Below are 57,671 nucleotides of genomic sequence, written 5' to 3' on the forward strand. Positions count from 1 at the left end.
ACGGTGTCTGGGACGGCAAGTGGAGTGGCATGGTCTGGGACGCCGGGCGCTTCCCCGACCCCGCCGGCATGGCGCGCGAGCTGCACGGCAAGCTCAACGTCAAGCTGATGGCCTCCATCTGGCCGAGCGTCGGCAACGACACGGACCTGGCCCGCGAGCTGGATGCCAAGAAGCTGCGCTTCGAGCCGCTGCACTGGATCTCCAAGAAGGCGCGCATCTACGACGCTTTCAGCGCCGAGGGTCGCCGTATCTACTTCAAGCATGCCAAGAAGGGGCTGCTGGACATCGGCGTGGATGCCTTGTGGATGGACGGCACCGAGGTCGAGGTGGGCGGCGCCGCCCACGACGCGCGCGAGGTCGAGGCCGACATCAAGAAGCTGGGCATGACCGCGATGGGCGACACCACGCGCTACCTCAACGTCTACACGCTGGTGACGACGCGCGGCGTCTACGAGGGCCAGCGCGCCGGGAAGGACCTGGGCGGCAAGCGCGTGCTGACGCTGACGCGCTCCGCCTGGGCCGGGCAGCAGCGCTATGCAGCCATGTCCTGGTCCGGCGACACGACGGCCTCCTGGACCACGTTCCGTGCGCAGATCGCCGGCGGTCTCAACGTCGCGATGGCCGGCCAGCCCTACTGGACGCAGGACACCGGCGGCTTCTTCGTCAACTACGGCGGCGGCCAGCACAACCCGTCCTGGCGCGAGATGTACGCGCGCTGGAACCAGTTCGGCATCTTCAACCCGGTCTACCGCATCCACGGCACCAGCGTCGACCGCGAGCCCTACCTGTTCAAGACGCTGGACCCGCAGGTCTACGCCTCGCTTCTGAGCGCCGCGCAGCTGCGCATGCGCCTGCTGCCCTATCTCTACGGCCTGGCCTGGCGCAGCACGCAGGACGGCTACACGATGATGCGCGGCCTGGCCATGGACTTCCCCGACCAGCCGGCGCTGCGCAAGGTCGACGACACCTACATGTTCGGCCCCGCCTTCCTGGTGCAGCCGATCACGCGGGCCATGTTCCATCCCGAGGCCCCGCCGCCGCTGACCGTGCCAGCCACGCAGTTGCGCACCCCCGACGGCCAGCGCGGCCTGGTGCTGGAGTACTTCGACGGCATGAACTTCGAAAAGCCGGCGAGCCGCACTGTCGACACCGTCGTGGCCCACCACTGGCCCGATCCGCCGCTGGGCAGCATCCCACCGGGGCTGAAGGGCCTGAGCAACTTCTCGGTGCGCTGGACAGGCGAGATCACCGTGCCGGAGAGCGGCGAGTACGAACTGGGCGTCGAGGGCGACGATGGCTTCCGCATGTGGCTGGACGACAAGCTGGCCGTCGACGACTGGGCCATGGGCGCCGCCCGCTTCAAGGGTCAGGTCATGATGCTGCGCGAAGGCCAGGTGCTGAAGGTCCGCGTGGACTTCTTCCAGGCAGGCGGCGGCCGCGTGCTGCGCCTGGCTTGGCGCACGCCCGCCCAGCGGCGCGAGGCGGCCGAGGCCCAGCGCAAGATCGACCAGAGCCAGGCCACGCTGTTGCCGGCGGGTTGCGACTGGTTCGACTTCTGGACCGGCAAGCAGCACACCGGCGGTGGCCGCGTCGAGCGCGACTACACGCTGGACCAGTTCCCGCTGTTCGTGCGCGCCGGCTCGGTCGTGCCGCTGGGCCCCGTCGTCGAGCACACCGGCCAGGACCACGACGCGCCGTGGGAGATCCGCATCTACCCCGGCGCCAACGCAAGCTTCATCCTCTACGACGACGACGGCGAGACCTACCGCTACGAACGCGGCGAGCGCGCCACCACCGCGCTGCGCTGGGACGACGCGCGCCGCACGCTGCATGTCGGCGTCCGGCAGGGTCGCTTCCCCGGCATGGTCGCGCGCCGCGAGCTGAACGTTCGCTTGATGGCGTCGTCAGGCCAGGACGAGCAGACGCGCACCGCGCAGTACGACGGCCGCGGCCTGGCGCTCCACTTTTCCAAAGAACACGAGGCACGATCACCATGAAGAGGACCCTGCTGGCCTGCGCCCTCGCGCTAGCCACCCTTCAACCCACCCTGGCCCAGGACGCCAAGAGCCCGCAAGGCCGCCCAGACTGGCCCGGCGCCGGCCGGCTGTTCGCCGGGGTCAACTACCAGCCCGTGGACCGCACGCTGGAACAGGTGAAGTCCGACGTCGCGTTGATGAAGCAGTCCGGCTTCAGGGTCGTGCGCATGGGCGACCTGGCCTGGGACTATTTCGAGCCCGAGGAGGGGAAGTTCGACTTCAAGCACTTCGACGCCGTGATGGCCGAGGTGCATGCCGCCCGCATCCAGGTCATCCTCGACATCCCCGGCGCGCCGGCACCGATGTGGCTGCACCACAAGTACCCCGGTGTGGACATCGTCAACCAGGCCGGCACGCGCCTGGCGCCGGCCGAGCGCTACATGGACAACACCGCCGACCCGGACTACCGGCGCCTGGCCACCCGCATGGCCGACACGCTGGTCAAGCGCTATGCCAAGCACCCCGCCGTGCTCGCCGTGGGCTATGACAACGAGATCGGCAACAGCTTCATGTCCTACTCCGAGGCCGACCGCAAGCGCTTCGTCGAATGGCTGAAGAAGCGCTACGGCAGCATCGAGACGCTGAACAAGGCCTGGGCCACGCAGCGTTGGTCGCGCCGCGTCGGCCAGTGGGACGAGGTGCGCCTGCCCCTGGCCGACGGCCCTGGGCCCGCCGAGCGCTACCTCGACCTGCGGCGCTTCTGGTCCGACATGACCCTCGCCACGCTGGCCGACCGGGAGGCGGTGCGACGCAAGCACACGCCGGACAAACCGGTGCTGTCCAACTACTGGGACTGGTCCGGCCGCAAGGGCTTCGACTACCTGGGCAGCTACCGCGATCACACCACCTTCGGCGCGATGGGCTTCTATGCCGGCGACGCCATCAACGGCGGCTGGGAGGCGGCGCTGATCAAGGGCGGCATGACGGTGCCCACCTGGTTCAACGAGTTCACGGCCGGGGGCGGCGGCTCCTACGGCAGCAAGGGCTGGTCGCGCATGTGGGCGCACTTCGTGCTGCTGATGGGCGGACAGGCCGCGCTCGCCTGGACCTTCAACAGCCACCTCGGCGGCGAGGAGCAGGCGCTGTGGGGCCTGATCGACCATGACGACCGACCCTCGTGGCGGCTGGCCGAATGGGCCCGCATTGCCGGCGACTACACCAAGCTGGAGAAGCTCGGCTTCCCGCGCAAGGTCGAGCCCAAGGTGGCCATCGCCTATTCCTTCGACAACGTGCATGCCACCAGCCCCAACGGCCCGAGCAACACGGTGCGCCAGTACATCAAGGCGCCCTACATCAAACAGGCGCACGGCGCCTTCGAGCCGCTGCTGAAGGACAACATCGACGTGGCCGTCATCAAGCTCACGTACGAGGACCTCAGCCGCTATCGGCTGATCATCCTGCCGGGCATGTACCTGCTGGACAAGGCCGCCACCGAAGCGGTGCGCAAGTTCGTCGCCGACGGCGGCACGGTCGTCATGACGGCGCAGTCGGCCAAGGTGGACGACAACAACCAATGGCACGCCACGCCCAAACCCGCCGGCCTGACCGACGTCTTCGGCCTGCGCACCAACGAGTTCTACGACTGGGTTGGCACGGTCAAGCTGGGCGACGAGGAGATCAAGGGCACGGTCAACCACTTCGAGGTGCTTGAGCCCTCTACCGCCCAGGTGCTGGCGCGCTTCAGCAACTTCGACGGCCAGCCCCCGGCGATCACGGTCAACAGCTTCGGCAAGGGCCGGGCCGTCTACGTCGCCACCACGGCGCAGGCGCCGATCATGAAGCCGCTGCTGCGCCAGCTCTACACCGAGCTGGGCATAGCGCCCGGCCCCAAGACGCCGGACGGCGTGTACGCCCGCGCCGTCGACGGCCGCGTGCTCTACGTCAACACCAACTGGACGCCGGTGGACGTGCCGATCAGCGGCGCGATGCAGGGCGTGCTGGGCGGCCAGCGTTGGGACAAGACGCTGAAGCTGGAGGCGCTTGGCGTGGAAATGCTGGAACCCCGGAATTGAAGATGGCCCCCGAGAGACGAGAACGAACCCGATGAAGAAGAAGACCTCCGCTCTGCTGCTGGCCCTGCTGGCCGCCACCGCCCAGGCCGACGTGCGCCTGGCCGAAGTGTTCAACGACCACATGGTGCTGCAGCGCGACCGCCCGCTGAACCTCTGGGGCCAGGCCACGCCCGGCCAGACGCTGAGCGTCGACCTTGGCGGCCGCAGCGGCACGGCCCGCGTCGGCGCCGATGGCCGCTGGCGGGTGCAGCTGGCGCCGCTGCCGGCCGGCGGCCCGCACCGCCTCGTCGTCAAGGGCGACCAGACCGTCGTACTGAACGACGTGCTGGTCGGTGACGTCTGGCTGCTCGGCGGCCAGTCGAACATGGAGTGGCCGCTGGCGCAGACCGACACCGGCCCGCAGGAAGTGGCCTCGCCGCAGAACGCGCAGCTGCGCCACCTGCGCGTGCCGCTGCGCGCCAGCGTGCAACCCGAAGCCGACATCGCGCCCGCGCCCTGGGTCGTTGCGGAGCCCGGTCGCGTGGCCGAGTTCAGCGCCATCGGCTACCACTTCGCGCGCCAGATGCAGGCCGTGCAAGGCGTGCCCATCGGCCTGATCAACACCGCCTGGGGCGGCTCCATGCTGGAGACCTGGATGAGCCGCGACGCGGCGCTGCGCGACCCCGACCTCGCCCCCGCGGTGCGCGCCTTGCCGGCTGACAACGCTGCCTTCACCGCGGCGCTGGGCCAGCGCATGCTGCCCCGCATCGCCGCCTGGCAGAAGGGTCTGCCGGTGGAGGGTGCGGACGCCTCGGGCTGGTCTGCCGCTGCCGACATCGACGCCGACTGGCCCACGCTGCAGGCGCCCGGCAACTGGGAAGGCCAAGGACTGGCCGATGTCGACGGCGTCGTCTGGATGCGCAAGCGTGTCGAGCTGAAAGCCGCCCAGGCCGCGGGAGCGGCGGAGCTGCACCTGGCCAAGGTGGACGACTGCGACGAGGTCTGGGTCAACGGCCAGAAGGTCGGCGGCCAGTGCGGCTGGGAGCAGGCACGCCACTACACACTGCCGGCCGGCCTGCTGCGCGCGGGCGCCAACTGGATCGCCGTGCGGGTGACCGACACCGGCGGTGGCGGCGGCATCCATGGCGAGGCCGCCGACCTGCGTCTGGACACGGCGGCTGGCACCGTGTCGCTCGTCGGCCCCTGGCGGGCACGCGTCGAGAAGCTCGTGGTGGCTGGCGGCCCCGTGGCGAACAACGCCCCGGCCCTGGGCCACAACGGCCTCGTCGCACCGCTGCAAGGCCTGTCCGTGCGCGGCGTGCTCTGGTATCAGGGCGAGGAAAACTCCGGGCGCGCGGCGGCCTATGCCGACGGCTTCAAGCGCCTCATCCAGGACTGGCGCAGCCAGTTCGCCGACCCCGACCTGCCCTTCTTCTTCGTGCAACTGGCCTCCTGGCGGCCCATGGCCGAGAACCGGCCCGACGGCAACGGCTGGGCCGAACTGCGCGCCAGCCAGGCCGCGGCCCTGGCCCTGCCCCACACCGGCATGGCCACGGCGATCGACGTGGGTGATGCGATCGACATCCACCCGCGCAACAAGCGCACCGTGGGCCAACGCCTGGCCGCGCTGGCGATGCACGAGCTGGGCCTGCGCACCGCCCCGGCCACGGGCCCTCGCCTGATCGGCCATCAGTCGAAAGGCGGCGAAATCGAGCTGCGCTTCGACACCACCGCCGGCGGCTTGCGCACGGCACGCACCGGCGAGCCGCTGCGCGGCTTCTACCTGGCGGGCGCCGATCGGCGCTGGGTGCCGGCCGAAGCCCGCTTCGACGGCGACCGCATCGTGCTGCGCAGCGCTGCTATGCCGTCGCCTGTCGCTGCGCGCTATGCCTGGGTCAACAACGCGAGCGAAGCCAATGTGGTCGGCGGCGACGGCCTGCCCCTGCCGCCGCTGCGCACCGACGACTGGCCGCTGGAGTCGGCAGCGCGGCGCTACGGGCGCTGAGCCCGACGTCCGTTCGACGCACCGCTCAACGGCGCTCTTCCCATCCCCTCAAGTGAATCTCTGCATGCACCACCTCATCCGACGCGCCGCTCGTACCGTCGCGCTGCTCTGCTTCATCGCCATCACGCCCGCCCACGCCGACGGGACGCTGAAGCTGGAGGCTCCCAAGCCCAATGTCGCGCCGACCCCGCCGATGGGCTGGAACTCGTGGAACAAGTTCGACTGCAACGTCAGCGAGCAATTGATCCGCCAGCAGGCCGACGCCATGGCTGCGTCCGGCATGAAGGACGCCGGCTACCAGTACATCGTCATCGACGACTGCTGGCAGAAGAGCCGCGATGCCGACGGCAACATCCAGGCCGACCCCGAGCGCTTCCCGTCGGGCATCAAGGCACTGGCCGACTATGTACACGCCAAGGGCCTGAAGTTCGGCCTCTACTCCGACGCCGGCTCACTGACCTGCGCCGGCCGCCCGGGCAGCGCCGGCCGCGAGTTCCAGGACGCGAGCCAGTACGCCAAATGGGGCGTGGACTTTTTGAAGTACGACTGGTGCAACACCGGCACCCGCAACGCCGAGGCGGCCTACACCGTCATGGCCAAGGCCCTGCGCGAGTCCGGCCGCGACCTCGTGTTTTCCATCTGCGAATGGGGCACCGACCATCCCGAGCGCTGGGGCCCGAYGGTGGGCCACCTGTGGCGCACCACCCATGACATCTACGACGGTTGGGAAAGCACGAAGGACAAGGGGAATGGCATGACCAACATCCTGGACATGCAAGCCGCGCGCGGCGGCCAGTCGGCGCCCAATGCCTGGAACGACCCTGACATGCTGGAAGTGGGCAACGGCGGCATGACGACGACCGAGTACGAGTCGCACTTCTCGCTGTGGGCCATGCTGGCCGCGCCGCTGATCGCCGGCAACGACCTGTCGAAGATGGACGCCGACACGCTGCGCATCCTCACCAACAAGGACGTCATCGCCGTCGACCAGGATCCGCTGGGCCAGCAAGGCCGCCGCGCGCTGAAGCAAGGCGACCTCGAGGTCTGGGTCCGTCCGCTGGCAGGTGGCGAGTACGCCGCGGTGCTGTTCAACCGCGGCAAGACGCCGGCCGACATGAAGGTGGCTTGGGAACAGCTCCAGTTGCCCGTCGACCGGAAGGCCGACGTGAAGGACCTGTGGAGCAAGAAGGTCACGAAGGGCGCGCGCGGCAGCTACGGCGGCAAGGTGGCGCCACATGGCGTGATCATGGTGCGCATCAAGGCCGCGCCATGACGGGGACGGTGAACGCCTGCCACCCGACGCGGATGACCGAGTCGCTGCCGGGTCCGTCATGCGGATGAAGTCACTGCTGCTCACTCTGGCGGTTCTGGTCTGCGGCGCCCAGGCCGATGCGCTGACCGTGAAGGACGCCAAGTCGCTGGAGTCCGCCCTGCAGCGGGCGCGGACCGACAAGCGCATCCGCCGCATCGAACTGGCTGCTGGCAACTACCAGCTGTCGGCGCCCATCGTCATTGATGAGGCGCTGTCGGGCACGGCAGACGAGCCTTTCGTGCTCGCCGCGGCGCCGGGTGCCCAGCCCGTGCTGAGCGGCGCGACGTCGCTGCCGGCACTGCGCTGGGAGCGTTGGAAGGACGGCCTCTGGCGCGCCCGGTTCGCTGGCGCAGCGTTCCAGCGCCTGTGGCTGGGGCAGCACATGCTCGTCCGCGCCCGCTACCCCAATGTCGACCCGGCCAACCCGGGCTTTGGCGGCGCAGCGGACGCCACCTCGCCCGAGCGCGTGGCGCGCTGGCGTGCCCCGCAAGGCGCCGTGCTGCATGCGCTGCATGGTTATGGCTGGGGCGGGCTGCAGATCCCCATTCTCGGCAAGAAACCCGACGGCAGCCTCCTCTATGGCGAACAGCTGGCCAACAACCGAGTCATGACGCCGAGCGACAAGGACCGTTACGTCGAGAACGTGCTGGAAGAGCTGGACGCGCCTGGCGAGTGGTTCCACGACCGCCGCGAGGGCTGGCTCTATTTCAAGCCACTGGCTGGCGAGCGGCCGCCGGCACGAGGCTTTCGCGGCAGCGCGCAAGAAGCCCTGATCCGCATAGAGGGCAGCAAGGCTCAGGTGCAGCACGTTCGGGTTCTCAACCTGGTGTTCCGGGAAACGGAGCCCACCTTCCTGAAGGCCACCGAGCCGCTGCTGCGCTCGGACTGGAAGTTCCATCGCGTCGGTGCCGTGACCATCGAGAACGCCGGCGACGTTCGCATTGAGGGCTCCGAGTTCATCGACCTCGGCGGCCACGCCATCGTCGTCAGTGGGCGCGTACAGCGCGTGACGGTTTCGGGCAACCACATCCACGACATCGGCGGCACGGCCGTGGCCTTCGTCGGCCGGGCGGAGGCCGTGCGTTCACCGCTGTTCGAGTACCACGAGCAGCTGGACGTCGCAGCCATCGACCGCACGCCCGGCCCGAAGTCGGACGCCTATCCCAAGGACTCCGAGGCGAGCGACAACCTCATCCACGACATCGGCCAGATCGACCGCCAGGCCACCGGCGTGCAGATCGCGATGGCCGCGCGCATCACGGTCGACCACAACAGCATCTACCGCATGCCGCGGGCCGGCATCAACATCGGCGACGGCACCTGGGGCGGCCACCGCATCACCCACAACGACGTGTTCGACACCGTGCGCCTGACCGGCGACCACGGCAGCTTCAACAGCTGGGGCCGCGATCGCTTCTGGCACCCCGACCGCGCCGAGATGGACCGCCGGGCGGCTACCTACCCCGTGCTGGCGCTGCTGGATGCCATGGAGCCCATCGTCATGCGTCGCAACCGCTGGCGCTGCGACCACGGCTGGGATGTGGACCTGGACGACGGCGCCTCCAACTACGTCATCGAAGAGAACCTGATGCTGGCCGGTGGGCTCAAGCTGCGCGAGGGCTTCCAGCGCATCGTGCGCAACAACATCCTCGTGGGCGGCAGCTTCCACCCGCATGTGTGGTTCGACAACGGCGGTGACGTGTTCGAGTCCAACCTCGTCATGGGGGCGCACCAGCCGGTGGAGATCAAGCGTTGGGGGCGCAGCGTCAACCGCAACCTCTTCATCGCCGAGGCCGACCTGCGAGCCGCCCAGGCCCGCGGCACCGACGCCGATTCGGTCGCCGGCGACCCGCGCTTCGCCGCGCCGGAACGTGGCGACTACACGGTCACGAACGCGGCACTTGCCGCGCGCGCCGGCTTCGTCAACTTCCCGATGGATGACTTCGGCGTGCGGCCGGCGCGGCTGAAGGCGCTGGCGGAGCAGCCCGAATTCCCCATGCCCCGGGCGCTGAGCCAGGTTGCAACGCTGCAAGCCGTGCAACTGCAGGGCCTGAGCCTCAAGCCCGTCGAGACCCTGGGAGAGCAGTCGGCCGCCGGCCTCGGCGACAAGGCCGGCCTCATCGTGCTGGCGGTCGAGGCAGGCAGCGCCGGCGCGGCCGCCGGCTTGCAGGCACGCGACGTCATCGTCAGCGCCGCCCAGCAACCGATCAGCGATGTCGCGACCCTGCAGTCGCTGCTGGCCGCAGGCCCGCGCGTCGAACTCACCATCGTGCGCAACCAGGCGCGCGTCCTGCTGCATTGGCCGCGCCGGGCCGCCGAAGCGAATCCGAGCAAACCATGATCCCAACGTCAAACATCAACATGAGACAAGCTTCCCTCTTTTCCTGGGTGTCCTGGGCCCTCGCACTGGCCTTCGCCGTGGGCAGCGCCAGCGCTGCCGACGGCGCGCGCCAGCGCACCCGCATCGACGAGGGCTGGCGCTTCGCGCTGGGCCACGCACAGGACCCGGCGAAGGACTTCGACCACGGCACGCGGTCGTTCTTCTTCGCCAAAGCCGGCTTTGGCGACGGCCCCGCCGCGGCGGACTTCGAGGACCGGCCATGGCGCCGCGTCGACCTGCCACACGACTGGGCCGTGGAGCTGCCGTTCAGCTCGCACGGCAGTCCGGCGCACGGCTCCAAGGCCATCGGCCGGGGCTTCCCCGAGAACAGCATCGGCTGGTACCGGCGTGAGCTGGCCGTTCCCGCGTCGGCGCGCGGCCAGCGCATCGCGCTGGAGTTCGATGGCGTGTTCCGCGACAGCGTTGTCTGGGTCAACGGCCACTACCTGCACCACGAGGCCAGCGGGTACTCGAGCTTCAACGTCGACATCACCGACTACCTGAACTTCGGCGGGCGCAACGTCGTCGCGGTGCGCGTGGACGCCACCACGCCGGAGGGCTGGTGGTACGAAGGCGCGGGCATCTACCGCCATGTCTGGCTGACGCAGACGGCGCCGCTGCACGTGGCGCCCCAGGGCAGCTTCGTGCGCGCCACCGTCGCCGGCGACCACGCTGAGGTGGCCGTCGACACCACGGTGCTCAACGGCGGCAATGCGGCCGAGTCCTTCAGCCTGCAACACGAGTTGCGCGACCCCGCCGGCCGCATCGTCGCCCGCGCCAGCGTGCCGGCTGGCCGAGTGGCCGCCGACGCCAGCCTGGACGTGACGACCCGACTGAGCGTCAAAGCGCCGCAGCTGTGGTCACTGGAGACGCCGCAGCGCTATACGCTGACGACCCTCGTCAAGCGCGGCGCCGAGGTCGTCGACCGTATCGACACGCCCTTCGGCATCCGCACCATCCGCTTCGATGCCAACGAGGGGTTCTTCCTCAACGGCCGCCACGTCAAGCTGCACGGCGTCAACAACCATCAGGACCATGCCGGCATCGGCATCGCCCTGCCCGACGCCATGCACGAGGCGCGGCTGAAGATGCTCAAGGGCATGGGCGTGAACGCCATCCGCTCGGCACACCATCCGGCCACGCCCGAGTTGCTGGATGCCTGCGACCGGCTCGGCATCCTTGTCATCGACGAGCACCGCATGATGGGCACTGCGCCGCAGATCCGTGACGAGCTGGAGCGCATGGTGCGGCGCGACCGCAACCACCCGTCGGTGATCCTGTGGTCGGTGGGCAACGAGGAATGGGCCATCGAGAACACCGAGATCGGCACGCGCCTGGCGCAGCAGATGCAGGCCATCGTGCGCCGCCTGGACCCGACCCGGCCCGCAACGCTGGCCGCCTCCAGCTCGGGCCAGGCCGAGGGCACATCGGTCGGCTCGCAGGTCATCGGCTTCAACTACAAGGGCCAGCATGACATCGACGCGATGCACCGGCGCTTCCCCGACCGAGCATCGGTCGTTACCGAGGAAGGCCTGACCTACGCGACGCGCGGCATCTACACCGACGACCCGGCCCGCGTGCACATCGCCGCCTACGACAAGCGCTCAGGGGGCGACTCGACCTCGAGCATCGAGGAGGCCTGGCGCTTCAACGCCGAGCGCCCCTTCCTGGCCGGCGTGTTCTTCTGGACAGGCTTCGACTACCGCGGCGAGACCACGCCCTTCGGCTGGCCCGCCGTCTCGTCGCAGTTCGGCATGATGGACACGACCGGCGCGCTGAAGGACAGCGGCCAGTACCTGAAGGCCGCCTGGACTGCCGAGCCCATGGTGCACGTGCTGCCGCACTGGAACTGGCCGGGTCGCGAAGGCCAGCCCGTCGACGTGCGCGTCTACGCCAACACCGACGAGGTCGAGCTGCTGCTGAACGGCAGCTCGCTCGGCCGCAAGGCGCTGCAACGCTACGGCCACCTGCAGTGGAGCGTGCCCTACGCGCCGGGCAGCCTGGTGGCGCGCGGCTACCGAGCCGGCCAACTCGTCACAACGCAGACCGTGGCCACCACGGGCGACGGCGCCGCGGTGCGGCTGACCGTCGACCGCGCGCGGCTGCGCGCCGGCGGTGACGATGTCGCGGTGGTCACCGTGAACGTCGTCGACCGCGAGGGCCGCGTCGTTCCCACCGCGGCCCATCGCGTCGCGTTCGAGGCCAGCGGGCCGGTGCGGCTCATCGGCATGGGCAACGGTGACCCCGGCTCGCACGAGGCCGACCGACCGACCGAACTGCATCGCTACGCAGCCGCCACGCGCTGGCGCCACCGCAGCATCGCCCGGCAAGAGGAGGCGGCCGCGCTGATGGCCGGGACAGGTGGCACCGGCGACGCCGGCTGGCGTGACCCCTTCGCCTGGGTTCCGCCGGAGCAGCAGCCCGCCGACAGTGCCTGGAACGTGGTGCAGGCCACTATCACACGCAAGGCGCCCGCCGGCGAACGCCAGGTGCTGCTCCTGGGCGAGATCGCGCCGGGCGTGCAGTTCCATCTCGACGGTCGCCCGGTCTCGGTGCGACAGGAGGCTGGCATGGCGGTCATCGATTTGGACCCGACTGCGGGCGCCGAGGCCACACTGACCGCCGTCTTCCCGACACCGGCCGGTGGCACGCGCGCGCTGTTCGACGGCGCGCAGGGCGGCCGCCGCTGGGCCACGCTGCGCACCACCACACCGGCCGCACCCTGGCAGCGCAGCGTGTTCAACGGCCAGGCCCAGGTGATCCTGCAGTCCACCGGCAAGGCCGGGGACGGCGGCCGCGCCACGCTGCGCGCCGTCAGCGACGGCCTTGCGCCTGCTGCGACGGTGATCGAGATCTTCTGAACGCCGACAAGTCTTACAGGCTGCCGGACAACAGCCGAACGTCACAAAACAACCTATGACCTCGCCCTCTCACGATCCCGCTCCGCCGACCGCCGAACCTGCACAGCCGCCGCGATGGGGCCGCCGGTTCAACGGCTACGCGCTGACCATTGCGGTGATCTTCCATCTGCTGCTGCTGATAGCGGTGCTGTCGTGGCGCTCGCGGGTGCCGCCACCGATCAAGCCTCGCAATTCGCAGATCAGCATCGTCGAAGTCAAGCAGCCGCCCAAGCCCCCGGAACCCGCGCCGCCTGTGCCCAAGCTGCCAGAGCTACCGCCGCCTAACATGCCGGCCCTGCCCGACCTGCCGCCCATCGAGGTGACCAAAGTCGAACCGGTGCCGCAGGCCGTCGCACCGGTGGTGGCGGTTGCGCCGGCGCCCGCTCCGGCCGTGGTCAGCATGGCGCCGCCGCCTCCTCCTCCCGCGGCCGCCAGCAGCGCGGTGCCGCCCAAGTTGTTTGAGGAATGCGCCGACTCGCCGGACCGGCCGATGGTGGCAGAGGTCTATCGCCTGCGCGAAGGCACCACGTCAGTGAACGAGATGCGTCGGCGCAAACCCGTCAAGACCGTCTGCCTGGCCCAGCTCGACATCACGCCGCGTGACTTCCGTGACGGCTTCCCAGGCCTGGACGTGAACGAATGGTTCGGGCTGGACATCCGCTTCACGGTCAACATGCCGCAGGACATCACCATGGATCTCATGCTGCTGTCGGATGACGGGGCCATCCTCACCGTGGATGGCGTGGAGGTGATCAACAACGACGGCATCCATGCGGCGAGCCCGCTGATGGAGACAGTGAAGCTGGCCAAGGGGCCACGCAACTTCCGCGTGCGTTACTTTCAAGGACCTGGCTTTGGTCTGGCGCTGATGTTGGGCTGGAAGAAGCCGGACGGCAAGGACTACCAGTACATCCCCCGCCGGCTGCTCGGCCGCCCCCCGGCCGCCGCTTCCGCGCCGGGATAGCCCGCGTCGTGAAAAGACCTTGGCATCGCGTCCCCATGATTGCGCTGCTGGCGCTTTTGCAGTTCCAAGCGCTGGCGCAGCCGGCCAGCCGCAGAGCTCTGCTTGACGAGGCAGAGCAACTGGCCTTGGAGGCTCAGGTCTTGGACACCCAGTGGCAGCCTGTTCGATACCGGAACAAGGCGACAGCCGCTGAGATTCATGCCAAGGCGGTCGACGCCATGTCGCGGGCCATCGCCATATGGGACCGACTGGATGTGCCGGATCTTGTCGGCGCGGGTCTGACCGAGTTGTCGAGGCAACAGATCACCTTTGGCGATGTGGATGCTGCCGTCGCGACCGACCATCGCCTCATCGACCACTGGCGCGCGCGTGGAAATACCCCGAAGGAAGGCGAGGCCTACATCGAACTGGCTAGACGGCTCGAGGCGGGTCGGCAAAGCACCGAAGCGCTCGCCCGGTTGGAGCAGACCATCGCGTTTGCCCAAGCCAATCACCTGGAATATGTCTATGCGAACGCCCTGTCGCTCAAAGCCGTTTGGTTGAAGGTTCAGGGTCGGGAGTCAGAAGCGGAAGCAGCGCAGCAAGTGGCTTCAAAGGCAATGACCGAGGCTTTGGGCTCCGCGCAAAAACTTTTTGTTGAACCGAAAGCTCGAATGCCGGAACGCTGGCTTGACCTGCCGGCAGCGCCCATGTTTGCCGAACTGCTGGTGCTTGACCAAAGGCTGCGTCTGGTTTTGACGAATCGCAGCACCAAGTTCATCGAGACCGTCAGCCTGGGCTGCGCCGCTGATGACGGCGGGAAATGGAGGCTTGGCAGACCCCTCTTTTCAACAAGCATCAATCACGGCGGCGTTCATCCCAACGGCCACTTTGACGTCACGAGCGCATTTGCCGATACAAGAAGCTGGTGGACGGATCGGCCCATGGGCTGTGAGGAAGGCCGCCCCACGGTTGTCGAAGTGCTCTTTGCCGACGGTGCGAAATGGAGGCTGGCCACCGATGCGCCGGATGAATGCGGCGTTATGTCAGGTATGCCGTCACAGCGGCGAAGCGTGCTTCCAGCACAGCTGCAGTCGCTTCGGCGCCGGGATAGGCAAGGGCCCCAGCAGCAGCGGCCTGCGGTAGCGGCAAGCTTCACTTGCGCTCAAAGCGCCAGTGATCGAACTCAAACATCGTCGGCTCGCCTTGACCCCTGAAGATGAGGTAGAGGTCGTGCAGGCCCGTGGCGCCCGAGACCGGCACGCTTTGCTGTTGCCACTGATCGCGGCCGCCGGTGGGGGCCACCGCCAGGGTGCCGAGATGCGGTCCATCGACGCTGTCGAGCCGCAATTCAATCTTGCCGCCTTCCGTCTCACTGGCCAGATTGGCGACGAAACGGGCCGCGCCCTTGCTGCCAAAGTCGACGCCGTTGACCTTGATGTAGCTGAGATCGGTGATGCGCGTGACGACCATGCCGACCTTGTCACTGCGCGCCGTCTTGATGCCAGGCGCCCAGTCGAACTGGCGATCCCGATCCCGCTTCAGGCGCGACGTCCAGGCCATGGTCTCGGCCTCCACGCGTTCATAGGGCGACAAGGGTTTGAGAGGAGCGACGCCGGTGTTGTCCCACCAGGGGAGCATGTTGATGGTGCCGTCCGCGTTGTAGTCGAACCGGGTCACGGTGACGGAGCGGCGTTCGCGATGGATGGGCGTGTCGGCAAAGTTCAGCCGGTAGTTGAACCCGAACAGATAGGACCCACCCATGTAGTCGACGATGCCCGGGTGGTTGCCGGTCGAGTTGGTGTTGTGGTCCATGATGTCGCCCTTGTAGACCCAAGGGCCGGTGGGCTTGTCGCTCATGGCGTAGCCGATGCCTTCGGGGCAGCAGGCCGACGCGTAGGCCATGTAGTACTTGCCCTGGCGCTTGTAGAACCAGGGGCCTTCCTGGTAGTTGCGCGGTTTGCCCTCGGCCTGCTGGATCTCGCCGCTGTAGGAGATCATGTCCGGGTTCAGCTTCACGTARTACAGGTTCGGGTTGCCCCAGTACATATAGGCCTGCCCGTCGTCGTCGACGAAGACCGTGGGGTCGAARTAGCCGATGCCCTTGTCGATCAGCGGCTTGCCCAGSRCATCCTTGAACGGCCCCTCGGGCTTGTCGGCCACCGCGACGGCAATCACGCTCTTKGGCCAGCCCTGGACGCTCACCGACGCATAAAGGTAGAACTTGCCATCGCGCTCGACCACCTGGGAAGCCCAGGCATCGTTGTCCTGCACCGCCCAAGGAAAGGTCGCCAGCGACGCCACGACGCCCTTGTCGGTCCAGTTCGACATGTCGGTCGACGTGTAGAGCCGCCAGTTGCGCATCTTGAAGTCGCGGGCTTCGTCCTCGTCCTGCCCGGTGTAGAGGTAGACAACGCCCTTGTGCACCAACGGTGCCGGGTCGGCGGTGAAGCTGGTCTGGACGACGGGGTTCTCAGCCTGGCTCGGCTGCGGCCAGACGCAGGCCAGTACAAGCGCCAGGAGCGGAAGGACGCGCGCCATCATGAGGAAGGGAGTGGGCGCGGCCGGCAGCCCGCTGGCGCCCATCGCGGCGGCCGTGGCCTGCAGCAGCGAGCGGCGGGAAAGTTTCTGTGCCATGGTTGCTTTCAGTGAAAAAGGTGGCTGCTTATGCGAGGCCTGCGCCGCGCAGCTTCAGTGCCACGGCCGGCGTGCCGGCAAGGCCTTCTGGCAGCTTGACCTCCAGCCCTTGCGGCGTGCGTTTGAAGGGCAGGCTGTCGGTCGAACCCACGGCCTCCACGCGCTCGATCACGCCGGGCGCCAGCGCCGAGTCCTGCGCCAGTGCGGCGATGCGCATGACGCCGTCCTTCGGCCAGGCCAGCCCGATGGCGTACAGGGCGCCGGCCTTGGTGGTGAAGCGGATGTCCTGGGCGGTGAAGCCCTTCATCTGGTCTTCGCTGAACATGCCGCCACCGATCTGCGTCGGCCCCTCGCCGAAGCTGCGCCACGGGCGGGTGCCGTGGATGGCCTCGCCGTTGCGGCCCATCCATTCGGCGAGCCCGTCCAGCACCTTGCGCTCATCGGCGTCGATCGTGCCGTCGCCACGCAGCGGGATGGACAGCAGCAGGTTGCCGTTCTTGGAGACGATGTCCACCAGGCGGTGGATGACGCTGGCCGCCGACTTGTAGTGATGGCCCTCGAAGACGCCGCGGTTGTAGTGCCAGTCGCCGATGCAGGTGTCGGTCTGCCAGGGCAGCGGCTCGATGCCAGCGCGCTGGCCGCGTTCGACGTCCTCGACGATGGCCGCACGCCGTTCCTGCGGGATCTCCTTGGCGTTGAGGACGGCCTCCAGCTTGCCGCCGTGCCAGGCCATGCTGGCGTTGTAGAAGTGCGCCGCGATGTCCAGGCCGGCCTGGCCGAGCGGCAGGCCGGTGTTGTCGAAATAGACGAGGTCGGGCCGGTAGCTGTCGATCAGATCGCGGCAGCGCAGGAACCACTGGCGCGTGAACGCCGGGTTCTGCGCCGGGGGCTTCTCGCCCCAGACGCGGTCGTGCTTCTCATGCCACTCGTTGGCTTCCTTCACGGTCTTGATGCCGTCGGGCATCACCATGTTGCGGCCGGTGTAGAGGTCCTGCGGGTCCAGGCCTTCCCACCATTTGCCCTTGCCGTCGGCCTGGGTCAGGTTGAAGGCGTCGTAGCGCTGGCCGGCCAGCGGGCCTTCGGGGTCGTAGCCATAGGCCGTCTGCAGCCAGTGCCAGGCGTGGGCCGAATGGTTGCTGACGCCGAAGCGCATGCCCCTGGCGCGTGCGGCCTTGGCCCAGGTGCAGACGATGTCCTTCTTCGGACCGACGCGCACCGAGTTCCAGGCGTGGTACTTGGAGTCGTAGGCGTCGAAGTTGTCGTGGTGGTTGGCGAGCGAGACGAAGTACTTCGCGCCGGCCTTCGCGTACAGGTCCATCAGCGCTTCGGGATCCCAGTTCTCCGCCTTCCAGCGGTTGTTCATCTCCATGAAGCCGACCTTGGTGGGATGGCCGTAGGTCTTGAGGTGGTGGTCGTACTGCCAGTTGCCCTGCATGTACATGCTGCGGGCATACCAGTCGCCCGCCTCGGGCACACATTGCGCGCTCCAGTGCGCCCAGATGCCGAACTTGGCATCGCGGAACCAGTCGGGCGTTTTGTAGCCGTCGACGAGAGAGTCCCAGTTCGGCTTAAAGGGGGCCGCTGCGGCCTGGGCTGCGGGCAGGCCCGTGGCGCCCATGGTGGCGGCCGTCGCCTGAAGCAGGGAGCGGCGGGAGAGTTGCTGGGCCATGGCTTTCGGTCAGGAAGAGGGCTGCTGCTCATTCAAGACGCAGAGCCCCCAAAACAGATGGCGCGGGACGTTCAGGCATCCCGCGCTCATGGGTGGGCGGGCCAAACCCGCACACTCTTTACTTCGTGCTGTCGACGATGGCCTTGATCAGGTCCTGGAAATACTGCGCACCGGTGGAGCGGTTGAACAGGCCGAACTGGTGGTTGGCGTCGTAGCCGTTGTCCCACCAAACCGGCACGATGCCGTGCTGGAACATGGACTTGGTCACGTACTTGGTCCAGTAGGTGCGGTAGACACCAGCCGGGTCGTACCTGGACTTCAGGATGGCGCCGTACTCACCCATYAGCACCGGCATGCCGGCGTCGACGTAGCGGGTCTTCAGCCTCTGGAACTGCGCGTCGACTTAGGTGGTGCTGCTGCTCGCCGAGACGGCGAGCAGCGGGCTGGTATCCAAGTTCTCATGTCTTACCTTTCAGTGAAGACGCTCGGCCGCTTGTCTCCACCGGTCACGAGCGTTATGTGCCGGCAGGCCTGGCGCCACGATGTGGACGCCAGCCTGTCGACCCTTGCTTCAGTTGCTGAAGAGCATTCCCCGACCGGTACCACTGACGTAGATCCGGCCGTAGATGCCTTGGTCGGCCGCCAACGCGCCGATGCCGCCGAACTGGTGGGCGTCGTCGTTGAAGCGCGTCCAGGTGGCGCCGCCGTCGTCGGAGCGATGCACGCCCCACACGCCGCTGATCACACCCACGACGTAGACCGCCGCCGAGTACGGCGCGCCGGCCTTGGCCTTGCCCAGCGCGATGGCGCTTGCACCCTGCACCTGGGGCCAGGGGTTGCCGGTGAAGATCGACGCGAAGTTGCTGAGCTTGGCCCAGGTCGCGCCCGAATCGGTCGAGTGGTACACCGCGTTGCCGTCGGTCAGCCAGAGATCGCCCTCGACGTTGGGGTTGACCGCCAGCGAGGTGCTGCCGAAGTAGTTCGGTGCCAGCCCGGCGTTCACCGAGCCCTGGCTCAGCGTGAAGGTGTGGCCGCCATCGGTGGACGTGTAGACCTTGCCCGGCGTGCCCCACCAGTGGCCACCGGCATCGTAGGCATAGACCTTGTTCGCGTTCTTGCGATCCGCGACCAGGTGATAGGCGCGGGGGAAGACGGAGTTGATCGCCGGCAGATTGGTCGGCACCCAGGTGGCACCGTTGTCCATGGTGTAGGACGGCACCGAGTAGCCGGGGGCCCAGATCGCCCGGTTGCGCCCGGTGATGGCGATGCTCGCTTCCGTGCCCGTGTTCTCCGCAACGCCCGTCGGGTAGCTGGCGAACTTCGCCCAGGTCTTGCCGCCGTCGCCCGACCACATGCCGTAGCCGGTGTTGTTGCCCAGGTAGACGCCGATGGTGGCCATGTACTGCGGGTCCGACCACGCCATGTCGGCGGCGAAGCTGTTGCTCCAGTCGGTGGCCGGCGTCAGCGTCGGCTTGGTCGCGAGGTTGGTGTGCACCCAGGCGCCGACGTCGCCCATGCTGTTGATCACGGTGTACGTGGCGCCGGCCGGCGGCGTGGCCAGGCCCAGCACGGCGGTCTCCTCGATGCCGTCGACCGTCATGGCCCAGGTTGGCGTGGCCGAGGAGGCGTTGCGTGTCTGCATGACGCCGCCGGAGACGTGCAGGATGTGATTGCGGTCGAAGGGATCGATCTCGACATCGTCGATCCAGCCCCAGGAGACATCGCCCGGTGTCATCGCTTCGATCTCGCGCCAGTTCCGGCCGGCATCGTCGGACAGCTGGAGGATTCGCTGGCCGGGGAAGTTGCCCCAGGTGTTGGTCACCCCCAGCGCAATGCGCGTGGTAGCACCCGTGCCCGAGACGGACACGCCGCCATAGCCGACCGAGTCGTCGCTCCTGAGCAAGGTCCAGTTGCTGCCGTCGAACTTGTACAGACGGGCGGGACCGGCGGAGCCGGGACCGGCGTCCCTGGTGAAGACCACATAGAACATGCCGTCAGCGGCGCGCACCATGTGCGGGATGTGATAGCCGGAGATTGGCACCGCGACCGGGGTCCACGATGCGCCCCCGTTGGTCGACTTGTACAGGTTCGAGGCCAGGCCTGCGGTCTGGACATAGTCCGGCGCGATGGGCGCGTAGATCGTCTGCGTGGCCGTGCCGCTGCCCTTGGTGGCGGTGTCGTAGACGACCGTCTCGACGCCTATCGCGCTGGTGCCGCCCAAGGCATTGACCTGGTCCTGGGTCAGCTTGGCGCTGGACAGCGACGTGACTTGCGCCCAGGTGAGGCCCGAGTCGGCGCTCTTCCACAGGCCGGCCGTGCGCGAGCCGTAGAACAGCGTCGATGGCTTGTTAGGGTCCACCATCAGTCGCTCGCCGATGGCGCGGCCGGGGTTGTTGCCGCCCAGCGGGAAGGGCAGGGCGACATAGGTCCATTGGTCACCGCGGTTGCCGGAGATGTACAGGCGGCCGTTGCCACCGGATGTGTACATGCCGGCGGCCAGGTAGACGCGCTGGTCGTTGTTCGGATCGACGGCGATGCTCTCGACGCCGTGGAAACCGGCCTCGGCCGCACCGAAGCCCAGGCCGTCGGTGATCGGCACCCAGGACAACGTGCCCTGATCCCAGCGGTAGGCGCCACCGATGTCGGTGCGTGCATACAGCAGGTTGGCGGTGGTCGGGTGGAAGACCAGGCCAGTGACGTAGCCGCCTCCACCCCACTTCGCGCTCGTCCAGGTGCCGACCTTGATGGAGAAGGCCTGCTGGGTCTTGGCGCCACAGCTGTTGGTGTAGGTAGCGACGGCCGTACAGGCCGCAGGCGGCTGGATGGTCTGCTCGCGCGCTGCACCGGCGGTGCCGCAGCCGCTCCAGCTCCACATGCCGCCGGACAACGGCTGCGGGCCGAGGATGGCCGAGGCGCCGGTCTTGATGGTGGCCGATGCCGTCTGCGTCCACGCGCCGTTGGCGTTGATGTAGGGCGTGATGGCTGTTGGCGTGCAGGCGGTGCCAAGCGTGGCGTTGGCCGAGCCGGAGTTGTAGCTGCCGGCATTGGTCGTGAACTTGACCCAGTACCAGTAGCGCGTGCCGGTGTTGCCCGAGGCGTCGGTGTAGCTCCTGGCGCTGCTGCCCGGCACGGCGATGCGGATTCGGCCGTTCGGGTCGGCGTCGGTGTCGCGGTAGATCTCCAGCGACGTGACGGTGCCACTGACGGTCCAACCAAGCTGGACGTTGCTGGCGGTGCCGGTGGCCGTCAGGCAGACGGTGGCGCCGCCGCCGCTACCGCAGCTTTGCGCCTGCGCGAGGGTGCCTGCGCTCGCGCCGAAGGCGAGCAGCAGGGCTGGTATCAAGGTTCTCATGTTCTACCTTTCAAGGATGAAAGTGCTCGGCCGGTTGTCTCCTCCGGATGCGAGCGTTATGGAAGGACGTGGCTCAGTACGGGGGCCTACATCCCGACAACGACGATGGTTTTGGGGCGGCAGCTCCAGCACCAGGCCTTGCGGGCCGGGCTTCGCGGAGAACGGCGCGAGCACGACGGCCTGCGGCTGCTGGAAGGTGTTGTGGACGTCCATGGCCAGGCTTCGGCTGGCTGGTGAACGACTCGCCAAGGCGGGCTGCTAGGCGAACCGGACCCGGGCCGTAGAACAGCACGCATTTGGTCATACCGCCTGTCCGGAACGGGAAGCCCTCCACCCAGGGGCCTGCGCAGTTCCCCAACAGGGTGCTCCCCTGGGAGGTGAATATGTTCGTCCTGGCTAGGAACATATGACTCTTGTTGAAGTCTCGGATCGATCAAGCGCTTTATCAACTTTTGATAAAGCGCTTGATCAGATAGTCAAAAATAAATGCGGGACTTCCGCACGCGCATCTTAAATTGGTTGACCAATCAAGCTGACTAGGGGAAAAGCCTAGCAACTTCCCCGCGTACTAGGGGATGGTCAGCTGTCCGCTTCGACGTCCCGGCAAGGTCCGCCTGTGAACAATCTCGACGGGCAAGACGATGTCGCGAGGGCCCTGGTAAGTCTCCTCACGGCGCTGCGCCTCAATCAACTGCATCAAGACCTCAACGGCACGTCGCCCCATCTCAAGCAGGGGCTTGACGCACGGTCGTCATGTGCAGCGGACCGGCCAGCAAGGTGTCGTCGAAGCCTGTAATCGAGATGTCCCGAGGAACGCTCAGCCCGCAGCCCTCTAATGTGTCGATGCAGCCGATGGCGATGGCGTCGCTGCCACAACAGACAGCCTCGGGCAACGGCTGACCGCGGTGGCGTTGCAACCATTGCTGCATGGCCTGCCTTCCCCCTTCGGCGGTGAACAACGTGCGGATCACATGGTCGGAAGCAACTTCTGCCCCGGCGTCGGCATGGGCGCGCAGGAAGCCATCGACACGGCGGTCTGCTCCCTTGACGTTCATCGGACCGCCCACACAGAGAATCCGGCGATATCCAAGCCCGAGCATGTGGCGCGCGATGGCGTAGCCGACCGCTTCATCGTCCGCCTCGACGTTCACCCGCGCCCGCAACAGCCCGCCGGCGTGGATCGTGACCATGGGTGTATGAGGTGGTAGCCAGGCCGTGCTGTCGTCTTCCAGTTGACGCGCCAGCACGACGAGCCCGTCGACGCGTCCGTCACACAAGGCTGGGATGCGCTTGGGCGCTTCTTCCCAGCCGCTGAGTGGAAAGGACGGATGTGGTCTGGTGGGCCTCCATCGCACCTCGCACGACGCCGTTGAACACCTCCAGGAAGTAGAGGTTAGGTGCCTCATTGGCGATGTTGGCAACGAAGCCGATGACATTCGTTCGTTGAAACGCCAGCGCGCGCGGTCGCGTTCGGCCGGTAGCTCAACCGCGCCGCGGCAGCGAGGACCCGCTCACGCGTCTCGGCTCACCCGCGGTTGAGCGGCAGCTTTCTGGAAGCTTGGTAGGCCTGTGCCGACGTCCGCTTCGGGCACTTTTCTGACCCTCAGGCGCCGACTGCCAGCGACAGCACCCAGCCTGAAGCCGACCTACATCCCCGGCGCCCCAACGTCGATTACCTCGATCACGCGCCATCAGCAAGCAGAGGCCGCCACTTAAGTGATCGGCCCCTGCCTCCTGGCCCCTAAATCAAGCTTCGCGCAGCGCCGTCGTCACCGGCAGTGAAGCCGCCCGCACCGCCGGGAACAGCCCGCCGACGAAGCCGATGGCCAGGGCCCACTTGATGCCCTCCCACAGCAGGCCCGGCGACACGGCCAGGTTGAAGCTGAGCTTGCCGACCGAGCCGGCGGCCATCGTCGAGGCCTCGAAGCCGTTGAAGATCAGCCAGGCCACGCAGCCGCCGATGAGGCCGCCGATCAATGCCAGCAACGTCGTCTCCAGCATCACCGCAACGACGACCGGCAGGCCGCGAAAGCCGATGGCACGCAAGGTCGCGATCTCGCGGGCCCGCGCCGCGACGGCGGCGAACATCGTGTTCAGCGCCCCGAACACCGCACCCACGGCCATGATGGAGCCGACGACGATACCGATGATGCGCAGCACCTTGGTCATCTGCTCGCTCTGCTTGGCGAAGAAGTCCAGCGTCGTGCTGGCCTTCACCTTCAGCTGCGGGTTGGCTTCGAGAGCGGCACCGAAGGCCTTGATGGCGGACGGGCTGTCCAGCTTGACCGTGGCCGAGTTGCGACCGCTGCCACGCTTGTAGGCGTCGTTGACGACATTCGCGTCGGCCCAGAGCTCGGACTCCATCGCATCCCCCGAGGCGAAGATGCCGACAATGGTCCAGGGCGAGTTGCCAAGCTTCAGCGTGCTGCCCACCGTCAATCCGGTGAACTGGCGCACCGCACCCTTGCCGACGACGATCTCGCGCAGGCCAGGCTGGAAGCTCTTGCCTTCGATGATCTTGACGTTGGGCCGCACGACGAAGGCGGCTTCGCTGATGCCGCGCACCTGGGCGCTGCCCGATTCGTCGGCCTTGCCGCCCTTGATGGGCAGGTTGGCAGCCACCACCGTCTCGGCCGAAAGAATGGGCTCGCCCTTGGCATTGCGCGCGACGCCCGGGGCCTGCTCGATCTGCACGATGTCCTCGCGGCTCAGCGAGGACGAGACCTCGTTGGCCGAGGCGCCGCGCATGACGATGGCCGTGTCCAGGCTGCCTGAGTTGCGCAGCGTCTGGCCATAGCCCTCGGCCATCGCCAGCAGGGCGACCAGCACACCCACCACGCCAGCGATGCCAACGACGATGACGGCCGACGAGCCCAGGCGTTGCGTCAGCGTGCTGATGCCCACCGAGGCGACCGAGAGGGCCTGCATGCCGGTGCGGAACAGCAGCATCCACAGCCCCAGCAGGGCGAACAGCGCGAGGGCGCCGTACCAGGGCAGGAAGATCCAGCCGACCAGCAGGGCGACCGTGAGGAGGATGAGTCCGAGGTTCTTCAGAAACTTCATGGTCATGCCCTCCCGGCCAATGCGTCGGTGATGTTCACGTGCATGGCGCGCAGAGCCGGCAAGGCGCCGACAGCCAGGCCAAACACCAAGGCCAGCCCGACGCCGGTCATCCAGCTGGCCGCACCCGCGGCCGGCAGGTTCAGTGCACCGCCGCTGCCCGCGCTGACGGCGGGGCCGATGACACTGGCCAGCAGCAGGCCGATGGTGCCGCCGATCAGCAGCAGCAGCACCGACTCGGCCAGCACCATGGACAGCACGCTCTCGCCCGAGAAGCCCAGCGTCTTCAACACCGCGATCTCGCCGGTGCGCTCGCGCACGGCCTGCATCATGGTGTTGCCGGCCAGCAGCAGCAGCGTGAAGAAGACGGCGCCCATGATGGAGGTGACGATGAGGTTGATGTCGGCCACCTGCTTCATCCAGCTGGACATGGCGGCTGCCTCGGTCTGGGTGCGCGTCTCGTGGTCGGAGTTGGCCGAGATCTCGTCGATGGCCTTGAGCACGCGGTCGGCCTGGTTGACGTCCTTCACGCGCGTCACATACCAGCCGGCCTGGCCCTGGTTCCAGGGCGTCGTATCGTCGAAGTACTTCCAGTTCAGCAGGAACATCTGGTCGTACCAGGCGCCAGTCTTCTTGTCGGGCACATGGATGATGCCGACGACCTTGAACGGCCAGTTCTGGCTGCCATTGCGGTCCGGGAAGATGGTGGACTGCATGGGGATCTGGTCGCCCACCTTCCAGCCGAACTTGCGCGCCAGGCCTTCACCGACGAGGGCCCCGTCCTTGGTCTCGGCAAAGGCCTTGCGGTGCTCGGCCGATACCTCCATCTCGGGGTAGATGTCGATGTAGTTGGGCGAGACGGCGAAGCTGAAGACCTGGTTCTCGGGCTTCTGGTAGGCACCGCCGAACCAGTTGGCATAGGCCACGTCCTTGACGCCGTCGAGCTGCGCGATGCGCGCGCTCAGCGACATCGGCAGCAGCTGGATGAAGCTCAGCTTGGAGCCCGTCTGCAATCTCTGGGCGCCATTGGCGCTCTTGCCGGCCTGGTCGAAGCCGACGCGCACCGCGTCCAGCAGGCCGAACAGCAGGAAGGCCGTGATGATGGACACCAGGGTCAGGAAGGTGCGCCCCTTGCGCCTGAACAGCGCGGCCCAGATGAGATGAAGGTATTTCATGGCTTCACCCCTCAGGCGACGGCCTGTTCGACCAGCGTGCCCTTGTCCAGATGCAGCGTGTGGCTGGCACGAGCAGCGGCACGCGGGTCGTGGGTGACCATGACGATGGTCTTGCCATGCTCGCGGTTCAGCGCCTGCAGCAGCGTCAGCACGTCTTCCGCCGACTGGCGATCCAGGTCACCGGTGGGTTCGTCGCAGACGAGCAGCGTCGGGTCGGACACGATGGCCCGCGCGATGGACACGCGCTGCTGCTGGCCGCCCGACAGCTCGGTGGGCTTGTGCGAGGCGCGGTCGGCCAGGCCGACGAGTTGCAGCGCAATCGCCGCGCGCTTCTTGCGCTCGCCGGCGGACAGCTTGGTCAGCAGCAGCGGCAGCTCGACATTCTTCTGCGCCGACAGCGTCGGCATCAGGTTGTAGAACTGGAAGACGAAGCCGACCCGCGACGCCCGCCACTTGGCCAGGGCCGCGCCGGAGAGCTTGTCGATGCGCTCGCCGCCCACGGTGATGGCGCCACCGCTCGGGGCGTCCAGGCCGCCCATCAGGTTGAGCAGCGTCGTCTTGCCCGAGCCCGAGGGGCCCATCAGCGCGAGGAAGTCGCCCTGCTGCACATCGAGGTCGATGTGGTGCAGCACTTCCACCTTCTGCTTGCCGCGTGTGTAGACCTTGGACAGATCGCGGACTTCGATCAAAGCGCTCATCTTCATTCCTTGTTCACGACGGTTGAACCCTGCTTCAGCTCGGCCGGTGGCGACAGCACCACCGTCTCTCCCGCCTTCAGGCCGGAGGTGACGAGCTTGAAATTGCCCACGTCCGCACCGAGCTTGACGGCTCGCTGCTCGACGCGGTTTTCCTGCACGACGAAGACGACGTCGGCGCCATCGCGCTGGGCCAGCGCGTCCGGCGGCAGCAGCACGCCCGGCACCACCGCCACCTCGGTCTTGGGCTTGGTGGCCAGGAAGCTGACGCGCACGCCCATGTCGGGCACGACGCGGTCGTCCTTCTTCTCCAGCGCCACGCGCACCTTGACGGTGGCCTTGCCGCGGTCGGCACTCGGGATGACGGCCACGACATGGGCCGGGATCTTCCACTCCGGATAGGCGTCGAGCACGGCCTCGCAGGGCATGTCGGCCTTGACCTGGGCGATATAGGCCTCGTTGACGTCGACGTTCACTTCCAGCGAGTCCATGTCGACGATGGTGCCCACACCGGTGCGGGTGAAGCCGCCACCAGCCGACAGCGGCGAGATGATCTCGCCGACCTGGGCCGCGCGCGCCGTGACGACGCCGTCGAAGGGGGCGCGCACGGTGGCGTAGTCGAAGTTGACGCGGGCGATGCGTGCCTGAGCCTGCGCGGCCTCCACCTGGCGCTGGGCAGCCTCCAGTTGAGCGGACACGGTCTTCACGGCCGTCGCCGACTGTTCGCGGGACTGGCGCGTCGTCATGCCGCTGGCGTTCAGCTCGGCCTGGCGGCGCTCGTCGGCCTGGGCCTGGGCGAGCTGGGCACGCACCTGGCCGAGATTGGCTTCGGTGGTGCGGATCTGCGCCTCCGCGGCGGCCAGGCCGGCCTTCAGCCCGGTGTCATCCAGCCGGGCCAGCACCTGGCCCTTCTTGACCTTGAAGCCCTCGTCGATGAGCACCTCGGTCAGCGTGCCGGTCATCTGGGCCGAGACGGTCGCCATGCGGCGCGCCGTTACATAACCCGTCGCCTGCAGCACCGCACCGGCGCTGGCGCCCTGGCCATTGGCCCGCACGCTGGCCGTCTGCACGGCAACAGGCTTGTTGCCCGCCAGGAACCACCAGGCCGCGCCGCCCACGAGGCCCAGCACGACCACGGCGGCCGCCAGGCCCCAGATCCATTTCGGCGGCCCGCCGCCGTCATGGTCGTCGCGATGCGCACCGTCGATGCGCAGCTCTTTCAGCAATCCGGTATCGATGACACGCCCCTCGAGAGAGTTGGCCTGCAGGCTTGAACCGCACCTGCAGCAGCACCGGCCATTTCGGCCGCCCATTTCGAACCGGGGCGGATTGTGCAGTGGCTGCTGCCACAGAGTGTCATCAATCGATAAACGGCAGCCCGCGGTGGCGAATCGACAGCCGGGGGTGACGAACGGAGGTCAGCGCACCTCGCGCGCCAGCTTCAGCACCGGCGCCGCCAGGCTGAGGCCGCGCTTGCGGGACTCCCCATGGTTGACGGCAAAGGCCATGCCCTGGGGTTCGCTGATGAGGGCGATGCAGACGCCCGCCCGCAGGGCCTCGGGGCTGGTGGCGATGACGAGGACGGGGGCGTCGCTGACCGCCGCGATCCATTGGCGCAGCGTCGCCGCGTCGGCGTGGCCGAGCAGCAGCACCTGGCAGTCGCGCGCCGCGTCGCGGGGCTCGCTGAGTGCACGCACCTTCACCTGGGCCGCCCCCACCGTGCGGCTGGCCAGCGCGCGCACCGCCTCCAGCCCGGCCGGCTGCAGGCCGGCCGCGCACAGGGTCAGCGTCGGGCCTTCGGCCACCGGCGCCGGCCACTGGGTGTACTGGGCCAGGCGCAGCACGAAGGCGGCGCGCAGCCTGTCCTCGTCCAGGCTGTCGGCCCGCGCCACGCCGGCGGCCGCCGCCAGCAGCAGCGGCAGGAGGCGGCAGCGTCTCAAGGCGCGTCTCCGCGCCAGGTCAGCCCGGCCTGCCAACGCGTGCCCTGGCGCTGCACGGGCGCGCTGTAGCCGGTGCCGCTGGACTCGGCATAGGCCCGGCCGCCGACGTTCTGGGCGCCGGCGAAGAAATCCCAATGCCGGCTGGGCTGCCACAGCAGATGGGCCTGGTGCTGGGCATAGCCGGGCAGGCGCTCGTCGCCGAAGCGCGCCTTCGTCGCCCAGCCGCTCAGCGACAGGCGCAGCGTCGGCCCGGCAATGGGCATCTGCAGCGCCCACTTCAGCGTCTGGCTGGGGCTGTAGGCCTGGTGGCTGCCGTCGGCCGCGCGGTTGCGCTGGCCCATCCAGCTGAGCTGCAACTGCCAGCCTTCGCGCCAATGGCCATTCAGGCCGAGTTCGGCGCCGCGCGAGTGGGCGACCGGGGTGTTGGTGAATCGCTGGTCGCTGCTGCGCTCGATGAAGTTGACGAGATGACTCGCGAACAGCGAGGCCTGCCAGCTCCAGTTGCCGGCGGCCAGCCCGGGCAGGCCGGACAGGGGGCCCTGCCAGGCCAGCTCCGTGGTGCGCAGCCGTTCGGGCCGCGGCGCTTCGGCGCCGGCACCCTGGTTGAGGGCGCGCTCGAAACGGTTGGGCGCACGGAAGGCCGTGCCCCACATCAGCTTCAGGCTCTGGCCCGGCGCGGGCGACCAGACCCAGGCCGCACGCGGGTTCCAGCTCGAATCGCCACCATGGACGCCGTCCTGGCGCAGGCCCAGCACCAGGCGCTGGCGCTCGGCCAGCCGCCATTCGTCCTGCACATAGAAGCCCAGGCGCTGGGCGTTGAAGTTCTCGTCGTTGGGGGCCTCGCCCAGGTAGACGAAGCGAAAGCGCTGGACGCTGTCGCGCTGCCAGTCCATGCCGACGCTGGTGGTGTGGCTGTCGCCGGCCGGGCCACCCCAGGAGCGCGCCAGGCGCAGCTCGGCCAGCCACCAGCGGCCCAGGGCCTCGAAGCGGCCGGTGTGCAGCTCGGCTTCGCTGTCGTCGGCCTGCTCGGCGCGGTAGCGCGACTGCTGCCAGGCCAGGCCCAGGTGCAGATCCCAGTCGGCGGCGCGGCCTTCCCAGCCGGCCTGCGCGAAGTTCTCGCGCAGCGAGTTGACGCTGCCGGTGATGTCGCCCGATTTGGGCAGGAAGCTGTAGAGGCCCCGCTCGCGCCGGACGCCGCCGACGCGCAGCGACAGGCCGCCACTGCGTCCACCGAGCAGCCAGCGCCGCGCACGGTCCCATTCCAGCGGCTCGAGCTGCGACCGGTAGGGCTCGGGCTCGCCGAAGGCCAGCGGCGTGTGGGGCTCCTCGTCGCTGCTGAAGGCGGCCAGCCATTCGGCGCCGTTGTCCAGGCGCTGCGCATAGCTCAGCCGCGTGCTGACCTGGCCGCGCGGTGACAACACCACATGCGCCTGCGGGCCAGCCAGGGTATCGGCGCGCTGGGTGACGATGTTGACGACGCCCAGCAGCGCATTGCCGCCATACAGGGCGGAACCCGGCCCGGGCGTGAACTCGACGCGCTCGATGAGGCTGACGTCGACATAGAACTCGCGGTTGATGGGGCCGGCGTCGTAGAGGTTGTCGTTGAGCCGCAGGCCGTCGAGCAGGAAGAGCACGCGGCCGTTGAAGTCGCCGGGCGCGACGCCACGCACGGCGACGCGCGTGAACTCGTCGTCCTCGCGCACCTCCAGCCCCGGCATGCGGCGCAGCACGTCGCCCAGGCTGCGCAGCCCCAGGCGGGCGATGTCCTGGCGGCTGACGACATGGGTGACGGCGGGCGCCAGGTCGGCGCTCTGGGCCTGGCGGGAGGCGGTGCTGACCGACACGTCGGCCGCGGCACCGCGGCGCTCGGTGCGCAGCAGGTCTTCGAGACTGGGGATGTCGCTGTTCTGGGCCAGCGCATGGCCGCTCAGCAGCAGAAAAACGCTGAAGGCGCAGCGCTCAAGGACCCGCGGAAGAGTCGCTGGTCGCCCTGCGATAGGTGTTCTTGCCGGCATGCTTGGCAGCGTACATGGCGGCGTCGGCGGCGCACAGCAGCGACTGGGGGTCGGTTGCGTCATCGGGCACGAAAGCCAGGCCCACGGTGGCGCCGACGGGCTGGACCTGGCCCTGGATGACGAGCGGCTCGGCCACGCCGGCGATCAGCCGCGCGGCCAGGTGCTCCACGGCTTCCGGCTCGGCCACGTCGGCCACCAGCAGGGCGAACTCGTCGCCGCCAAGACGGAACAGCGTGTCGCTCGCACGCAGCACGCCGCTCATGCGCCGGCTGACTTCCGTGAGGACGGCGTCCCCCGCCGCATGGCCCAGGCTGTCGTTGACGTGCTTGAAGTTGTCCAGGTCGATGAAGAGCAGGGCCAGGCGTTGCCCGCCGACATGCTGGGGGTGGTGCAGGTCGACGAAGAGGCGCTCCAGCGTCAGCTCGAAGGCCAGGCGGTTGGGCAGGCCGGTCAGCGTGTCGCGGTGGGCGAGCTGCTGCATCGCCCGGCCGGTCTGCTGCTCCTGGGCCAGCTGCTGGTTCATGTCCTCGTGCCAGACCTCGATGCGCCTGAGCATGCCGTTGAAGCGCTCGGCCAGGCGCCCGACCTCGTCGTTCTCGCGCACGGGGGCGCGCAGGCTGTAGTCCTGGCTGGTCGCGACGCGCTCGGCCAGGCGCGACAGCGCGATCAGCGGCGCGAGGGCCCGGCGCTGCGTCCAGCGCAGCAGCAGGCTGGCGCCGAGCAAGGCCAGGGCCAGCACGGTGACGGCACCAGCGGCCAGGCGCAGCAAGGTGTCGTTCAGGGCGTCGAAGGACTCCGCCCATGCCAGGCTGCCGAGGCGCTCGCCATGCAGCTGCACCGGTACGACCACGCGCAGCCCCTGCCAGCCGACCTGCAGGGGCGCATCGCTCCACGGCGCCGACGCGGCCGCGTCGGGCCACGCGGCGAAGACCTCGCCTCCGGGCTCGCGCACCACCAGGCCCTGCAGGCCCTCATGGCGGCTGAAGGTGACCAGGGCGTCGCGCGTGGCCTGGCGGTCGTGAAAGGCCAGGGCCGGCGCGACGTTCTCGGCCAGCAGCTGGGCCGACTGCCCGACGCTCCGGATCTGGGCCTCGCGCAGGCTGTGGTGCACCCAGGCGGCCAGGGCCAGCGAGCTCAGCAGCAGGGCGGCGCCCATGACGGTGACGCTCAGGCGCGTGAGCCGCCGGACCAGCGAAGGCCGGCGGCGCGGGCCCCTCTCGCGCCCCTCAGCTGGCGACGAGTCCGTTGCGGATGGCATAGACCGTCAACTCGGAGTTGTTGCTCAGGCCCAGTTTCTCCAGCATGCGCGCGCGGTAGACGCTGACGGTCTTGGGGCTGAGCATCAGCTCCTCGGCAATGTCGGACAGACGCTTGCCGGAGGCGATCATGACCAGGGTCTGCAGCTCACGGTCGGAGAGCTTGTGGTGGGCCTGCTCGGTGACGGGCGCCGTCAGGCTCTCGACCAGCATCTGCGCGATCTCGGGCGTCACGTATTTGCGGCCCTGGGCGACGGTGCGCACCGCCTGCACCAGCGTCGCCGGGTCGCCGCCCTTGTTGACATAGCCATAGGCGCCGGCCTTCAGCGCGCGGATGGCGTACTGGTCCTCGGGGTACATGGACACGATGAGGGTACGCACCGCATTGCCCTCGTCCTTGAGCACATGCAGCACGTCCAGGCCGGAACGGCCGGGCATGTTGATGTCCAGCACGAGGACGTCGCAGGGGTTGTCCTTGCCCAGGGTATGCAGCAGGCCGCGCAACTCGGTGTAGTCGCCGGCCTCGCCGATGACCTCGATGTCCTGGGCATCGGCCAGCGTGTCGCGGATGCCGCGGCGGATCAGGCCATGGTCGTCGCAGAGGATGACGCGGATCACACTCGCCCCCAGATGGAGTTGGGGTCATCCTTGCCGAAGTCGGTCGAGTCGTCCAGTGCGTCGATGGCGTCCTGGGCCAGGGGCACGGTCAGGATGAGGCTGGTGCCGCCACCCGGTGGGCTGGACAGGTCGACCCAGCCGCCCACCGTCGCCGCCCGCTCGTGCAGGCCGCGGATGCCGAAGGAGCGCTCCTTGGACAGGTCGCCCCGCCCCATGCCGCGCCCGTTGTCGCGGATCTCCAGCGTCAGCACGCCCGAGTCCTGGCTGAGTTCGATGTCGACCCGCGTCGCCAGTGCGTGCTTGGATACATTGGTCAGCGCCTCCTGGGCGGTGCGGTAGGCGACGAGAGGCACGCCAGAGGGCAGGCCCAGCCTTTCCTCGCCGATGCGCAGGCCGGCCTCGATGCCGGTGCGCCGCTCGAAGCGCGCCGTCATCCATTGCAGGGCCGCCACCAGGCCCTGCTCCAGGATGGCGGGGCGCAGGTTGTGCATGATGCGCTGGCTGGCCTCGATGGCGGCATTGACGGTCTCCAAGGCTGCGGCGACGCGCGCACGCACCTCGGGCTCCTGGGCATGGCGGTCTATCCAGGCGAGGTCGAACTTGACGGCCGTCAGCGACCCGCCGACGTCGTCGTGGATCTCCCTCGCGATGGCCGCCCGCTCCAGCTCGACACTGGTCTGCAGATGGCCGGCCAGCTGGTGCAGGCGCTGCTTGGACTTGACCAGTTCATGGTCGGCGGCGACGCGGGCCTTTTCGTTCTCGGCCGCGTCGATGGCATGCAGCAGGGCCGGCGCCAGGCGGTTGAGGTTGTTCTTCAGCAGATAGTCGGACGCGCCGTTGCGCATCGCGCCCACGGCGGTGTCCTCACCGATCTCGCCGGAGACGAGGATGAAGGGCGTCAGCTGCCGCTTCTCCTTCAAGGCCTCCAGCACCTCCAGGCCCGTGAAGCCCGGCAGGTTGTAGTCCGAGATGATGGCGTCCCAGGGCTGCTCCAGCGCGGCCAGCAGGGCGGGCATGGTGTCCAGCCTCTGCATGTCCACGCGCAGGCCGGCGCGGCTCAACTGGGCGAGGATGAGTTGATGGTCGAGCTCGGAGTCCTCGACATGCAGCACACGCAGGACTCGGGACGCCTGCTCGACACCAGAAATCGTCATGGGGGCGCAGTATGCCGCCGCTCGCGGCATACGGCCCGGCGCCACACTTGACGCGGGTCAGACCGGTAATACGGCTCGTTCTCGCGACATCTCAAGGTCGACAGTGGCCGAAAAAGAGGTGAACATGCCATGATGCATTCGCCCTGAGGGTATCCACAGGGCTTTGGGACAAGAAGCAGCATCCCCTCGCGGAGACACGATGCAGACAGACACTTCCACCGCCGCCGAATTCGATGGAGCCGTGGCCGCCATGCCGCTGCTGGCGGCCGCGGAACTGCAGGATCACCTGATGACGGTGACACACGATCTCGAGCGCCTGCAACGCCTGCTGGACGACGCCGGTGAAGCCCTGTCCAGCCATTTCTACAGCGCCTCCAACGAAGCCATGTCCTTGCTCGGCACCAGCGAAGGCACGCCCGCCGCTGCGGGGCTGAAGCAGATCATGCAGGACATTGCCGGCGCCATCACCGCGCTGCAGTTCCAGGACATGGCGACGCAGCTCATTGCCCACACCAGCCAGCGCCTGCGCAATTGTTCCGACCAGCTGGCCCGCGACACCTTCGGCATGGACGACGAGGACGGCGCGGCCGTCGTCGAGATCGCGCCGCTGCGGCCCAACCCGGTCACGCAGGACGAGATGGACGCCGGTTCCATCGAGCTTTTCTGAATCCCCCCGCCAATCTCAGCCCCAGGCAACACGCATCCCTCGGAGAAAAATCAAATGCACTCAATCCTTGCTGTCGACGATTCGGCCTCGATGCGCCAGATGGTGGCCTTCACGCTCAAGAACGCCGGCTTCAACGTGGTGGAAGCAGTGGACGGACAGGACGCCTGGGAGAAATCGGGACAGCGTGATTTCGACCTGGTGCTGACCGACCAGAACATGCCGCGCATGGATGGCATCAGCCTGACCAAGAAGCTGCGCGAGAACCCCAAGTTCAAGACCACGCCCATCCTGATCCTGACCACCGAGTCCAGCGATGCGATGAAGCAGGCAGGCCGCGCCGCCGGTGCCACCGGCTGGCTGGTCAAGCCTTTCGACCCGGCCAAGCTGATCGAAGTGATCGGCAAGGTCATCCGCTGAAGTCCATTGCGCAGGGAGTACAGCCATGGGTGACATGACCACCGAAGGCGCCAGCATCAGTGCTGGCATCGACCTCAGCCAGTTCTACCAGGTCTTCTTCGAGGAAGCCGGCGAGAACCTCGACAACATGGAGCAGCTGCTGCTCAATGTGAACGTCGAGGCGGCCGACGACGAAGAGCTGAACGCCATCTTCCGCTGCGCCCACTCCATCAAGGGTGGCGCGGCGACCTTCGGTTTCAGCGACGTCGCCGAGCTGACCCACCAGATGGAGACGCTGCTGGACAAGCTGCGCCGCCACGAACTGCAGCCCAACGCCGCCATGGTGGACGTGCTGCTGCAGTCGGGCGACGCGCTGCGCACCCAGCTCGCCCGCCACCAGGGCTCGGGCGGTGACGTGTTCGACACGACCGACCTGCTGGTCAGCATCAAGAGCTTTGTCGACGGTGGCGGCGCGCCCGCGCCCGCCGCTGCAGCGCCGGCACCCAAGGCAGCCGCACCGGCGCCCGCAGCGCCAGCCGCCACTGCCCTCAAGCCCGGCACACGCCTGCTGGAACTGCAGGTCGGCCCGCTGACCGACATGAGCCTGGCCGAGAACCTGGTCGAGCTGTTCAAGGAAATCACCGACCTCGGCACCATCGAGCCGCTGGACGCCGGCCAGAGCTCGGACGGCATGCGCCGCTTCAAGGTGCTGACCAGCTCCACCGACAACGACCTGCTGGACCTCTTCACCTTCCACGTCGCCCGTGAACAGGTCAAGCTGATGCCGCTGGGCACCGGCTTCGGCTTCTATGACGGCGCCCCCGGCGCCCCGCCCGCCGAAGCGCCGTCCGCCGACCCCGGCTACGGCTTCTTCGACGACGCCCCGGGCGTGCCGGCTGGTGCCGCCGAGGCAGCCCCCGCGGCCGCGCCTGCGCCGACGGCCGCCATCGTGCCGACCCGCGCCGCGACGCCGGCCAAGACCGAGGCCAAGCCTGCGGCCATGGACCAGACGACGCTGCGCGTGTCCATCGAGAAGGTCGACCAGCTCATCAACCTCGTTGGCGAGCTCGTCATCACCCAGGCCATGCTGGCCCAGAACAGCCGCGAGCTCGATCCGGCGCTCTACCAGCAACTGACCTCGGGCCTGGCCGACCTGGAGCGCAACACGCGCGACCTGCAAGAGTCGGTCATGTCGATCCGGATGATTCCGATGTCGACGGTCTTCAACCGCTTCCCGCGCATGCTGCGCGACCTGGCCGCCAAGCTGGGCAAGAAGGTCGAACTGGTCACCCAGGGTGAAGCCACCGAACTCGACAAGAGCCTGGTCGAGAAGATCACCGACCCGCTGACCCACCTGGTGCGCAACAGCTGCGACCACGGCATCGAGATGCCGGAGGACCGCATCGCCCGCGGCAAGCCCGAGCAGGGCACGATCACGCTGGTCGCCTCCCACCAGGGCGGCAGCATCGTCATCGAGGTGCGTGACGACGGCCGCGGCCTGAACCGCGAGAAACTGATCAAGAAGGCTCGCGAGAAGGGCATCGATGCACCGGACAGCATGACCGATGCGGAATGCTGGAGCCTGATCTTCGCGCCCGGCTTCTCCACCGCCGAACAGGTCACCGACGTGTCCGGCCGCGGCGTCGGCATGGACGTCGTGAAGAAGAACATCACGTCGCTGGGCGGCACCGTCGAGATCGACTCCGCCGAAGGCTACGGCATGAAGGTGTCCGTGCGCCTGCCGCTGACGCTGGCCATCATGGACGGCATGAGCGTGGGCGTCGGCGACGAGTGCTACATCCTGCCGCTGTCCAGCGTGGTCGAGTCCTTCCAGGTGCAGTCCGACACCATCAAGACCGTCGCCGGCTCCGGCCGCGTCGTCGAAGTGCGTGACGAATACATGCCGGTCATCGAGCTCGAGAAGGTCTTCGACGTGCCGCGCTTCGACTTCGAGCACGTCAGCTCCATCATGGTCGTCGTCGAGGCCGAAGGCGGCCGCGTCGCGCTGCTGGTGGACGAACTGCTCGGCCAGCAGCAGGTCGTCGTCAAGAACCTCGAGGCCAACTACCGCAAGGTCAACGACGTGTCCGGCGCCACCATCATGGGCGACGGCCGCGTGGCCTTGATCCTGGACGTCGGCAGCCTCGTGCGCCGCTCGCGCCACTGAACCATCAATAACTAGGAGAGGTCTGCATGGAAGCCAGCAACGTCCCTGCCCTGCGCCAGCCGGGCGCCGTCAGTACCAAGGCCCACGGCCCCAAGAGCGGCGAGTACCTGACCTTCCGCCTGGGCTCCGAGGAATACGGCATCGACATCCTGAAGGTGCAGGAGATCCGTTCCTACGAGCAGCCCACGCGCATCGCCAATGCGCCGGACTTCATCAAGGGCGTCGTCAACCTGCGGGGCGTCATCGTCCCCATCGTCGACCTGCGCCTCAAGCTCAACTGCGCGACCGCCGAGTACAACAGCTTCACGGTCGTCATCGTGCTGAACGTGAAGAATCGCGTCGTCGGCGCCGTCGTGGACTCGGTCTCCGACGTGCTGGAACTGAGCCGTGACGCGATCAAGCCGGCCCCCGAGTTGAGCTCGGCGTCGGTGGACACCAGCTTCATCACCGGCATCGGCTCGGTTGGCGATCGCATGCTGATCCTGATGGACATCGAAGGCCTGATGAGCAGCGCCGAGATGGGCCTGATGGACGCGGCCATCGCCGCCTGATCACCCTGCCCTGATTCCCGTTCACGCGCCCCTGCAACGTCGCGGGGTGTGCGGAGCTGTGCTCGCTTTGGCCTTTCGGAGATTCGCATGAGTCAGCCCACCAACTCCATTGCCCGCCAGGTGTCACTGACCGGCGCCGTCGCCGTCGCGGGGGTGCTGCTGGTCGTCAGCCTCATCGTCGGCACGCTGCTCAAGCGCTCCGCGAATGAACAGGTGCAGACCTGGGTCGGTGACAAGGCCGCGTCGCTGGTCGACGCGATGCAGGCGATGGACGACGTCGCCGCCAAGCAGACCCAGCGCAGCTTCGGTTCATTCCGCCAGGACTTCGGCCCCAGCTTCACGCTCGACGAGGCCACCGGCGACCTGCGCGACTGGGGCCCCAAGCTCAACGGCAACTTCACCCAGGTCGACAAGTTCGCGGCCGTCAACGGCGGCGTGGCCACCGTGTTCGCGGCCAAGGGCGATGACTTCGAGCGCATCACCACCTCGCTGAAGAACGAGAAGGGCGAGCGCGCCATGGGCACCATGCTGGACAAGCAGGGCGCCGCCTACGCGGCCGTCAAGGCCGGCAAGCCCTACACCGGCCGGGCGCTGCTGTTCGGGCGCGCCTACATGACGCACTACGAGCCGATCAAGAGCGACGCCGGCAAGGTCGTCGGCATCCTCTTCGTCGGCTACGACCTGGACTCCTTCGAACTGGCCATGGACCGCATGGCCGCCAGCGCCAAGTTCTTCGAGCATGGCGGCACCTATATCGTCGCCGTGCCCAAGGACCCGACCAAGGCCCTGCTCGCGGCCCACCCGTCGGCCAAGGGCAAGCTGCTGTCCAGCGTCGCGCCGGGTTTCGAGAAGACGCTGGCGGATCAGACCGCCAGCACGGTCGTGCTCGACGACGTGCCCGACGTGCTCGGCAACGGCCTCTCCGACAACTTCGCCGTGGCGCGCAAGAGCGACAAGACCGGCTACTGGGTCGTCGCCCAGGTCTCGCGCGGCGAGGCCTCGGCACAGGGCCGCGCAACGCTGTGGTTCTTCTGGGGCGCCCTGGCCCTGACGGCCGTGGGCCTGGGCTTCGGCCTGCTGTGGATGATGCGCCGCTGGGTGGCTCAGCCGCTGGCCTCGCTGCAGAAGGCCGTCGGCGCGATTGCCGACGGCGACCTCAGCCAGTCGGTCAGCAGCAGCCGCAACGACGAGATCGGCTCGCTGATCCAGGACACCGAGAGCATGCGCCAGCGCCTGGCCTCCACCATCGGCACGGTGCGCAACTCGGTCGACAGCATCGGCACCGCCAGCACCGAGATCGCCACCGGCAACCTCGACCTCAGCCAGCGCACCGAGCAGACGGCCAGCAATCTGCAGAACGCCGCCTCGTCCATGAGCGAGCTGACGGGCACGGTGCGCCAGACCGCGGACTCGGCCCGCACAGCCAATCAGCTGGTGCAGTCGGCCGTGTCGGCCGCCACGCGCGGTGGCGAGGTCGTCGGCCAGGTCGTCACGACCATGGACGAGATCAATACAGCCAGCAAGAAGATCGCCGACATCATCGGCACCATCGATGGCATCGCTTTCCAGACCAACATCCTGGCGCTGAACGCCGCAGTGGAAGCCGCGCGCGCCGGCGAACAGGGCCGCGGCTTCGCGGTCGTGGCCGGCGAAGTGCGTTCGCTGGCCGGCCGCAGCGCCGAAGCAGCCAAGCAGATCAAGGCCCTCATCGGCAACAGCGTCGAGCGCGTCGAGAACGGTGCCCGCCTGGTGCAAACGGCCGGCACGACGATGGGCGAGATCGTCTCCAGCGTGCAGCGCGTGCAGGACATCATTGGCGAGATCAGCTCGGCCGCCACCGAGCAGAGCGAAGGCATCGCCTCGGTCAACACCTCGGTCGTGCAGCTCGACCAGATGACGCAGCAGAACGCGGCCCTGGTGGAAGAGTCCGCCGCTGCCGCGGAGAGCCTGAAGGAGCAGGCCCAGCGCCTGGTCGAGGCGGTGGCCGTGTTCCGCGTGGCCGGTTCCGAGCCGCAACGCCGGGCCAGCGCACCGGCACCGGTACACAAGCCGGCCCCAGCCCCGGCCAAGTCGCACGCGCCGGCAGCCAGAGCGGTACCCAAAGCTGCGGCTCCCAAGGCGGCGGCTCCCAAGTCCGCTGCCGTGAAGTCCGCAGCCCCAGTCGCCGCACCGCGCCCTGCCGCCGCACCTGCGCCGGCCGCCGCCGAAGGCGACTGGGAAACCTTCTGAGCCCCACCCGCGCCTGTTGATGCGGTCTAGGGCGCCATGGCCTTGAGGGTGGCGACCGCCACCGCACGGACGGCCTTGTCAGCCTCGACGTCTTCGCTGGCGTTGCCGGTCACCAGCACGGCGTCTTCCGTGTCCGGCCTCAGCACGATGAGGGCGAACCAGGCCCCGTTGCTGCCGGTGTGGGCGAGATGGCGGGCGTTCACGCCGGCCATGCTGCCCTGGGCCCGCCAGCCGAGGGCGAACTTGCCACCTTCACGCGCCGGTTGATGCAGCAGGCGGTAGGTCGGCGCCTTCAGCAACTTGCCGCGGCCCTGCTCGCCGGCCATCTGGTCGATCGCGAACCTGGCCCAGTCTTCCAGCGACATATGGATGCCACCGGCCGGCGCAATGACGGCGGGGTTGTCCGCCTCCACGCCTTCGACGGGCACGCCAGCCTTGTGCCCCAGCGGCTGGCCGCGATGGGTGGCGCCAAACCCCGCGCTGCGCAGGCCCAGCGGCTCGAACAGCTCGCGTTGCATCAAGGCCTCGTAGGGCAGGCCGGTAGCGCGCTCGGCGGCCAGGCCGGCGATCAGCACCCCCGAGTTCGAGTAGCCGTCGCCGGCACCGCGCGCAAAGGCCGGGACCTGCGCCAGCGCGATGCGGGCGAAGGCCAGGCGCTGTTCATGCAAGGGGCGCTTGTCCTTGTAGAAGACTGCCATCCAGGATTCATCGATGTCCGCTTGCAGGCCGGCCTGGTGGGCGAGCAGATCACGCAGGGTGACGTCACGGTAGGCGGCCTGCATGTCGGCTGCCAGCTCGGGCAGCAACTGACTCAGCGGAGCATCCCAGGACAACACGCCTCGCTCGACCAGGCGCGCGACCATCGTGGCCGTCATGGCCTTGCCGTTGGAGCCGAGGTGCCAGACATCGCCGCGCTGAACCGCTTCCGCCCCGCCCTTGGCGCGCAGGCCGGTGACCGCCAGCTCCGTCAACTGGCCGTTGCGTATCGACACGGCGCCCATGGCCGGCACCTTGCTGCCCGCCATGCTGGCTTCGAGGCGGGCCTGCAGGCCGACGGTGGGCGCGGCCTGGGCTGCTGACGCGGGCAACTGCGGCGCATCGGCGGCGAAGGCTGTGGACGAGGCGGCGCAAACGGCCAAGGCGATCGTGCAGATTCTGTGGTTCATCACGGGGTTTCTTCTGTTCTGGACACACCGACCCCGCGGCTCGACACGGCGAGGCAGGACCGCCCGCCATGCGGCATGGGGAGGGTTGGAGGGCCGGCGCAGTGTTGTCGGCGCCCTCCTCGCGGGCCAGCACTTGCCGACGAAACGCACGATCGTCGGCATGGTCGGCAGGTGGCCGCCCCAGGCCGTAACCGCCAATGAAAAAGGCCCGCGATGAGCGGGCCTGATTCTTGGCGGGTGCCAGGTGTTGACTACACGCGCTCGGCCACCCAGCCCGCCACGCTCTGCAGCGCCGCCGCCACGCCGGCCGGCTGGGTGCCGCCGGCCATGGCCAGGTCGGGCTTGCCGCCGCCCTTGCCACCCACCTGCTGGGCGACGAAGTTGACCAGCTCGCCGGCCTTGACCTTGCCCACGCTGTCGGCCGTCACGCCGGCCGCGAGCTGGACCTTGTCGCCGTCCACAGCCGCCAGCACGATGGCCGCCGTCTTCAGCTTGTCCTTGAGCTTGTCCATGGTCTCGCGCAGCGTCTTGGCGTCGGCGCCTTCGAGCTTGGCGGCCAGCACCTTGATGCCACCCACGTCCACGGCCTGAGCCAGCAACTCGTCGCCCTGGGCGGAGGCCAGCTTGCTCTTGGCCGCCGTCAGTTCCTTCTCCAGCGACTTGATCTGGTCCAGCACCGCATGCAGGCGGGCGCCCAGCTCGTGCGGCGAGGTCTTGAGCGTCATGGCGGCGCCCTGCACCGTCGTCTCGAGGGACTGCAGATAGGCCAGCGCGTTGTCACCGGTGACGGCTTCGACGCGGCGGATGCCGGCGGCAACGCCCGACTCGGACACGATCTTGAACAGGCCGATGTCGCCGGTCGCCTTCACGTGTGTGCCGCCGCAGAGTTCCTTGGACGAACCGATGGACAGCACGCGCACGGTCTCGCCGTACTTCTCGCCGAACAGCATCATGGCGCCCGACTTCTGCGCGTCGTCCAGGGCCATGACCTGCGCATTGGCGCCGGCGTTGCCCAGGATCTCGGCGTTGACGAGGGCCTCGATCTCGCGGATCTCCTCGGCCGTCATCGGTGCGTTGTGCGCGAAGTCGAAGCGCGTGCGCTCGGCGTTCACGAGCGAGCCCTTCTGCTGCACATGGGCGCCCAGCACTTCGCGCAGCGCCTTGTGCATCAAATGGGTGGCGCTGTGGTTACGCACGGTCTTGGCGCGGCGCTCGGCGTCGACGCGGGCGACGAACACGTCGCCCACCTTGACCGAACCTTCCACGACCTGGCCGTGGTGGCCGAACACATCGGCCTGGATCTTCAGCGTGTCGACGACGACGACACGCGTCGTGCCGTTGCGCAGTTCGCCGGCATCGCCGACCTGGCCGCCGCTCTCGGCATAGAAGGGCGTGTGGTCGAGCACGACAACGGCGTCGTCACCGGCCTGGGCTTCATTGACCTGGGCGCCGTCCACGTAGATGGCCGTGACCTTGCTGTGCTCACAGACGAGGTGCTCGTAGCCGTGGAACTCGGTCGGCGCGCCGCTGTAGGCCAGGCCTTGCGCCATCTTGAACTTGCCGGCGGCGCGGGCGCGGTTCTTCTGCTCTTCCAGCAGCTCGTTGAAGCGCGCCTCGTCCACCGTCACGCCGCGCTCGCGGCAGACGTCGGCGGTCAGGTCGACCGGGAAGCCATAGGTGTCGTGCAGCTTGAAGGCCGTGTCGCCATCGACGTTGCCACCCTTGGCCAGGGCGCTTTCCAGGATTTCCATGCCGGTGGCGATGGTCTGGAAGAAGCGCTCTTCCTCCTGCTTGAGCACGTCGGTGACGCGAGCCTGGGCGGCGCGCAGCTCCGGATAGGCCTCGCCCATCTCGGCGCTCAGCGCCGCGACCAGCTTGTGGAAGAACGGCGTGCGGGCGCCGAGCTTGTAGCCGTGGCGGATGGCGCGGCGGGCGATGCGGCGCAGCACATAGCCACGGCCGGCGTTGCCGGGAATGACACCGTCGACGATGGTGAAGGAGCAGGCGCGGATGTGGTCGGCGATGACCTTCAGCGACGGGCTTGTCGCATCACAGTCGCCGCCACCTGCTTCATCGACAGCCTTCTTAGCCGCGGCGAGCAGGTTCACGAAGGTGTCGATCTCGTAGTTGGAATGCACATGCTGCAGCACGGCTGCCAGGCGCTCCAGGCCCATGCCGGTGTCCACGCTGGGCTTGGGCAGCGCGTGCATCACGCCGTCTTCAGTCCGGTTGAACTGCATGAAGACGTTGTTCCAGATCTCGATGTAGCGGTCGCCGTCCTGCTCGGCCGAGCCCGGGGGGCCGCCAGCCACATCGGGGCCGTGGTCGTAGAAGATCTCGGTGCAGGGGCCGCAGGGGCCGGTGTCGCCCATCATCCAGAAGTTGTCGGACATGTAGCGCGCGCCCTTGTTGTCGCCGATGCGCACGATGCGCTCGGCGGGCACGCCCACCACCTTGTTCCAGATGTCGTAGGCCTCGTCGTCCTCTTCATAGACGGTGACCCAGAGCTTGTCCTTGGGCAGGCCGAAGTTGACCGTCAGCAGCTCCCAGGCATAGCTGATCGCGTCCTTCTTGAAATAGTCGCCGAAGCTGAAGTTGCCCAGCATCTCGAAGAAGGTGTGATGCCGCGCCGTGTAGCCGACGTTGTCCAGGTCGTTGTGCTTGCCGCCGGCGCGGATGCACTTCTGGCTGGTCGTCGCACGGCTGTAGGCGCGCTTGTCGAAGCCCAGGAAGACGTCCTTGAACTGGTTCATGCCCGCGTTCGTGAACAGCAGCGTCGGGTCGTCGCCCGGCACCACCGGGCTGGAGGCGACGATCTGGTGGCCCTTCGACTCGAAGAACTTCAGAAAAGTCTGGCGGATCTCGGCGGCTTTCATCCCGGGGCTTCCTGGAAAAGGTCTGTGACAAGGAGGGGCGATTGTAGAGAGGGGGCGGGGCCTACTGGCGCTACGGCAATGCGCCGCGAAGGCTCGCCGTCTGTGGCCAATCAAGGCGTGACGCGCCGCCCGCACTCGCGTGCGGGCCAGCGGCGCAACGCTGAGTGGGCGCAGACGGCGAGCCTTCCCGAAGGGTTCTCACCAAAAGAGGTCGCATGCGGCGTTGCAAATCCTCGCCGGGTACCCACCCGGCTTGCGGTTTGCGCCTTGCCTGCGACCCTTTTGGTTACAACGCGGCGTATTGCCGTAGCGCCAGTAGGCCCTCATCCCGCGGGTAGAGTGGCTGTCAATACGACTGGAGAAGCCCCGAATGGACGCGAATTCCCCGCTGGACGCCCTGGAGAACCCCGGCCTCCTGCGCACCCAAGCCTTGATCAATGGCGAATGGGTGGGTGCCGCCGCCACGTTTGCCGTCACCGACCCCGCCACCGGCCGCGAGCTGGCCCAGGTGCCCAATCTGGGCCGCGCCGAGGCCGATTCGGCCATCGCCGCCGCCGCCAATGCGCTGAATGCCTGGCGCTCCAAGCCGGCCAAGGAGCGCGCCGCCGTGCTGGTGCGCTGGCAGCAGCTGCTCGTCAAGCATGCCGACGATCTGGCCCGGCTGATGACGGCCGAACAGGGCAAGCCCCTGGCCGAGGCGCGCGGCGAGGTCATCTATGGCGCCAGCTTCCTGGACTGGTTTGCCGAGGAGGGCAAGCGCGTCTACGGCGAGACCATCCCGACGACCGACCCGACCAAGCGCTACCTGGTCATCAAGCAGGCCGTCGGCGTCTGCGCGGCCATCACGCCGTGGAACTTCCCGCTGGCCATGATCACGCGCAAGGTCGCCCCAGCCCTGGCTGCCGGCTGCACCGTCATCATCAAGCCGGCCGAGGCCACGCCGCTGACGGCCCTGGCCGCCGCCGAGCTGGCCCAGCAGGCCGGCATGCCGGCGGGCGTGCTCAACGTGCTGACGGCCGACTCGCAGCAATCCATCGAGATCGGCCAGGTGCTGTGCGAAAGCGATGTCGTGCGCCATCTGTCCTTCACCGGCTCGACCGAGGTGGGCCGCATCCTGATGAAGCAGTGCGCGCCGTCCATCAAGAAGCTCAGCCTGGAGCTGGGCGGCAATGCGCCCTTCATCGTCTTCGACGATGCCGACCTGGACTCGGCCGTCGAAGGCGCCATCGCCAGCAAATACCGCAACGCCGGCCAGACCTGCGTCTGCGCCAACCGCATCTATGTGCAGGCTGGTGTCTACGACGCCTTCCTGGAGAAGTTCGCGGCCAAGGTCGGCGCACTGAAGACGGGCAACGGGTTTGACGCGGGCATCAATGTCGGGCCGTTGATCGACGACGCCGCGCTGCAGAAGGTGGAAACCCACGTGGCCGACGCCATCGCCCTGGGCGCCAAGCTGCTGGCCGGTGGCAAGCGCATCGAGACGGCCGGCGGCAACTTCTTCGAGCCGACGCTGCTGGCCGATGCGACGCCGCAGATGCTGTGCTCGCGCGAGGAGACCTTCGGCCCCGTGGCGCCCATCTTCAAGTTCCAGACCGAAGAGGATGCGATCCGCCTGGCCAACTCGACCGAGTTCGGCCTGGCCAGCTATTTCTACAGCCGCGACATCGGCCGCATCTTCCGCGTCGGCGAGGCGCTGGAGTACGGCATGGTGGGCGTCAACACCGGCCTGATCTCGACGGCCGAGGTGCCGTTTGGCGGCGTCAAGCAATCGGGCCTGGGCCGCGAGGGCGGGCGCCAGGGCATCGAGGACTATGTCGAGGTGAAATACCTCTGCCTGGGCGACATCCAGAAATAGCCGATTCGCGCAGCAATAAAAAAAGGGGCCCTTTTGGGGCCCCTTTGCTTTGGCAGGACCGATAAGGCGGTCCTGCTTTTCTTGCTCTTTGCGCGATCAGAACTCGTAGCGAGCCGTGATCTGAGCGGCCCACTGGGACTCGCCCTTGACCTGACGCTGCGTGTAGTCGTCCACCACCGGGTTGACCTGGTAGATGTACTTGCCGTTGGCATCCAGACCGACGTAGTTCACGAAGGTACGACGCTGACCGCCGGCCGACTGGAAGTTCATCTCGTTGATGCGGCCCCAGCGGTTGTTGATCAGGTTGCCGAAGTTCAGGATGTCCAGCGTCAGCACGCCCTTGTGCTTGGCGCTGAAGCCCGGGATTTCCTGGCTCACGCGCACGTCGAAGCTGTTGGTGAAGGGCGAGAAGGCGCTGTTGCGCTTGACCACGGAGCCCTTGGCGTCGCGCAGGGCCTTGTTGGAATCAACGATGCTCCAGAACAGGGTTTCGTTGGTCTTGTTCGTGGCGGTGTCACCCAGGAAGACCACTTCACCCGAGCCAAATGCCGTCGGCACGTACATCAGGTCATTGCCCGAGACGCCGTCGCCGTTCAAGTCGTTGCGGTAGGTCCAGCTGTAGGGCTTGCCCTTGCGGCCTTCATAGAACACACCGACCGTCGTCTTGTACTTGCCGATCAGGGCTTGCGACCAGTTCAGGGACGCATTGAAGCGGTCCTTCACCAGATAGGCCGAGTTGGCATCGACGTTCTCGTTCGGGTTGAACACCGAGCGGGCGTTGAAGTTGGAGTTGGACACCGACGACGTCAGCGGGCTGACTTCCGTGGCCGACGTGCGGGTGTAGGCCACTTGCCAGTTCAGGCCACCAATCGGCTTGCTGCTGCCCAGCGTCAGGGTGACGGAGTCGCCGCCGCCCTTGTCCGTGCCGGTCGCCAGCAAGACGTTGTTGTAGTTCGGGTTGGACAGCGCGCGGTTGCGGGTACCCTCGCTCGCAGCCGTCTTGGCGCAGATCGTGTTAGCCGTCGTCAGGAGGGCGCCCGTGGGGCTCCAGCAGGACCCGCTCAGCGCAGCAGGCGTGTAGTACAGCTCGCGGCCGTCCTTGCCGGTGGCCGTCGGCGCGCCGAGGTTCAGGTGCTGGTAGTAGATACCGTCCTTGACCTTGGTGTGCACCCACTCGGCGCCTGCCACCATGTTCATCGGGAGCTCGGCGTCGAAGGCCAGGTTGAACTTCCAGACGGAAGGCTGGCGCAGCGAAGCATCGATCAGGTCGACGTTGACGGCCGAGGCACCGAAACCGGTGGTCGGCTGCTTGCTCGGATCCGGGTTGAACATGCCGTCCTTGGTCGTCGAGCCGAGCACGCAGGCCGCGAAGCCGGTGTTGCCGCAACCCACGAAGCCGGTCGCCAGGCCCGTGTTGGAGAACGGGTTGGACATCCAGACGTTGGCCGCTGCGCCCTGGAACAAGCCGAAGCCGCCGCGGACTTGCTTCTTCTGGTTGGCCTTGCTGTCCAGCACGTAGTTGAACCACACGCGAGGCTGGGCCAGGTCGGTGCCGTCGGCCGTGATGCTGTTGTTGCGACCGAAGCCGCCGGTGGCGCGGGTCACCAGGTTGCCGCTGACGGTGCCAGCCACAGCGCCGGTCAGCACAGGCGCGTTCTGGGCAGGCGAATCGGGCACCGAGGTGCGGTCATAGCGCAGGCCGGCACCCAGCGTCAGCTTGCTGTTGACCGTCCAGCTGTCCTGGAGGAACAGGCCGGTGTTGGCCATCGACCAGCGGGCAACGCCGTCGTCCAGCGACTTGCCGGGCAGCGGAATCTGCACCTGGTAGCCGCTCGGGCGGCCACGGGAGAAGTTCTCCAGCACGGCAGCTTCCACGAGGGTGCCACTCAGCGCCGAGCAGGTCACAGCGCCCGTCAGGCCGGCCGTGGTGTAGGTGCCGGCGGGGCCGTTGATACAACCGAAGGTGTAGTTGCCGTTGACGTTCTGGAAGAAGGCGTTGTAGACCTTGTTGTTGCTGTAGTCAGCGCCGCCCTTGATCTCGTGGTCACCCACGACCCAGTTGGCACCGAAGTAGCCGTCGAAGGTCTTGGTGTCGAGGATGTTGAACTGGCGGCTGAGTTCCGTACCGAAGTTCAGGAAGCGGGTGCCGGCGTTGATGCCCGCGGGCGAACCGGCAGGGGCAGCGCCCGAGAACGACAGGCCGATGGCCGGCAGCTTGCTGTTGTTCACCGGCTCCGCGTGATAGTCGCGGTTGGACAGCTTCAGCTCGGTCGAGAAGTTCGGCGTCCAGTCGGCGAACCATTGGCCCACGACGGTCTCGATGGTCTTCTTCTGGTTCCACCACCACGAGGTCAGGTTCAAGCCGGTGGCGCTGTAGGTACCGAAGTTGGTTTCGGCCTGGTCCGTCTTGGTGTAGCGGATGTTGGCGCGATGGTTTTCGCTGATGTTCCAGTCCAGCTTGAGCAGCGTGTCCTTGACCGTGACAGGCGCTGAAGCGTTCGGCGTGCCAATGTCCATGTTGTACTTGGTCTTGGCGATCGACGCTGCCGAGTCGATGGCCGCCTGCGAAATCGCCACGTTGGTCAGCGGGCTGCCGACCGGGCCGAATTCGGGCTGGGCACGGGTGCTCTTCAGTTCTTCGTAGCTGCCGAAGAAGAACAGCTTGTCCTTGATGATGGGGCCGCCAACGGTGAAACCCTTGGTGCTTTCCGTGTACGGCAGGAAGGCGAATTGCGTGTTGGTGACGCGATTGAAGCGGCGGCCGCTCATCGTGTCGTCACGGTAGACGTAATAGACGCTGCCCTTGAGCTCGTTCGTACCCGACTTGGTCACGGCGTTGATGTTGGCGCCGGTGTAGCCCTGCTGGGTGACGTCGTAGTTCGAGATGTTGACCTGCACCGACTGGATCGCGTCGATGGAGATCGGCTGCTTGATCGTCGGCAGGTTGTTGGCCTCGAGGCCGAAGGTGTCGTTGATCTTGACGCCGTCGACCGTGATCGAGTTGTAGCGCGAGTTCTGGCCGCCGGCCGAGATCTCACCGCGCTCCTTGTCGGTCTGCGACAGGCGCGGATCCTGGCGGGCGTAGTCCTGCAGGTTGCGGGCGATGGAAGCGTAGGCGTCCAGCTCCTGGCGGCCCAGGCTCGTGCCGGCACCGGCGTTGGAGCTGTTGAACTTGCTGTTGGCGTTCGTGGCGCTGCCCGTCACGACGACGGCTTCCAGCGTCTGGCCACCCAGGCGGATGTCGAAGTTCAGGCTCTCAGCCAGCTGCAGGTAGATGTCGTCCTGGCTGCTGCGGTCCGCGCCCTTGGTGGTGGTGACGGTGTAGGGGCCACCCACGCGCAGGCCGCGGACGCTGTAGCGACCTTCGGCATCAGTCACGAAGGTGTTCGTCGAGCCGGACTCACGGTGCACGATGGTCACGGTGGCGCCAGCCACCGGGGTACCCTCAGCCGAGGTGACGCGGCCACCGATGGCGGCCGTCGTGTTCTGCGCCATTGCGGGCGCGGCGGCCACGATGGCCACGGCGGCGCACAGCGCCGACAACGGGAATCCAGACCCAAACCTGTTGCTCATCCCAATCACTCCTGTTGTGCGCGCGGCAGCCCGCGGCTGATGTGTCGAAAGTGGTCACGCAAGCGTCATGAAGCGCTCGCCGCTGTCGCGTCTGCGGCGCCCAAAGAGGGCGCGGCCGCTACGGTGACGGAATTGTCATGACTTTCTGTGACAGAACTTTACGGGTAAGTCAGAAGTGGCCCGTTTCAGACACTGGTGCCCGGCGTGAGGCACTGCGACAGTGCGTCGCTTGCCGGCGACATCGACCCCGTTTCGGGCCCTTTGGACAGGGCAATACGGAACTGAGCCCATGAAGCGGGACCGAGTTTGCACCGAGTTGGTGCAATCTTTACTGGAATGTAAACCTAGCGCCGGAGCGCCCGCGATGTAGCGAAACCGCGACAAACTCGCGCTACAAACCGACCTCCAAGATCCCAGCCTCCTCCAAGCAGCTTCGTCATGGTCCCAACCCACCCCTTCCGACTCGGTGCCGGCCTCATCCTGGGCGCCGTGCTCGCCGGCTGCGCCACCCAGCAGCCCAGCGCCCCGACAGAGCTGACGCTGCTGTCCATCAACGACTTCCACGGCAACATCCAGCCCGCCGACCCGACACCGCTGCTGCCGCGCCTGCCCGACGCGACGGGCGCCATCAAGGCCCAGCCCGCCGGCGGCGCGGCCTATCTGGCAACGGCCCTGGCCACGTTGAAGGCCAAGAACCCCGACGCGCTGGTCGTCGCCGGCGGCGACCTGATCGGCGCCTCGCCGCTGATCTCCAATCTGTTGCGCGATGAGCCGACGCTGACGGCCATGTCCCAGCTCGGCATTGCCGCCAGCGCCTTGGGCAACCATGAGCTGGACGCCGGCCTGCCCGAACTGCTGCGCCAGGCCCGCGGCGAATGCGGCGCGGCAGGCTGCCTGTGGCCGGGCTACAAGGGCCCCGGCTTCCCCTATCTCGGCGCCAACGTGCTGGACGCCAACACCGGCAAGCCGCTGCTGCCCACCCATGTTCTCAAGCAGGCCGGCGCGCTGAAGGTCGCCATCGCCGGCGTGGCCACCCTGGAGACGCCGCATGTCATCGTCGCCCGGGCCATCAAGGGCATCCGCTTCGCCGACGAGGCCGACACGCTGAACGCGCTGGTGCCCCAGCTCAAGGCCGAGGGCGCTCAGGTGCTGGTGGCCGTCATGCATGAAGGCGGCGTACAGGGCAAGGACGGCGGCGCCAACGATCCGACCTATACCTGCCCGACGCTGACCGGCCGCGTGCAGGACATCGCCAAGCGGCTGGACCCGGCCTACGCCATCATCATCGGCGGCCACACCCACCAGGCCTACACCTGCAAGATCGACGGCCGCCTCGTCGTCCAAGCCGGCAGCTATGGCGGCTGGATCACCGAAAGCCACCTCAAGTTCGATACCGCCGGCAAGGTGATCGACGCCCAGGCCGTCAACCACCCGGTGCTGCAGTCGGCCTATGCCCCCAACCCGGCCCTGGTGGCGCTGGTCGCCCAGGCCGCCGCGCTGACCGAAGCCGCGCGCAACAAGCCGGTCACCACGCTGACGCAAGGCGCCGTGCGCAGCGCCAAGGAGCCCAACGGCGATTCCACGCTGGGCAATCTGATCGCCGACAGCCAGCTCGCCTTCGCCCGCAAGCAGGGTCCGGCCGACGTGGCCTTCATGAACCCGGGCGGCATCCGCGCCGACCTGACCGTCAAGCCCGGCAGGCCGACGACGATGAGCGACCTGCTCGCCATCCAGCCCTTCGGCAACGATATCGTCGCGGTGACGCTGAGCGGCCAGCAGCTGCTGGACATACTGCAGCGCCAGCTGCCCAAGGCCGATGCCGCGCCGCGCATGCTGCAGCCCTCGTCGACGCTGCGCTACCGCTGGCGCGCAGGTGCCGACGGCGTCGCCCAGCTCGTCGACCCGCGCATCAACGGCGAGCCGGTCGATGCCGCGCGCAACTACCGCGTCGTCATCAACAACTTCCTGTCCGAAGGCGGCGACGCCCAGACCGGCTTCAAGCATGGCCGCGACCGCGCCGTGCTCGGCACCGACATCGACGCCCTCGTCGAACTGCTGCGCGACAACCCCCAGGCCGTGGCCCAGGCCGCCCCTGGCCGCATCGTGCGAGAGTGAGTCAACGCACGCAGACAGGGCCCTAGGGCAAACCTGTAACTTCTTGTAGCGACCCGGCGACGGCGGCATGGTTGCCCCGTCCTAGACTCGAAGCGCCCGGCACTGCTGGCCGGGCAACAGCGGCTCGGGGGCGTGATGGCATGGGACATGCAAGCTGGCGGTGACGCCCAGCCTCGGGCCGGTCCTGCGGCCACGAGCGCCTCGCCCAGCCCGCTGATCCGCGAAGTGATCGCCAACCTGCCCTGCGGCCTGGCCGTCTTCGACGCCGAGCGCCGCCTGCTGGTGCACAACGCCGAGTTCGAGCGCCTGCTCAATGTGCCGGCCTCGCTGTTCGAAGAGCCACCGCTGCGCTTCGACGACCTCATCCTCTTCTTCGCCGCCCGCGGCGACTACGGCCAGGGCGAGCAGGCCCGTGCTTCGGTCGACGCGGCCCTGGCCCTGGGCCGCGACCAGCGCCCCAACCGCCTCGAGACCTATCGCACCGGCGACCGCCTCATCGAGGCCCGCACCGCGCCCTTGCCCGATGGCGGCCTGGTGCTGACCGTGCTGGACCTGACGCCGCAGGCCCAGGCGCGGCTGGCCGCCGAGCGCGCCTCGCAGGCCAAGACGCGCTTCCTGGCCAATATGAGCCACGAGATCCGCACGCCGATGAACGCCGTGCTCGGCATGCTGCGCCTCTTGCAGAAGACGCCGCTGGACGCCCGCCAGCGCGACTACGCCGTCAAGAGCGAAGGCGCCGCGCGCGGCCTGCTCGGCCTGCTGAACGACATCCTCGACTTCTCCAAGATCGAGGCCGGCCACCTCGGCCTGGACCCGCACCCCACGCGCCTGGACGAGCTGCTGCGCGACCTCTCCGTCATCCTGGCCGCCAATGTCGACAAGCGCGAGCTCGAGCTGCTCTTCGACCTCGACCCCACCCTGCCCCCGGTCATCCTGGCCGACGCGCTGCGCCTGCAGCAGGTGCTGATCAACCTGGCCGGCAACGCCCTCAAGTTCACGCAGGCCGGCGAGGTCGTGCTCGGCATCTCGCGCGTGTCGCAAAGCGCCAGCGGCGTCGTGCTCGCCTTCTCGGTGCGCGACACCGGCATCGGCATCGCGCCCGAGCAGCAGCAGCGCATCTTCTCGGGCTTTGCCCAGGCCGAGGCCTCCACGGCGCGGCGCTTTGGTGGCACCGGCCTGGGTCTGGCCATCAGCCGCCGCCTGGTGCGCCTGATGGGCGGCGACATCCACCTCGAAAGCAGCCCAGGCCTCGGCAGCCACTTCAGCTTCACGCTGAGCTTTCCCCTGCCCACCGAAGAGGTCGCCCCGGCACCGCGCCAGGCCCTGCAGGCCCTGGTCATCGACGACCACCCCGAAGCGCGTCGCGTCATCGGCACGCTGGCCCAATCCCTGGGCTGGACGGCGCGCCTGGCCGCCAGCGGCGCCGAGGCGCTGGAACTCATCGCCAGCGGCACGCCCGAGGTCGTGCTGCTCGACTGGGTCATGCCCGGCATGGACGGCTGGCAGACCGCCGTGCACCTGCGCCAGCGCCTCGGCCCCGAGCCGCTGATCCTGATGGTCACCAGCCACGACCGCGAGCGCCTGGCCCAGCGCAGCGCGGCCGAGCAAGCCCTGCTCGATGGCTTCCTCGTCAAGCCCATCACCGCCACCATGCTGAGCCAGGCCGTCAGCACCGCCATCCAGGCACGCTGCAGTGAGGGCGACCCACCCGAAGCTGCACCGCAGCGCCTGGCCGGCCTGCACCTGCTCGTCGTCGAGGACAACCCCGGCAACCAGCAGGTCACGCGCGAGCTGCTCGAACTCGAAGGGGCCCAGGTCAGCCTGGCCGGCGACGGCCAGCAGGCCCTGACCCTGCTCGCCCAGACCCGCGGCCGGCGCAGCTTCGACGCCGTGCTGATGGACGTGCAGATGCCCGTCATGGACGGCACGACGGCGACAAGGCTGATCCGCCGCCAGCTCGGCCTGACCCTGCCCATCATTGCGATGACAGCCGGCGCCCTGGACGCCGAACGCCAGGCCTGCCTGGAAGCCGGCATGGACGAGCACATCGGCAAGCCCTTCGACCCCGATGTGCTGGTGGCCGTGCTCAGGCGGCGTTGCGGCGCCGCGCCCACGGCAGCCAAGGCCGCCGCGGCCGAGCTGCCGTCCACCCTGCTGGCCGACGCTGGCCGCGCCGGCATCGCGCTGGCCGAGGCCCTGGCGCGCATGTCCGGCCGCGTCGAGCTCTTCGAGCGCACGCTGGCCGCCCTGCACGAGCAGGATCGCAAGCTCGCCCAGGCGCTGGCCGAAGGAGGCCGCACCGCCACCCGCGGCCTGCATGGCTACCGCGGCCTGGCCGCCATGCTGGGCGCCGGTGAGCTGGCCGCGCTGGCCGCCGAAGGCGAACATGCCGCAGCGCCCGATGAGGACTGGCGCCGCCGCTTTCTCGAACGCCGCCAGGCCGACCTCGCCGCGCTGGACCGGCTCGCCGCCGACCTGCACGCCCGCCAGGCGCTGCATGACGACCTTGCCGCGCAGGACCGGCCCGCCACACCGGGCAGCCTCGCCCAACGCGTGGGGGCCCTCGCCGACCTGCTCGACGGCGCCGATCTCGAGGCCCTGGACGTCCACCAGGGCCTGCGCGAGCGACTGCGGCAGGAAGCCGATGAAGACACCGCCACCGCCCTCGACTCGGCCATGGACGCCCTCGATTTCGGCACCGCACTGACGCTGTGCCGCCGCCTGCGCACGACGCTTGAGGCCTAAGCATGATGCAACTCTTTCTGCCCGACCGCGCCCCCTTGACGCAGGGCCAGGCGCCGCCGGGCCGCCGCCCGCGCCTGCTGCTCGTCGACGACCAGCCCGTCAACATCCAGGCCCTGCATCGCGTCTTCGCCAGCGACTGCCAGGTGCTGATGGCCACCGACGGCGGCCGCGCCCTGCAGCTCTGCCGCGACCGCCAGCCCGACGTCGTGTTGCTGGACGTGCAGATGCCCGGCATGGACGGCCACCAGCTCTGCGCCGAGCTCAAGGCCGACCCGCTGCTGCGCTCCATCGCCGTCATCTTCGTGACCGCGCAGGACCTGCCCGAGGACGAGACCCGGGCGCTGGACGCCGGTGCGGCCGACTTCATCACCAAGCCCTTCAACCCCACCGTCGTGCGGGCCCGCGTCAGGACGCAGCTGACGCTCAAGGCCCAGGCGGATCTGCTGCGCGAGCTCGCCTTTGTCGACGGCCTGACGGGCGTGCACAACCGACGCCATTTCGACGAACGCTTCATCGCCGAGGCGCGCCGCTCGCAACGCACGCGCGCACCGCTGGCCATCGTGCTGGCGGACGTGGATCACTTCAAGCGCTACAACGACGCGCTGGGGCATCTGGCGGGAGACGACTGCCTGCGCCGCGTGGCGGGAGCGTTGCGAGCCTGCTTGAGGCGGCCGACGGATCTGCTGGCGCGCTACGGTGGCGAGGAGTTCGTCTGCCTGCTGCCGGACACCGACCTCGCCGGGGCCATCGGCGTGGCGCAGTTGATGGAGGACACCGTGAGAGCCCTGTCACTGCCGCATCCCGGGGTGGAAGGCTGCGTGACGATCAGCCTGGGAGTGTCGGCGGGGGCGCAGGGCCAGGGGCTGGTGGAGGCCGCGGACAAGGCGCTGTATCTGGCCAAGGCGGCCGGACGAGGCCGCGTCAGCTGGGTTGAAGGCTGACTTCCAGCGCCACCGGGACTTTCACCGCGAGGTCGTCGACATGCCGAGGATGGCGCTCATGAGCTGGTTATCCAGCGCGCTGGACTGGGCGACACGCACGGGCAACTCGTCGGCCTTGCCCTGCCGCTTGTCCGTCCACACCAGCTTCACGGGCACCAGCACGCGGCCGAAGTAGTACTCGCCGCCGGAGACCTGCGCCAGCGGAATGAGCAGCTTGGTGGCCATGCCCTGGTCGCCAGCGCCCTGCTCCATCAGGTCGGACACGGGCAGCGAGTGCTCCGTCCAGCCGTCGCCCTGCGTGTCCAGCTCCCCGTAGCGCTTGAGCTGGGTGCCGTTACCGGTGAGGCCGAAATCCTTCTGGCGCACGACGAGCTTGAGGTCGCTGGTGGCCGTCTTGCCCAGGTTGCTGAGCTTCACGTAGACGATCTGGCGCAGGTACAGGCCGGTCGGGCCCGCCCCCGTCATCAGGTGGCGCCCGGCCGCCCAGTTCTTGCTGCCTTCGACCAGTTGGCTCTCCAGCGCCGCGTCCAGCACCTTCATCGGCATCTGCTGCTGGCGCACGGTGGCGGCGAACTCGGCGGCGTTCTGCGCACCCAGCTCGGCCACGAGGCGGGGGGCGAGGTCGTAGCGCTCGCTGTTGAGCTTGAGTTCGCTGGAGGCGGCCTGCGTGGCGGCGAGCCGCTGGTTGGTCTCGCGCGTCGTGATGGCCACGTAGAACGACAGGCCCGCCGTCCCGATGGCGAGCAAGGGCGCGGCGTACTTGATGAAGGTGTCCAGGGCGTTGGGCGGTGCGGGGTCGCTCATGAGGTGGCCGGCAGCTGGGTTGCGACACTGTGGCCCGAAGGCGCGTCCGCCGTCCATCCTGCCGATGGAGGACGGGGTGCGCGGAGCGCCTCTAGAATGCGGACCGAGCGCGGGATTCGTATAGTGGCAATACCCTAGCTTCCCAAGCTAGAGCCGCGGGTTCGATTCCCGCATCCCGCTCCACCGCGGCCAAAACGGCCCCATACGTTCATCAGCGCAGGTCTGCACGGCTACAGTCGCTCGCATGACGTCCCCTGCTGTTTCGCGTCCGCCCACCACCTTGGCTGTCGCCTGGCGCCAGTTGCTGCGGGATTGGCGGGCCGGCGAGCTGCGCCTGCTGATGCTGGCCGTGGCCCTCGCGGTCGCCGCACTGTGCGCCGTGGCCTTCCTGTCCGATCGCCTCGACCAGGGCTTGCGCCGTGACGCCGCCAAGCTGCTCGGCGGTGATGCCGTCGTCGCCAGCGACCAGCCGACGGCCCAGGCCCTCGTCGACCTGGCGGCCACCCAGAACCTGACCACCGCGCGCAGCGCCACCTTCCCCAGCATGGCGCGCAGCGATGAAGCCCATGGTGGCGAGAGCCGGCTGGTGGCCGTGAAGGCGGTCGGCACGGGCTACCCGCTGCGCGGCAGCATCAAGCTGCGCGAGGCCCTGCCCGGCCGCAGCGGCGCACCCGCCCCGGGCGAGGTCTGGGTCGACCCGGCCGTGGCCGACGGCCTGGGGCTCAAGCTCGGCGACACGCTGCTGCTCGGCGACGCCCAGCTGAAGCTGGCCGCGCTGATCGACACCGAACCCGACCGCGGCGCCGGCTTCATGAACTTCGCGCCGCGCGCGCTGCTGGCCGAAGCCGACCTGGCCGCCACCCACCTCGTGCAACCGGCCAGCCGCCTGACCTACCGCATGGCCGTCGTGCCCGGCCCGGGCGCGACGCCCGGCGCGGTGGCGCGCTTCGTGGCGGGTGCCGAACAGCTCGTCGAGAAGGACAAGCTGCGCGGCGTACGCCTGGAATCGCTCGAGTCCGGCCGCCCCGAGATGCGCCAGACGCTGGACCGCGCGGCGCGCTTCCTGCGCCTGGTGGCCATGCTGTCGGCGCTGCTCGCGGCCGTCGCCGTGGCGCTGGCCGCGCGCGACTTCGCGGCGCGCCATCTGGACGACTGCGCCATGCTGCGCGTGCTCGGCCAGCCGCAGCGCCGCATCGCCTGGGCCTATGGACTGGAGTTCCTGCTCGCCGGCCTGAGCGCCAGCGCCGTCGGCGTGCTCGGCGGCCTGGCCCTGCACCAGGTCTTCGTGTCGCTGCTGGCCGGGCTGATCGACGTCAACCTGCCGCCGCCCAGCGTCTGGCCGGCCCTGCTCGGCCTGGGGCTGGGCCTGTCGCTGCTGCTGGGCTTCGGCCTGCCGCCGGTGCTGCAGCTGGCGGCCGTGCCGCCGCTGCGCGTCATCCGCCGCGACCTGGGCGCGCCCAAGGCCGGCTCCATCCTCGTGCTGGGCGCGGGCGTGGCCGGCCTCGCGGCCATCCTCGTCGTGCTGGCCGGCGACATCAAGCTGGGCGCCATCGCGGCCGCGGGCTTTGCCGGCGCGGTGCTGCTGTTCGCGCTGCTGGCCTGGGCTGCGGTGTGGCTGCTGCGCCGCCTCGTGCCGGTCAACGTCAGCGGCACCGGCGTGCCGCGCTGGCTGCTGCTGGCCACGCGCCAGGTCGCCGCGCGACCGGGCTTCGCCGTCATGCAGGTGGCCTCGCTCGCCGTCGGCCTGCTGGCCCTGGCCCTGCTGGTGCTGCTGCGCACCGACCTCATCGACAGCTGGCGCCGCGCCACGCCGGCCGCGGCACCCGACCGCTTCGTCATCAACATCCAGCCCGACCAGGGCGAGGCCTTCCGCAAGACGCTGACCGACGCCGGCGTGAAGGGCTTCGACTGGTACCCGATGATCCGCGGCCGCCTGACGGCCATCAATGGCGAGCCGGTGCAGGCCAAGCGCTTTGCCGAAGAGCGCGCCCAACGCCTGGCCGAGCGCGAGTTCAACCTCAGCCACACAGCCGACATGCCGGCCCACAACCAGATCACCAGCGGCCGCTGGGGCGATGCCAAGCCCGATGAGACGGGCCTGAGCGTCGAGGAAGGGCTGGCGACGACGCTGGGGCTCAAGCTCGGCGACACGCTGGCCTTCGACATCGCCGGCCAGCCCGTGCAGGGCCGCATCACCAGCCTGCGCAAGGTCGACTGGTCGTCCATGCGCGTCAATTTCTTCGTGCTGTTCGAGAAGGCCGAGTTGCCCGAGCTGCCGTCCACGCAGATCGCCGCCTACCGCAGCCCAGCTGCCAGCAAGCTGGACCGCGAGCTGGCGCGGCAATTTCCCAACCTGACCGTCATCGACGTGTCGGCCCAGCTCAACCAGGTGCAGGGCGTGCTGGACCAGGTCATCCAGGCCGTGCAGTTCCTGTTCGGCTTCACGCT

The 57,671-nt window shown here is 68.3% G+C and carries 35 protein-coding genes, 1 tRNA gene and 1 pseudogene (2 of these 37 cut by a window edge); 19 read left to right on the top strand and 18 right to left on the bottom strand.

Going from position 1 to position 57,671, the window contains the following annotated elements; translation table 11 throughout:
- The 8 genes from AC1DW3_RS09145 to AC1DW3_RS09180 all read left to right on the top strand — a co-directional run.
- Positions 1 to 1,997: the 3' portion of a glycoside hydrolase family 31 protein gene (locus tag AC1DW3_RS09145; protein ID WP_477930670.1), read on the top strand. It extends 964 nt beyond the left edge of the window; only the last 1,997 of its 2,961 coding nucleotides appear in the window; the start codon falls outside the window, past its left edge; its stop codon occupies positions 1,995 to 1,997.
- Positions 1,994 to 4,048, top strand: a complete 2,055-nt coding sequence (locus AC1DW3_RS09150) for a beta-galactosidase (RefSeq protein ID WP_477930672.1) — start codon at positions 1,994 to 1,996, stop codon at positions 4,046 to 4,048. Before AC1DW3_RS09145 ends, AC1DW3_RS09150 begins: the two co-directional genes overlap by 4 nt.
- Positions 4,049 to 4,079: 31 nt before the next feature.
- Positions 4,080 to 6,032, top strand: coding sequence for a sialate O-acetylesterase (locus AC1DW3_RS09155; RefSeq protein WP_477930674.1), 1,953 nt, complete (start codon positions 4,080 to 4,082; stop codon positions 6,030 to 6,032).
- Positions 6,033 to 6,096: 64 nt separating this feature from the next.
- Complete coding sequence (locus AC1DW3_RS09160) at positions 6,097 to 7,305, top strand: glycoside hydrolase family 27 protein (RefSeq protein WP_477930676.1); 1,209 nt, start codon at positions 6,097 to 6,099, stop codon at positions 7,303 to 7,305.
- 64 nt (positions 7,306 to 7,369) lie between these two features.
- Positions 7,370 to 9,685: a right-handed parallel beta-helix repeat-containing protein gene (locus AC1DW3_RS09165; protein ID WP_477930678.1), complete on the top strand. Its 2,316-nt coding sequence runs from the start codon at positions 7,370 to 7,372 to the stop codon at positions 9,683 to 9,685.
- A 20-nt stretch (positions 9,686 to 9,705) separates the two neighbouring features.
- Positions 9,706 to 12,585 (top strand): beta-galactosidase GalA, encoded by a 2,880-nt coding sequence (gene galA, locus AC1DW3_RS09170; RefSeq protein ID WP_477930680.1) that lies wholly within the window; start codon positions 9,706 to 9,708, stop codon positions 12,583 to 12,585.
- A 55-nt stretch (positions 12,586 to 12,640) separates the two neighbouring features.
- Entirely contained in the window at positions 12,641 to 13,588 is a 948-nt protein-coding gene (locus AC1DW3_RS09175; protein ID WP_477930682.1) for a PA14 domain-containing protein, read from the top strand.
- A gap of 35 nt (positions 13,589 to 13,623) precedes the next feature.
- Positions 13,624 to 14,784, top strand: a complete 1,161-nt coding sequence (locus AC1DW3_RS09180; RefSeq protein WP_477930684.1) for a hypothetical protein — start codon at positions 13,624 to 13,626, stop codon at positions 14,782 to 14,784.
- Here the strand turns inward: AC1DW3_RS09180 and AC1DW3_RS09185 are convergent.
- The 14 genes and pseudogenes from AC1DW3_RS09185 to AC1DW3_RS09250 form a co-directional block, all read right to left on the bottom strand.
- Positions 14,723 to 16,204 (bottom strand): glycoside hydrolase family 43 protein, encoded by a 1,482-nt coding sequence (locus AC1DW3_RS09185; RefSeq protein ID WP_477930686.1) that lies wholly within the window; start codon positions 16,202 to 16,204, stop codon positions 14,723 to 14,725. The genes AC1DW3_RS09180 and AC1DW3_RS09185 overlap by 62 nt on opposite strands.
- 28 nt (positions 16,205 to 16,232) lie before the next feature.
- The gene (locus AC1DW3_RS09190) at positions 16,233 to 17,873 is read right to left on the bottom strand and encodes an alpha-L-fucosidase (protein ID WP_477930688.1); all 1,641 of its coding nucleotides are present in this window, start codon (positions 17,871 to 17,873) and stop codon (positions 16,233 to 16,235) included.
- Positions 17,874 to 17,991: 118 nt separating this feature from the next.
- Positions 17,992 to 18,261 (bottom strand): annotated as a pseudogene (locus AC1DW3_RS09195) (cellulase family glycosylhydrolase); the annotation flags it as partial.
- A gap of 183 nt (positions 18,262 to 18,444) precedes the next feature.
- Positions 18,445 to 21,225 (bottom strand): WD40/YVTN/BNR-like repeat-containing protein, encoded by a 2,781-nt coding sequence (locus tag AC1DW3_RS09200; protein ID WP_477930690.1) that lies wholly within the window; start codon positions 21,223 to 21,225, stop codon positions 18,445 to 18,447.
- A gap of 725 nt (positions 21,226 to 21,950) precedes the next feature.
- A complete protein-coding gene (locus tag AC1DW3_RS09205) occupies positions 21,951 to 22,661 on the bottom strand; it encodes a substrate-binding domain-containing protein (protein WP_477930692.1) in 711 nt (236 codons plus the stop codon).
- A gap of 310 nt (positions 22,662 to 22,971) precedes the next feature.
- On the bottom strand, positions 22,972 to 24,288 hold the full coding sequence (locus tag AC1DW3_RS09210; RefSeq protein ID WP_477930694.1) for an ABC transporter permease: 1,317 nt from the start codon (positions 24,286 to 24,288) through the stop codon (positions 22,972 to 22,974).
- 2 nt (positions 24,289 to 24,290) lie between these two features.
- Positions 24,291 to 25,460: an ABC transporter permease gene (locus AC1DW3_RS09215; RefSeq protein WP_477930695.1), complete on the bottom strand. Its 1,170-nt coding sequence runs from the start codon at positions 25,458 to 25,460 to the stop codon at positions 24,291 to 24,293.
- Positions 25,461 to 25,471: 11 nt separating this feature from the next.
- Positions 25,472 to 26,164 (bottom strand): ABC transporter ATP-binding protein, encoded by a 693-nt coding sequence (locus tag AC1DW3_RS09220; RefSeq protein WP_477930697.1) that lies wholly within the window; start codon positions 26,162 to 26,164, stop codon positions 25,472 to 25,474.
- Positions 26,161 to 27,381, bottom strand: coding sequence for an efflux RND transporter periplasmic adaptor subunit (locus AC1DW3_RS09225; RefSeq protein WP_477930699.1), 1,221 nt, complete (start codon positions 27,379 to 27,381; stop codon positions 26,161 to 26,163). Before AC1DW3_RS09225 ends, AC1DW3_RS09220 begins: the two co-directional genes overlap by 4 nt.
- A gap of 192 nt (positions 27,382 to 27,573) precedes the next feature.
- On the bottom strand, positions 27,574 to 28,095 hold the full coding sequence (locus AC1DW3_RS09230) for a YfiR family protein (protein ID WP_477930701.1): 522 nt from the start codon (positions 28,093 to 28,095) through the stop codon (positions 27,574 to 27,576).
- Positions 28,092 to 30,110 carry a TonB-dependent receptor plug domain-containing protein gene (locus AC1DW3_RS09235; RefSeq protein WP_477930703.1) on the bottom strand — a complete coding sequence of 673 codons (2,019 nt, stop codon included), beginning with the start codon at positions 30,108 to 30,110 and terminating at the stop codon, positions 28,092 to 28,094. The genes AC1DW3_RS09230 and AC1DW3_RS09235 overlap by 4 nt, the downstream gene beginning before the upstream one ends.
- Positions 30,055 to 31,266 carry a diguanylate cyclase domain-containing protein gene (locus tag AC1DW3_RS09240; protein WP_477930705.1) on the bottom strand — a complete coding sequence of 404 codons (1,212 nt, stop codon included), beginning with the start codon at positions 31,264 to 31,266 and terminating at the stop codon, positions 30,055 to 30,057. Before AC1DW3_RS09240 ends, AC1DW3_RS09235 begins: the two co-directional genes overlap by 56 nt.
- 70 nt (positions 31,267 to 31,336) lie before the next feature.
- Complete coding sequence (locus AC1DW3_RS09245; RefSeq protein WP_477930707.1) at positions 31,337 to 31,984, bottom strand: response regulator; 648 nt, start codon at positions 31,982 to 31,984, stop codon at positions 31,337 to 31,339.
- Positions 31,981 to 33,138 (bottom strand): sensor histidine kinase, encoded by a 1,158-nt coding sequence (locus AC1DW3_RS09250; protein ID WP_477930709.1) that lies wholly within the window; start codon positions 33,136 to 33,138, stop codon positions 31,981 to 31,983. The genes AC1DW3_RS09245 and AC1DW3_RS09250 overlap by 4 nt, the downstream gene beginning before the upstream one ends.
- Before the next feature lie 199 nt (positions 33,139 to 33,337).
- Between AC1DW3_RS09250 and AC1DW3_RS09255 the strand changes: the two genes are divergently transcribed.
- The 5 genes from AC1DW3_RS09255 to AC1DW3_RS09275 all read left to right on the top strand — a co-directional run bounded on the left by AC1DW3_RS09255 (position 33,338) and on the right by AC1DW3_RS09275 (position 39,148).
- Entirely contained in the window at positions 33,338 to 33,805 is a 468-nt protein-coding gene (locus AC1DW3_RS09255) for a hypothetical protein (protein ID WP_477930711.1), read from the top strand.
- A gap of 54 nt (positions 33,806 to 33,859) precedes the next feature.
- The gene (locus AC1DW3_RS09260; protein WP_056199337.1) at positions 33,860 to 34,222 is read left to right on the top strand and encodes a response regulator; all 363 of its coding nucleotides are present in this window, start codon (positions 33,860 to 33,862) and stop codon (positions 34,220 to 34,222) included.
- A 25-nt stretch (positions 34,223 to 34,247) separates the two neighbouring features.
- Positions 34,248 to 36,368, top strand: a complete 2,121-nt coding sequence (locus tag AC1DW3_RS09265; RefSeq protein ID WP_477930713.1) for a chemotaxis protein CheA — start codon at positions 34,248 to 34,250, stop codon at positions 36,366 to 36,368.
- Between the two features lie 26 nt (positions 36,369 to 36,394).
- Entirely contained in the window at positions 36,395 to 36,919 is a 525-nt protein-coding gene (locus AC1DW3_RS09270) for a chemotaxis protein CheW (RefSeq protein WP_477930715.1), read from the top strand.
- Positions 36,920 to 37,006: 87 nt separating this feature from the next.
- Complete coding sequence (locus AC1DW3_RS09275) at positions 37,007 to 39,148, top strand: methyl-accepting chemotaxis protein (RefSeq protein ID WP_477930717.1); 2,142 nt, start codon at positions 37,007 to 37,009, stop codon at positions 39,146 to 39,148.
- Positions 39,149 to 39,174: 26 nt separating this feature from the next.
- On the opposite strand, the gene AC1DW3_RS09280 is transcribed toward AC1DW3_RS09275, so the two are convergent.
- Both AC1DW3_RS09280 and alaS read right to left on the bottom strand, forming a co-directional pair.
- A complete protein-coding gene (locus AC1DW3_RS09280; protein WP_477930718.1) occupies positions 39,175 to 40,314 on the bottom strand; it encodes a serine hydrolase domain-containing protein in 1,140 nt (379 codons plus the stop codon).
- Positions 40,315 to 40,565: 251 nt separating this feature from the next.
- Positions 40,566 to 43,190 carry an alanine--tRNA ligase gene (alaS, locus tag AC1DW3_RS09285; RefSeq protein WP_477930720.1) on the bottom strand — a complete coding sequence of 875 codons (2,625 nt, stop codon included), beginning with the start codon at positions 43,188 to 43,190 and terminating at the stop codon, positions 40,566 to 40,568.
- Positions 43,191 to 43,560: 370 nt separating this feature from the next.
- On the opposite strand from alaS, the gene AC1DW3_RS09290 reads away from it, so the two are divergent.
- Entirely contained in the window at positions 43,561 to 45,045 is a 1,485-nt protein-coding gene (locus tag AC1DW3_RS09290) for an NAD-dependent succinate-semialdehyde dehydrogenase (protein WP_477930722.1), read from the top strand.
- Positions 45,046 to 45,141: 96 nt separating this feature from the next.
- Here AC1DW3_RS09290 and AC1DW3_RS09295 read toward each other — a convergent pair whose 3' ends face one another.
- Entirely contained in the window at positions 45,142 to 48,618 is a 3,477-nt protein-coding gene (locus AC1DW3_RS09295; RefSeq protein WP_477930724.1) for a TonB-dependent receptor, read from the bottom strand.
- 438 nt (positions 48,619 to 49,056) lie between these two features.
- Here AC1DW3_RS09295 and AC1DW3_RS09300 point away from each other — a divergent pair, with 438 nt between their 5' ends.
- The 3 genes from AC1DW3_RS09300 to AC1DW3_RS09310 all read left to right on the top strand — a co-directional run bounded on the left by AC1DW3_RS09300 (position 49,057) and on the right by AC1DW3_RS09310 (position 54,419).
- Positions 49,057 to 50,733 carry a bifunctional metallophosphatase/5'-nucleotidase gene (locus AC1DW3_RS09300; protein ID WP_477930725.1) on the top strand — a complete coding sequence of 559 codons (1,677 nt, stop codon included), beginning with the start codon at positions 49,057 to 49,059 and terminating at the stop codon, positions 50,731 to 50,733.
- Between the two features lie 147 nt (positions 50,734 to 50,880).
- Complete coding sequence (locus tag AC1DW3_RS09305; RefSeq protein WP_477930727.1) at positions 50,881 to 53,478, top strand: response regulator; 2,598 nt, start codon at positions 50,881 to 50,883, stop codon at positions 53,476 to 53,478.
- A gap of 2 nt (positions 53,479 to 53,480) precedes the next feature.
- Complete coding sequence (locus AC1DW3_RS09310; RefSeq protein ID WP_477930729.1) at positions 53,481 to 54,419, top strand: diguanylate cyclase; 939 nt, start codon at positions 53,481 to 53,483, stop codon at positions 54,417 to 54,419.
- 21 nt (positions 54,420 to 54,440) lie between these two features.
- Here AC1DW3_RS09310 and AC1DW3_RS09315 read toward each other — a convergent pair whose 3' ends face one another.
- A complete protein-coding gene (locus AC1DW3_RS09315; RefSeq protein ID WP_477930731.1) occupies positions 54,441 to 55,223 on the bottom strand; it encodes a hypothetical protein in 783 nt (260 codons plus the stop codon).
- A gap of 109 nt (positions 55,224 to 55,332) precedes the next feature.
- Here AC1DW3_RS09315 and AC1DW3_RS09320 point away from each other — a divergent pair.
- Positions 55,333 to 55,406: transfer RNA gene (locus AC1DW3_RS09320), tRNA-Gly, on the top strand.
- Positions 55,407 to 55,467: 61 nt separating this feature from the next.
- Positions 55,468 to 57,671 carry the 5' portion of an ABC transporter permease gene (locus tag AC1DW3_RS09325; protein ID WP_477930733.1) on the top strand. Its footprint extends 358 nt past the window's final position, so only the first 2,204 of its 2,562 coding nucleotides appear in the window; it begins with the start codon at positions 55,468 to 55,470; its stop codon lies off the right edge, out of view.

The sequence above is a fragment of the Roseateles sp. P2_H4 genome (assembly GCF_056403315.1).

Excerpts from the sequence above, each read along its gene's own strand:
- AC1DW3_RS09150 (WP_477930672.1), top strand. The coding sequence starts at position 1,994 with ATGAAGAGGACCCTGCTGGCCTGCGCCCTCGCGCTAGCCACCCTTCAA.
- AC1DW3_RS09155 (WP_477930674.1), top strand. The coding sequence starts at position 4,080 with ATGAAGAAGAAGACCTCCGCTCTGCTGCTGGCCCTGCTGGCCGCCACC.
- AC1DW3_RS09165 (WP_477930678.1), top strand. The coding sequence starts at position 7,370 with ATGAAGTCACTGCTGCTCACTCTGGCGGTTCTGGTCTGCGGCGCCCAG.
- galA (WP_477930680.1), top strand. The coding sequence starts at position 9,706 with ATGAGACAAGCTTCCCTCTTTTCCTGGGTGTCCTGGGCCCTCGCACTG.
- AC1DW3_RS09175 (WP_477930682.1), top strand. The coding sequence starts at position 12,641 with ATGACCTCGCCCTCTCACGATCCCGCTCCGCCGACCGCCGAACCTGCA.
- AC1DW3_RS09180 (WP_477930684.1), top strand. The coding sequence starts at position 13,624 with ATGATTGCGCTGCTGGCGCTTTTGCAGTTCCAAGCGCTGGCGCAGCCG.
- AC1DW3_RS09190 (WP_477930688.1), bottom strand. The coding sequence starts at position 17,873 with ATGGCCCAGCAACTCTCCCGCCGCTCCCTGCTTCAGGCGACGGCCGCC.
- AC1DW3_RS09200 (WP_477930690.1), bottom strand. The coding sequence starts at position 21,225 with ATGAGAACCTTGATACCAGCCCTGCTGCTCGCCTTCGGCGCGAGCGCA.
- AC1DW3_RS09205 (WP_477930692.1), bottom strand. The coding sequence starts at position 22,661 with ATGTCATCGGCTTCGTTGCCAACATCGCCAATGAGGCACCTAACCTCT.
- AC1DW3_RS09210 (WP_477930694.1), bottom strand. The coding sequence starts at position 24,288 with ATGAAGTTTCTGAAGAACCTCGGACTCATCCTCCTCACGGTCGCCCTG.
- AC1DW3_RS09215 (WP_477930695.1), bottom strand. The coding sequence starts at position 25,460 with ATGAAATACCTTCATCTCATCTGGGCCGCGCTGTTCAGGCGCAAGGGG.
- AC1DW3_RS09220 (WP_477930697.1), bottom strand. The coding sequence starts at position 26,164 with ATGAAGATGAGCGCTTTGATCGAAGTCCGCGATCTGTCCAAGGTCTAC.
- AC1DW3_RS09235 (WP_477930703.1), bottom strand. The coding sequence starts at position 30,110 with ATGCCGGCAAGAACACCTATCGCAGGGCGACCAGCGACTCTTCCGCGG.
- AC1DW3_RS09240 (WP_477930705.1), bottom strand. The coding sequence starts at position 31,266 with ATGGGCGCCGCCCTGCTGCTGAGCTCGCTGGCCCTGGCCGCCTGGGTG.
- AC1DW3_RS09250 (WP_477930709.1), bottom strand. The coding sequence starts at position 33,138 with ATGACGATTTCTGGTGTCGAGCAGGCGTCCCGAGTCCTGCGTGTGCTG.
- AC1DW3_RS09255 (WP_477930711.1), top strand. The coding sequence starts at position 33,338 with ATGCAGACAGACACTTCCACCGCCGCCGAATTCGATGGAGCCGTGGCC.
- AC1DW3_RS09260 (WP_056199337.1), top strand. The coding sequence starts at position 33,860 with ATGCACTCAATCCTTGCTGTCGACGATTCGGCCTCGATGCGCCAGATG.
- AC1DW3_RS09265 (WP_477930713.1), top strand. The coding sequence starts at position 34,248 with ATGGGTGACATGACCACCGAAGGCGCCAGCATCAGTGCTGGCATCGAC.
- AC1DW3_RS09270 (WP_477930715.1), top strand. The coding sequence starts at position 36,395 with ATGGAAGCCAGCAACGTCCCTGCCCTGCGCCAGCCGGGCGCCGTCAGT.
- AC1DW3_RS09275 (WP_477930717.1), top strand. The coding sequence starts at position 37,007 with ATGAGTCAGCCCACCAACTCCATTGCCCGCCAGGTGTCACTGACCGGC.
- AC1DW3_RS09280 (WP_477930718.1), bottom strand. The coding sequence starts at position 40,314 with ATGAACCACAGAATCTGCACGATCGCCTTGGCCGTTTGCGCCGCCTCG.
- alaS (WP_477930720.1), bottom strand. The coding sequence starts at position 43,190 with ATGAAAGCCGCCGAGATCCGCCAGACTTTTCTGAAGTTCTTCGAGTCG.
- AC1DW3_RS09290 (WP_477930722.1), top strand. The coding sequence starts at position 43,561 with ATGGACGCGAATTCCCCGCTGGACGCCCTGGAGAACCCCGGCCTCCTG.
- AC1DW3_RS09295 (WP_477930724.1), bottom strand. The coding sequence starts at position 48,618 with ATGAGCAACAGGTTTGGGTCTGGATTCCCGTTGTCGGCGCTGTGCGCC.
- AC1DW3_RS09300 (WP_477930725.1), top strand. The coding sequence starts at position 49,057 with ATGGTCCCAACCCACCCCTTCCGACTCGGTGCCGGCCTCATCCTGGGC.
- AC1DW3_RS09305 (WP_477930727.1), top strand. The coding sequence starts at position 50,881 with ATGCAAGCTGGCGGTGACGCCCAGCCTCGGGCCGGTCCTGCGGCCACG.
- AC1DW3_RS09310 (WP_477930729.1), top strand. The coding sequence starts at position 53,481 with ATGATGCAACTCTTTCTGCCCGACCGCGCCCCCTTGACGCAGGGCCAG.
- AC1DW3_RS09315 (WP_477930731.1), bottom strand. The coding sequence starts at position 55,223 with ATGAGCGACCCCGCACCGCCCAACGCCCTGGACACCTTCATCAAGTAC.